Below are 54,986 nucleotides of genomic sequence, written 5' to 3' on the forward strand. Positions count from 1 at the left end.
TGTTCTTCGGCGGCATCACCGGCTCGGCCGTGGCCGATGTCGCCGGGATCGGCAACCTGGTCATCGCCCAGATGAAGAAGCGGGGCTATCCCGCCTCCTTCGCCTCGGCGCTGACGGTGGCAAGCTCGGTGATCGGGCCGACCATGTGGCCCTCGGTGCCGCTGCTGATCTACGCCTTCTCAGCCTCGGTCTCGGTCGAGCGGATGTTCCTGGCGGGGATCGGTCCGGGCGTGCTGATCATCCTGTCGCTGATGGTCTACAACCGCTTCGTCGCCGTGCGCTACAACGTGCCGCAGACCCCGCGCCCCCCTGCGCGCGAGATCGGCGGCATGGTGATGCGCTCCGGCTGGGCGCTGCTGGCGCCGCTGATCATCATCGGCTCGATCATCACCGGCCTTGCCACGCCGATGGAGGCCGGGGTCATCGCCTGCCTCTACACGCTGGTCCTGGGCGTGGCCTACCGCAGCCTGTCCTTCGCCCGCATCCGCCATGCGGTCGGCGATACCGTCATCCTGTTCGGCTCGGTCCTGATGATCATCGGCGTCTCGACGGCGATGAGCTGGGTGCTGACCTACGACCGGGTGCCGCAGACCCTTGCCGCGGCGGTGCTGGACCTGACCGACAACAAATACCTGTTCATGCTGATCGCGGTGGTGTTCTTCCTGGTGATCGGCACGGTGCTGGAGAACATCCCGGCGCAGGTGGTGCTGACGCCGATCATGCTGCCGCTGGTCGACCATTTCGGCATCGACCGGGTGCATTTCGGCATGGTGCTGGTCTACGGCCTGCTGATCGGCATCGTCTCCCCACCTGTCGGGGTGGCGCTGTTCATCGTGACCAAGATCGCGCGCATCTCCTTCGAGGAGGTCTGCAAGTCGGTCATTCCCTTCATGATCCCCCTGATCGGGGTGCTGTTCGCCATCGCCTTCTTCCCGCAGGTGGTGCTGTGGCTCCCTGATCTCATCCTTGGCGCGGAGGCCGGACCATGACCGCAAGCACCCTGCGGATCGCTGCCGATGTCGGCGGAACCTTCACCGATGTCGCGATGATCCGCGGCGACAAGAGCATTGCAACGCGCAAGGTCTCGTCCACCCCCGACGACTACAGCCGGGGCGTGGTCCGGGGCATCGTCGAACTGCTGGAGGTGGAGGGGCTGTCGGCCGAAGAGGTGGGCGAGGTGCTGCACGCCTCGACCGTGGCGACCAACACCATCCTGGAGGGGAAGGGCGCCAGGACCGCGCTGCTGACCACCGCCGGCTTCCGCGACATCCTGGAGATGCGGCGCGTGCGGGTGCCACGGCTCTACGACCCGCTCTACCGCAAGCCGCCGGCGCTGGTGCCCCGGCGCTGGCGCTTCGAGGTCGAGGAGCGGATGGACCACCGCGGCAACGTCCTGACCGCGCTGGACGAGACCACCGTCCACCGCGCGCTGGACGCCGTGGCCGCCGAGGGGATCGAGGCCATCGCCGTCTGCCTGCTGCATTCCTACGCCAACCCGGCGCATGAGCGGCGGATCGGCGAGATCATCCGGGAGCGGTTTCCGGCCATGTTCGTCTCGCTTTCGGTCGACATTCTGCCGGAGATCCGCGAATACGAACGCAGCTCCACCACCGCGATCAACTCCTACATCGGCCCGCCGGTGCGCGGCTATCTGAACGCACTGGCGGAACGGCTGCACGCCGCCGGGCTGCCGCGGCAGTTCTTCATGATGCATTCGGCGGGCGGCATCCTCGATGCCCGCACGGTGATGGAACGGCCGGCGCAGATCGTCGAATGCGGCCCGGCGGCGGGCGCCCTCGGCGCCAGCAAGGTGATGGGGCGGGCGGGCGAGGGCGACGCGATCTCCTTCGACATGGGCGGCACCACCGCCAAGGCGGCGCTGATCGAGAACGGCCGGCTGGTCACCACCGACGATTACGAGGTCGGCGGCGGCATCTCCTTGTCGTCGCGGCTGGCCAAGGGCGGCGGCTATGCGCTGAAGCTGCCGGTGATCGACATTTCCGAGGTCGGCGCCGGCGGCGGCTCCATCGTCTGGATCGACCGGGCGGGCGGGCTGAAGGTCGGCCCGCAAAGCGCCGGCTCGGTGCCCGGCCCGGCCTGCTATGGCCAGGGCGGCGACCGGCCCACGGTCACCGATGCCAACGTGGTCCTGGGCTATCTGAACCCGCAGGCGCTGGCCGGGGGGTCGGTTCCCATCGACGCCGGGCTCAGCCGGGCGGTGCTGGCGCGGGACGTGGCGGAGCCTCTGGGCCTCGACCTCGACGCCGCGGCCTTCGGGGTGCACGAGCTGATCACCAACGTGATGACCCGCGGGGTGAAGTCCGTCACCACCTACCGCGGCCGCGACCCGCGCGAGTTCACCATGATCGCCTTCGGCGGCAACGGCGGGGTGCATTCCGTCTCGCTGGCCCGCGCGCTTGGCGTGCGACGCGTGGTGGTGCCGCCGGGGTCGGGCGTGTTCTCCGCCCTCGGCCTGCTTTACGCCGATGTGGAGACCAGCGCCTCGGCCGCCTTCCTTTGCCCGCTGGAGAAGCTGACCACCGACCTGCTGGCCCCCCGCTTCGCCGAACTGGTCGCGCGGGCCAGCCACGAGATCGGCCGCAGCACCGAAGAGTTGCAGATCGAGCGCCGCGCCGATTTCCGCTATGCCGGGCAGGCCTTCGAACTGACCCTGCCCTTCGAGGAAAGCGCTGCCCTGTCGGCCGGCGACCTGACCGCCGTCCGCGACCGCTTCGAGGACGAACACGAACGGCTTTACGGCTACCGGCTGGCGCGCAACGCGGTGGAGCTGGTCACCCTGCGCGTCACTGCCCGGCTGGCCGGGGCGGGGCAGGTGGTGTCGGACTACCGCCCGGCACAGGGCGGCGAGGCCCGGCCCGACCGCATGGTCCATTTCGGCCCGGCCTTCGGCGGCCGCGTCGCCACCCGCGTGGTGGACCGCGCCGCGCTGGCGGGCGGGCCGAAGCAGGGGCCGCTGATCGTCGAGGAATACGACGGCACCACCGTGGTGCCGCCGGATTGCCGCGCCGCGCTGGACCCCCTGGGCAACATCGTCATCGACCTTCCCGACCCCGCGCAGGAGACCAGGCCATGAAAAGGATCGACCCGGTTCGACTGGAAGTCCTGAAGAACGCCTTCGACGCCATCGCCGACGAGATGGCGCTGATGCTGATGCGGGCGGCCTATTCGCCCATCGTGCGGGATTCGATGGATTATTCCACCGCGCTTTGCGACGCCAGGGGCCAGACGCTGGCGCAGGGCGTCACCACGCCGATGCACCTGGGCAGCTTCTACGACGCGATGCTGCACCTGATGGAGAAGTTCGCGGACGACATCCACGAAGGCGACATCTTCATCGGCAACGACCCCTATGCCGCCGCCGGCCAGCACCTGCCCGACATCTACATCATCGAGCCGCTGTTCCACTCCGGCCGGCTGGTGGCCTGGGCGACGACCATCGCCCACCATGCCGATGTCGGCGGCATCGTCCCGGGCAGCAACGCCCTCGGCGCGACCGAGATCTATCAGGAGGGGTTGCGGCTGCCGTTCCTGAAGCTGCAGTCGAAAGGGGTGCCGAACCAGACCATCTGGGACATCATCGCCCTGAACGTGCGGGTTCCCGATCTGGTCACCGGCGACCTGCGCGCGCAGATGGCGGCCTGCCAGTCCTGCCGCCGGTCGTTCAACGACCTGGTGGCCCGCTACGGCATCGACGAGGTGCTGGCCTATGCCGAGGAACTGCACGAATACGCCGAGCGGCTGACCCGGGCCGAGATCGCCGAACTGCCGGACGGCGACTACAGCTTCACCGACCACATCGACGGGCTGGGAGAAAACCCCGAGCCGATCGTCTTCCAGGTCAAGGTCTCGGTCCGCGGCGACCGCATCCTGATCGACTTCGCCGGATCGTCGAAACAGGTGCAGGGCGGGGTCAACACGCCGCTCCCGTTCACCAAGGCCAGCGTCTACACCGCGCTGCGCTCGGTCATGCAGTCGGATATCCCGAACTGCCACGGCTTCCAGCGCGCCATCGATGTGACGGCGCCGCCGGGCACCGTGGTCAACTCGGTCCACCCCGCCCCCTGCGGCGCGCGGGGGATCACCGGCTATCGCGTCATCGACGCGGTCTTCGGCGCGCTGGCCGGCCCGCTGCCCGAGCGCGTCACCGCCGACGGCATGGGCGGATCGACCGTGCCCACCTTCGGCGGCTGGCACGAGGGCAAGCCCTTCGTCTTCACCGAAACCGTCATGGGCACCTGGGGCGCCGGGGCGCATCACGACGGCCAGGTCGGCGTGCCGCACATGGGCGCCAACCAGGCCAACGTGCCCATCGAGATGATCGAGACCAACTACCCGCTGCGCATCCGCCGTTACGGCACCATTCCCGACAGCGGCGGGCCGGGGCGGCACCGCGGCGGGGCCTCCTTCGTGCGGGAATACGAATTCCTCGCCGACGAAGGCGTGCTGTCGCTGAGGTCCGACAAGGCGGCCTTCCCGCCGCACGGGCTGGCGGGCGGCCATTGCGGCCGCGGCCCGCTCAGCCGCCTGACCACCGCGGAAGGCAGCCGCACCCTGCCGGTGCTGCTGACCACCCCGGTCACCGTCCGCCGCGGCGACGTGTTCTGCCACCTCTCGCCCTCGGGCGGCGGCTACGGCGACCCGCTCGACCGGCCGGTGGCCGAGATCGTCGAGGATCTGGCGGACGGCATCATCACCCCAGCCCATGCCGAAGAGGTCTATGGCGTGGTGATGGCAGGCGGCGCCCCGGACCCCGCGGCCACCGAACGGCGGCGGGCGGAGATCCGGGCGCGGGGGGCGGGGGCATGACCGGCAGTCCCAAGGGCCGCGGCATCGCCGGGCGGCCCACCAACTACGGCGACCCGGAGTTCGCCGCCTACCTCCGCCGCTCCTTCGCCAAGTCGCAGGGCTATTCCGACGATGCGCTCGGCCGGCCCATCGTCGGCATCGCCTACACGCCCTCGGGCTTCAACAACTGCCACCGGCATTTCCCCGAACTGCTGGAGGCGGTGAAGCGCGGCGTCCTGCTGGCCGGGGCGCTGCCGGTGGAGTTTCCCACCATCTCGCTGGGCGAGGTCTTCACCAGCCCGACCAGCCTGAAGTTCCGCAACCTGATGGCGCTGGACACCGAAGAGATGATCCGCGCCCAGCCGATGGATGCCGTCGTGCTGATGGGCGGCTGCGACAAGACCGTGCCGGCGCAGCTGATGGGCGCGGTCTCGGCCGACATCCCGGCGATCCAGCTGGTCGCCGGGCCGATGTCGACCGGGCGCCACCGCGGCGAAAGGCTGGGCGCCTGCACCGATTGCCGCCGCTTCTGGGCGAAGTATCGCGCCGGCGAGATCGACGCCGAGGAGATCGGCGCGGTCGAGGGGCGGCTGGCCACCACCGCGGGCACCTGCGCGGTGATGGGCACCGCCTCCACCATGGCCTGCCTGGCGGAAACGCTGGGGATGAGCCTGCCGGGCTGCGCCGCCATTCCCGCCGTCCACGCCGACCGCCTGCGCATGGCCGAAGCCACCGGCAAGCGGGCGGTGGAGCTGATCGGCACCGGCCTGACGCCCTCGAAGATCGTCACCCCGGCGGCGGTGCGCAACGCGCTGCGGATGCTGCTGGCGCTGAGCGGGTCGACCAATGCGCTCTTGCACCTGACCGCCATCGCCCGACGCGCGGGCATCCGCATCGACCTGCAGGAGTTCAACCGCCTGTCCGAGGAAACCCCGGTGCTGGTGGACCTGAAGCCGGTCGGCCCGCACTACATGGAGGACCTGTTCCACGCCGGCGGCATCCCTGCCGTGCTGAAGGAACTTGCGCCCCTGCTGGAGCGCGAGGCCCTGACCGTCTCGGGCCGGACCATGGGCGAGTTGCTGGACCGGCCGCTGGCCGATCCGGTTGGCCGCGACGTGATCCGCTCGCGGACGGAGCCGGTGTCGCCGGTCGGCGGGCTGGTGACGGTGTTCGGCAGCCTCGCCCCCGGCGGGGCGGTGGTGAAGCGGGCGGCCGCCGACCCGCGGCTGATGGAGCACGAGGGGCGGGCGGTGGTCTTCTCCTCGCTGGCCGATCTGGCGGCGAGGATCGACGATCCGGCGCTGGAGGTGACGGCGGACGACGTGCTGGTGCTGCAGAACGCCGGGCCGCGCAGCGATTCCGGGATGCCCGAGGCGGGCTATCTGCCGATCCCGAAGAAGCTGGCGCAGGCCGGGGTGAAGGACATGCTGCGCATCTCCGACGCCCGCATGTCCGGCACCGCCTATGGCGCCATCGTCCTGCATGTCACGCCCGAGGCCGCGGTCGGCGGCCCGCTATCGCTGGTGCGGAACGGCGACCGCATCCGCATCAGCGTCGCCGCCCGCAGCCTGGACCTGCTGGTGCCGCCGGAGGAACTGGCCCGCCGCGCCGCGCAGGCGGAGGCGGCGGCGGACCGCAGACGGCGGGGCTACGACTGGCTCTACAACAGCCATGTGCTGCAGGCCGACGAGGGTGCCGACTTCGATTTCTGCGGAAAGGAGTAAGGCATGGCCAAGGTCCTCTGCCTCGGCGAGGTGCCCGGCTGGCTGCTGGCCGACCTGACGGCCGCGGGGCATCTGGCCGTGACCGAACCGCAGCCGGATGTCTCCGCCGTGATCCGCCGCGCCGGCAAGGTGGACAGGGCGCTGATGGACCGGCTGCCGCGGCTGGAGATGATCTCCAACTTCGGCGTCGGCTACGATCTGGTGGATGCGGAGGAGGCGCTGCGGCGGGGCATCGCCGTGGGCTACACGCCGGACGTCCTGAACGACGAGGTGGCCGACCTGACTTTGGGCCTGCTGCTGGCGACGCTGCGGCAGATCCCGCAGGGCAACCGGCACCTGCTGCATGGGCTCTGGCCCGCGGGGCATTACCCGCTGACGCCAACCCTGCGCGGCCGGACCATCGGCCTGATCGGCATGGGCCGGATCGGCAGCCGGATCGCCCGGCGGCTGGCGGGCTTCGACGTGCCGGTGGTCTACCACAGCCGCAGCCCCCGGCCCGAGACCGGGCTGCGCCATTACCCCGACCTGCTGGAGATGGCCCGCGACGTGGACACGCTGATCGCCATCCTGCCCGGCGGCCCCGGGACCCGGCACATCATCGACCGCCGGGTGCTGGCCGCGCTCGGCCCCGCGGGGGTGGTGATCAACGTCGCCCGCGGCTCGGTGCTGGACGAGGAGGCGCTGATCGAGGCGCTGGAGGGCGGCACGATCCTCGCCGCCGGCCTCGACGTGTTCGAGAACGAGCCGAACCCGGACCCGCGGCTGCTGAACCTGCCGAACTCGCTGGCCACGCCGCACCTGGGATCGGGCACCCATCATACCCGGCGGCTGATGTGGGAGCTGGTGCGGGACAACCTTCTGGCCTGGTTCTCCGGCACGGAAATGCCGGCGGCCATTCCCGGCTCGCCCCGGCAGGCCCGCCCCCCGCCCGGAAAGGCAAGCGCATGACCCGGACCTCCCTGCGCGGCGTGATCGCCGCCATCGTCACCCCGGCAACCCCCGGGCTGGACCCCGACGCGCCGCGCTTCCTGCGCCATGCCCGGCAGCTGCTGGCCGAGGGCGCCGACGGGCTGAACGTCCTCGGCACCACCGGCGAGGCGACCTCGTTCTCGCTGGACCAGCGGCGCGGGCTGATGGAGGCCGCCGCCGCCGGGCTGCCGCGCGACAGGCTGATGGTGGGGACCGGCGCCGCCGCCACCCGCGATGCGGTGGAGCTGACGCGCCATGCCGGCGACTGCGGCTTTGCCGGGGCGCTGGTGCTGCCGCCGTTCTACTACAAGGGCGTCGGCACCGAGGGCATCCTGCGTTACTTCGACGCCATCGCCGAGGGCAGCGCGGCAAGCGGCATCCCGCTTTACCTCTACAACTTCCCGGCCCTGTCCGGCGTGCCCTATACCGAGGACCTGGTCTCGGCGCTGGTGGCCCGGTTCGGCGGGCGGATCGCCGGGCTGAAGGATTCCTCGGGCGACATCGGCTATGCCCGCCGGATCGCAGCGCTGCCCGGGGGGCTGGACGTCTTCCCCTCTTCCGAGGCGGTGCTGGACCAGGCCCGCGCCGGCGGCCCCTTCGCGGGCTGCATCTCGGCCACCGTCAATGTCAGCGCCCGCCACGCCGCGGCCGCTCTGCATGGAGGGGACGACGCGGCCCTGCAGCGCGCCACCGCCATCCGGGCGCTGTTCGACGGCAAGCCGCTGGTGCCCTGGCTGAAGCAGGCGGTCGCGGCGCGGATGGGCGATCCCGGCTACGGGCCGGTGCTGCCGCCCTTCGTGCCGCCCGATCCCGCGGCGGTGGCGACGCTGGTCACAGAGCTGGAGAAGATCGACAAGGCGCCCGCCCGGCCATGACCCGCATCGTGGATCACGCCCCTGCGGCACCGGGAGCGGGTCATGCAGGCCGCCGCTGACATCCTGATGCAGCCGCAGGCGGTGGCGCGGGGCGTTTCCATCGCGCTGCTGGTGGTGCTTGCCACCCAGGCGATCCGCTGGTTCGGCCCCTCGATCGGCGGGCTGATCGCCTCGATGCCGATGATCACCGGCCCGGCCTATTTCATCCTGCTGGCGCAGGGCGACATCGGCTTCACCGCCGAGGCGGCGGCCTATTCGCTGATCTACATCGGCGCGGCGCAGGTCTTCCTGCTGGTCTTCATCGCCACGCTGCGCCGCATCCACCCGGCGGCGGCCTTCCTGCTGGCGGGGCTGGCCTGGTTCGCCGCGATCCTCGCGCTCGGCCTGCTGCCGCCCTGGCCTTGGCTGGGGTTGGCGGGCTTCGTGCTGATCACCGTCCTGACCCGCCGGCTGGCCCGCCGCTTCGTGCGGATCACCGGCGTCACCGTCACCGCCGACCGGGCCTGGATCACCGCGATCAAGGGTGCCAGCGCGGGGGTATTGGTCGCCTTCTCCACCTCGGTCGCCGCCAGCATCGGCACCAGTTGGAGCGGGGTGCTGCTGGTCTTTCCCATCGCCTTCGTGGTTCTTTGCGCCACCGCGCTGAAAATCTACGGAAAGGATGTGCTGATCGCCACGCTCTATTCCGCTATGCGCGGCAGCAGCAGCCTTGCCGCATTCTGTTTCGTCTTGGCGGCCGGACTTCATGCAATGACTCCCTGGCCCGCATTCGCCGCCGCCGTCTGCGCCGCAATCGCGACGACGCTGGCGCTCGGCTGGCTGGTGTCGCGGCCTTCGGCCGGGTCCGGCAGCTGAAAACGGTTTATTCTCCCATTCCGCCTGCGCAGAGACGAAAAGCGGGATGTTTCGTGTTGAAGCGAGAAGGATCTTCGCGCTATGCCCGATGTGCAATGGTAGCCATGAATTCCAGTCCCGCCCCGGCCCCGGCCGCCGAAAACCTGAACGGGCTGCGCACCAGGCGGACGCGCGACAAGATTCTGGCCGCCGCCCGGCTGGAATTCGTCGCGCGCGGGCTGGAAGGCACGACGATGGAATCGATCGCCCGCATCGCCAAGGTCAACAAGGCGCTGGTCTACCGGCATTTCACCAGCAAGGACCTGCTGTTCCAGGAGGTGCTGGCCCACAGCTACCGCGAAATGCGCGCGCGCGAGGCCGAGCTTGGCTTTTCCGAAGATCCGGTGATCGCGCTGGATCAATTATGCGCCTTCACGCTGGAATATTACGTTTCCAATCCGGATTTCCTGATCCTCGTCGGGATCGAAAACCTGCACAAGGGCGAACATATCCGGCGCATTCCGCTGGAGGACCTTGGCGTCGGCAGCCTGTTGCGGATCATGAATACCGTCTACGACCGCGGCGTCGTGGAGGGCAAGTTCCGCCCCGGCGTCGATCCGGTGGAATTGTGGCTGCTGTTGTCGTCGCTGTGCTGGTTCACGGTGGCGACCTCTTATACCGTCGACGTGACTTTCGGCCGGAACATGCTGTCGCCTGAAGAACTGGCGACCCGCCGCGGCAATATCCAGGAAATGGTCCGGCGCTTCCTGCAGAAATAGCGGCTATCCGTCGAAGCCCGGATCGCGCCAAACCTCGGCCCCCTCGACCATGGTCAGCATCACCTTCGTTTCCCCGAAAGCCACCGGATCGCAGGTCAGCAGGTCGCGGTCCAGCACGATCAGGTCGGCCCGGGCGCCGGGGGAAAGCTGCCCGGTCTCCTGCCCGCGCCAGGCCGCACGGGCGGCGTTCAGCGTATAGCCCAGCAGGCATTCGCGCCGGGTCAGCGCCTGTTCCGGCAGGAAGGGCTCGGCGCCGCCGCCGGTCGGCTGGCGGGTCATCGCGGTCTCCATGATCGGAAACGGATTCAGCGTGGTGACGCCCCAGTCGCTGGACAGCGCGAAATCCGCCCCCGCGTCCAGCAGGCTGCGGAAGGCATAGACCAGCCGTCCCCGCTCCGGCCCCAGCTTGGGCAGCGTCACCTCGGTCACCGAGGGGGCGCGGCGGGCCCAGAACGGCTGGATGTTCGCCATGACGCCAAGCGCGGCGAAGCGCGGAAGGTCGGCCGGATCGACGCATTGCACATGGGCCAGCTGGTGCAGCGCCGGCCAGGCGCCGTTGGCCTGCCGCGCAGCCTCCACCCCGTCCAGCGCCGCCCGCACCGCGCCGTCGCCGATGACATGGGCATGGATCTGGAAGCGCGCGGCGTCGAAGGCGGTGAAGAGGGCCGGCACCTGCTCCGGCGCGAACAGCAGGGGGGCGTTGCCGCCGATGGCGTCGGAATAGGGTTCCAGCATGGTGGCGGTGCGGTTCTCGAACACGCCATCCAGGAAGAACTTCGCCGAATGGATGCGGAACCGCTCCGGCCCCTCGGCCGCCTCGCGGCGCAGGGTGGAGACCCGCTCCACCGCCTGCACCACCGTCTCGGAGGGATCGACCCGGGCGGTGGCGGCGACGCGCAGGGTCAGCGCGCCGGCCTCCGCCATCCGGCGGTAGACCCGGGCGTGGCGGTCCTCGACCAAGGCGTCGATGACGCCGGTGATGCCGTGCCGGTTCGCCAGCGCCTGGCCGAAGCGCACGCCCGCCTCGTAATCGGCATCGGTCGGCGCCGGCATCCGCGCACGCGCCCAGCCGAGGGCGGATTCGTGCAGCATCCCCGTCGGCTCACCGGCCGCATCGCGGACGAAATGGCCGCCGGGCGGGTCCGGCGTATCGCCGTCCAGCCCCAGCGCGGCGCAGGCGGCGCTGTTCACGCAGGCATTGTGGCCATCCGAGCCGAGGATGAAGCAGGGCCGGTCCGGCACCGCGCGGTCCAGCACCTGCCGCGTCAGGTTGCCGTCGTGGAAGACGCCGGTATACCAGCCGACCCCGGTCACCCAGGCCGCATTGCTGCCCTTGGCGAAATCGCCAAGGCGGCGGACCAGATCCTCCGCCGTCCGCGCCGCGTCCAGCGCGGCCGAGCCGCCGTAGTCGAAGCCGCTGTCCTGCAGGTGGATGTGGGTGTCCTGCAAGCCGGGCAGCACCATCCGCCCGCCGCAGTCGACCACCCGCGCCCCCGGCCCCGCCAGCGCCCGCATCTCCTGGCTGTCGCCAAGCGCAAGCACCCTGCCGCCCGCCGCCGCCAGGGCGGCGACGCGGGGCCGCAGCGGGTCCATGGTCAGGATGTCGGCATTGATCAGGACCAGGTCTGCGGCAGGCATCGGCATCTCCCGGCGGAAGGAAAACGGGCCGGGGATGCGCCCCGGCCCGCCCGGTTCACTCCATCATCAGCTGCTGCCAGCTGCCAAGCGTGGCCTCGGTATAGCCCCAGCCTTCCTTCTCGTTCAGCAGCAGCATGTGCTCCAGGTTCTGCGGCGCCATCACCAGGATTTCCGAGTCCTCCGGCGACAGCCCCTCGGTCGCGGCGCTGACCACCGGGCCGTAGGTCTTCAGCGGCAGCAGCTTCTTCTGGTTCTCGACATCCAGCGCGAAGTTGATCGCCTCATGCGCCAGGTCGACATAGGGCGACCCCTTGGGAATCACCCACCAGTTGCCCCAGGCCACGCCGTCGCGGAAGGTGAAGCCGACCGGCGCGCCCTCGGCCTTGGCGGCCAGCATCCGCCCGCTCCAGGCGGAAGAGGCGGCCAGTTCCCCGGTGGACAAGAGCTGCGGCGGCTGCGCGCCCGATCCCCACCAGACGGTGACATGCGGCTTGATCTCGCGGATCTTGCCGAAGGCCATCTCGATCTTCTCGGGCGTCACCGGATAGATCTCCTCGGCCTTCAGCCCCGCCGCCAGCAGCGCCGCCTCGTAGTTGTAGGTGAACTCGGTATAAAGCCCGCGCGGGCCGGGGAAGCGGGCGACGTCCCAGAACTCGGCCCAGCTTTGCGGCCCGCCGTCGGGGAAGGCGCTCTCCGACCAGGCGATGATCGTCGCCCCGGTCGAGGTGACCAGCCCGCAGGGCGCCTTCATCGCGTCGGGCAGGGCGGCGGCGTTGGGAATCTTCGACAGGTCCAGCACCTCCAGGAAGCCCATCTGCTCGCCCTGGAAGGCCACGGTGCCGCCTTCGCAGACCAGGTCCCATTCCACCTTCTTCGCCTCGACCATGGCGATGGTCTTGGCGGTCTCGGTGGGCGAGGTGTTGATCGCCTCGATCCCCTTCATCGCGGCGAAGGGGTCGATGAAGGCGTTGCGCTCGGCATCCGACAGCGCGCCGCCCCAGGAGGTGAAGGTGAAGGGCCGCCCCTGCGCATGGGCCGGGCGGATCAGCCCCGAGGCGGCGGCAAGCGCCGTGGCACCGATCATGAACGAACGTCTCTGCATGGTCGTCTTCCTCCGTGTTGGTTGTTGCCTTCCGTCTTCGCTTCCGGCCTTCGTCCGGGCCGTGTTTCCTTCGGCTCAGGGCCCGGTGTCGGGCACCAGCAGCACCTCCTCGGGCGACCAGCCCAGCCGGACGATGTCGCCCTGCCGGAGCCCCCGCCCCTCCATCCCGCGCGCCACCAGGAAGGCGCCGCCGGCGGTTTCCAGCCCGAACTGTGTCAGCTCTCCCAGGTAGATCACCTCGGCGATACGGGCCTCGATCCCCTCGCCAGCATCGGGAAGGATGCGCAGATGCTCGGGCCGCAGCATCAGCCGCGCCGGCGCGCCGGGGGCGACGCCGGGCATCACCGGCGCCCGGACGGTCAGGCCGAGCGCGGGGACCTCGGCCGAAGCCATGCCGCCGGTCACCTCGGTCACCTTCGCCTCGGGCAGGTTCGACTCGCCGATGAAACCGGCGATGAAGCTGTTGGCGGGGCGGGCATAAAGCTCCGCCGCGGTCCCCAGCTGCTGGATGCGGCCCTTGCCCATCACCGCGATGCGGTCGGACAGCACCAGCGCCTCTTCCTGGTCGTGCGTCACGTAGATCGTGGTGCGGCCGTGCTTCAGGTGCAGCCGCCGCAATTCGACCTGCACCTGCCGGCGCAGCTGCCGGTCCAGCGCGCCGAGGGGTTCGTCCATCAGCAGCACGTCCGGCTCGATCACCAGCGCGCGGGCCACCGCGACCCGCTGCTGCTGGCCGCCGGACATCTGCTGCACGCCGCGGGTGCCGTAGCCCTCCAGCTGCACCAGCGCCAGCGCCGCCTCCACCCGCCGGGCGATCTCGGGCTTCGGCACCCGGCGCGCCTCCAGCCCGTAGGCCAGGTTCTGCGCCACGGTCATGTGCGGGAACAACGCATAGGACTGGAACACCATGCCGATGTTGCGGTGCCGCGCCGGGGTGCGGGTGACATCGCGGTCGCCGATGCGGATGGTGCCGCCGGAAGGGTCGGTATAGCCCGCGATCAGGTTCAGGAGCGTGGTCTTCCCCGACCCCGAGGGACCGAGCAGCGTCAGGAACTCGCCCGCGCCGATGTCCAGGTCGGTCGGCTCCAGCGCCGTCACCGCTCCGTAGCGCTTGGTCAATCCGCGCAGGCCAAGGGCAAGGCCGGTGGTCTCGATCATGCTTTCTCTCCGTTCCGTCGGGCCAGCGCCTGCGCCAGCACGAACAGCGCGACCGACAGCCCGATCATCACCACCGCCGCCACCGCCAGCACCGGCGTGAATTCAAGCCGCACCGTCTCCCACAGCTTCACCGGCAGGGTCTTGGTCGAATGGTCGGCCAGGAAGATCGTCAGCACCGCCTCGTCGAACGAGGTCATGAAGGAGAACACCGCACCCCCCGCGATGCCGGGCAGGATCACCGGCAGGGTGATGGTGCGGAAGATCCGCCACGGCCCGGCCCCCAGACCGGCGGCGGCCAGCGGCCAGGCCGGGTTCACCGCGCGCAGCGAGATGCCGACGTTGATCACCACGAAGGGCAGCGCCAGCACGGCATGGGACAGGGTCAGCGCCAGCAGCGTGCCGTTCATGCTGACATCCAGCGCCGAGCGGTAGATGGCGACCGAGACCACCACGATGGGCACCACCATCGGCGCCAGGAACAGCGCGCTGGAGGCCAGCGCCAGCCCCCGCCCCGCCCGCGACAGGCCGATGGCGGCCAGCGTGCCCAGGGGCACCGCGACCAGCGTCGCCAGGGTGGCCAGCTTCAGGCTGTTCATCAGCGCCCGCAGCCATTCGGCATCGTCGAAGAACCGGCCATACCAGAGCGCGGACCATTCCTTCGGCGGCAGGTAGATGAAGCTGGCCTTGTTGAACGAGGCCGGGATCACCGCAAGGATCGGCGCGACCAGAAAGGCCAGCACCGCCGCGGTGGCCATGTTGGCGGCGATGCGCCAGGGAAGCGGCAGCCGGTTCATCGCGCGAACATCCCCCGGTCCAGCTTCAGGAAGCGGGTGGCCGCCAGCATCAGCACCGCCACCGCCGCCAGAAGCGCGATCGAGGCCGCGGCCGCCATCGGCCAGTTGAAATGCTCGGTGATAAAGGCGACGATCAGCGTCGGCAGCATGATCGAGGTCCTGCCGCCCAGCAGCGCGGGGGTGATGTAGAAGCCCAGCGACAGCAGGAAGACGAAGGTCGCGCCCCCGGCCAGTCCCGGCAGGGTCAGCGGCAGCCAGATGCGGCGGAAGCTTTGCCAGAGGCCCGCCCCCAGCCCGTCGCTGGCCTGCATCAGCCGCGGGTCGATGGCCCGCATCGCACCGTAGAGCGGCAGAACCATGTAGGGCAGCAGCACATGGACCATGCCGACCAGCACCCCGGTGTGGTTGAACAGCAAGGGCAGCGGCGTGTCCGAAATCCCCATGGCCTGGATCGCCCGGTTCACCGGCCCGTGCCGCTCCAGCAGCAGCATCCAGGAATAGGTGCGGACCAGGATCGAGATCCACAGCGGGAACAGCACGCCGTAGATCATCAGCGTGAACCACAGCCCCCGCACCCGCGCCAGCAGATAGGCCAGCGGCCAGGCCAGAGCCGCGGTGATCGCCGTCACCACCGCAGCGACGACGAAGGAGTTCAGCATCACCCGCCGGTAGACCGGGCTTTCGGCCAGCGCGACGAAGGTGGCGAAGGTGCCCTCGGGCGCGGTGAAGGCCAGCGACAGGAACCGGACCAGCGGCAGCACGAAGACCACCAGCGTCAGGATCAGCGCCGGGGCCAGCAGCGCCAGAACCTCGATCCGCCGCCCGTTCACGGCGCGCCGCCGATGTCGGCGAAGGTGCCGAAGCCGCGCTTCCTGATCTGCCCGGCGATGACGACGCGCTGGATCTCCGAGGTGCCCTCCCAGATCCGGTCGACGCGGATGTCGCGGTAAAGCCGCTCCACCGGGTTCTCGCGCATGTAGCCGCGGCCACCCAGGATCTGCAGCGCCTTGTCGATCACCCGCCCGGCCATTTCCGAGCAATGCAGCTTCAGCGCCGAGGCATGGGCATGGACCAGCTTGCGGTCCAAGCCCTGGTCGATCTCCCAGGCCACGCGGTAGAGCATGGATTTCGCCGCGAATATCTCCACCGCCATGTCGGCCAGCATGAACTCGATGGCCTGGAAATCGCGGATCGGCCGGCCGAACTGCTGGCGTCCGGCAGCGTAGTCGTTGGCCACCTCGGCCGCCCGGCAGGCCGCGCCGACGGCGTGCGAGGCGATCTGCAGCCGGGCCTCGACGAACCAGTCCTTGGTCAGCTCGAAGCCGCGGCCGATGCTGCCCAGCAGGGCGTCTTCCGGGACCGGAGTGTCGCGGAACTCCAGCTCGGCATGGTCGAAGGCGAAGTTGTGCATGAACTTCGGCGACCGCAGGTGGGTCACCGTGGGCGGCGCCTCGGTGAAGGAGGGCTTGTCGACGATGAACAGCGTCGGCTTGTCGGGGTCGCCGTCGACATGGGCATGGACGATCACGAAGTCCGAGGCGTTGTAGGAGGTGACGAACCACTTCACCCCGGTCAGCAGCCACTGGTCGCCCTTCTTCACCGCCCGGGTCTGCACCTGCCGCGGGTCCGATCCCGCACCCTCTTCGGTGATGGCGAAAGCCCCCCGGCGATGCCCGGCGCAGGAGGGGCGCAGCCAGCGCTCGCGCTGCGCCTCGGTGCCGAACTTCAGGCTGACCGGCGGGCGCCAGACGCAGGACCAGAGCCCGTTGGTCACCCGGCCCAGCTGTTCCTCGATGGCGGTCTGCTCCAGCATCGAAAGGCCGAGGCCGCCGTTCTCCTTCGAGTGGTTGATGCCGGCGAAGCCCCAGTCGCGCACCTTCTGGCGGATGCCCTCGCGCAGCTCCACCGGCACTTCGCCGTGCTCGTCGGTGATCTGCTCCAGCGGCAGCAGCACCTCGTCCGCGAAGGCGCGGGCGCGGGCGGCAAGCTCCTGCTGGCGGGGGGTGAAGGCGAAATCCATCAGTCGGCTCCGTTGCTGTGCAGGGCTTCCGCCCGGGTGACGATCAGGGCATCCACCGCCATGACGCCGGTCTCCGAGACCAGAAGCGGGTTGATGTCGCATTCGGCGATCAGGTCGCCGAGGTCGCGGACCAGCGCCGAGAAGCCGGCGAAGGCCCGGGTGGCGGCGGCGGTGTCCACCGCGGGCAGGCCGCGCAGCGCGCCGGTCAGCGCGTGGAGACGCAAGGTCCGCAGCAGCCGCGCCGCCTCTTCCTGCGACACCGGCGGCAAGGCGACGGCGCGGTCGGCCAGCGCCTCGATGAAGACGCCGCCCGCCGCCAGCAGCAGCATCGGGCCGAACTGTGGGTCCTGAACCATGCCGAAGGCCAGCTCGATCCGGCCGCGCACCATCGGCGAGACGGTGACCTGCGGCCCCAGCCGCGCCAGCCGGGCGTAACCCTCGCTCAGGGCGGCCTCGTCGCGCAGGTCCAGCAGCACCCCGCCGGCATCGGACTTGTGCGCCAGCCCCGGCACAGCACTTTTCAGCACCACCGGCCAGCCGAGCGTCTGCGCCGCTTGCACCGCCGCCTCGGCGCTGTCCGCCGCAAGGGTCCGCGCAGCCGGGATGCCGTAGTCGATCAGCAGCTCCGCCGCCTCCGCCGCCGCCAGCGGCGCGGGATCGGCCAGCCTGTCGCGCCAGCGCCGCCGCACCGCCTCTGCCACCGGGGCGGGGAACGTGCGCAGCTCGGCCCGGCGGTCGCGGGCCTGCATCAGCTGGCGCACGGCCACCAGCCCCTCGGTGGTGCCGTCGATCACCGGCACCCCGGCCTCGGTCACCGCCAGCGCCAGCGCGCGGTGGCTGACGCTAGCGTAGTTGCTGACCACCGCCACCGGCTTCACCCCGGCCTTGCGCGCCCGGGTCACCGCGCGGGTGAAGCCCTCGGCGATGTAGGAGCCGTCGCGGATGTCCTGGAACAGCACGCCGATGGCGACCGTTGGATCGTCCAGCAGCGCAGCCATGCAACCTTCGACCTGCGTCTCGAAATCGCGGCCGGTGCCCCAGACATCCAGCGGATTGGCCGGCGGCAGGCCGGGGTCGAGGTGCTTCTCCAGCCGCTCCAGCGTCGCCTTGCCGACCTCGGCGAAGGGCACCCCCAGCTTTTCGGCCAGGTCGGCGACCATCTCGCGCTCGCCACCGGAATCGTGGATCGAGGCCAGCGCCCCCGGCGGCAGCGGCGCGCATTCCGACGCCAGCAGCAGGCTGGCCGACAGCTGGTCCAGCGTCTCCGCCACCATCACGCCATGGCGGGCGAACAGCGCCTCCCATGCGGCGCTGTCGCCGGCGATGGCGCCGGAATGGCTGACGGCGAATTCCGCGGCGATCCGGCTTTTGCCGACCTTCAGCGCCACCACCGGCACCCCCAGCCGGTCGGCCTTTTCCAGCGCCGCCACCAGCCGCTCGGGGCTGCGGGCGGTTTCCAGGAACAGGCCCACGGCGCGGGTCTGCGGCTGGTCCAGCGCCCAGTCCATGTAATCGGCGGCCTCGGTCGTCAGCTCGCGGCCCGAGGACACCGCCAGGGAATATTTCAGCCGCGCGTCGTTGTAGGCCAGCGCCGAGAAGGCCGAGCCGGACTGGGTGATGAAGGCCACGCTGCCCGGCCGCATCGGCAGGGCCGAGGCGAAGCCCGACACCCGCAGCCCGATGGAGGGGTTGCAGAACCCCATGCCGTTGCCGCCGCAGATGGCGATCCCGGCCTCGCGCGCGATGGCGGCCAGCCGCCCGGCCAGCGGATCGCCCGGCTGGCCGGTCAGGTCGCAGCTGGCGAAGATGGTGACGGCCTTGGCGCCATGCTCCGCCGCGCGGATCAGCCCGGATTCCAGCTGGGCATTGCCGAGGCCGAGCACGACATGCTCCACCGGCTCGGGCAGGGCGGACAGGTCGGGAAAGCAGGGGTGGTCGCCGATCCTTTCATAGCGCGGGTTCACCGCATGGATGCGGCCGCGGTAGCCGTCCATCGCCGCGGAACAGAGCATGGTCCGGCCCGGGGTGTCGGGCGTGGGCGAGGCGCCGACGAAGGCGATGGAAGCCGGCCGCAGCAGCGGGTCCAGCCGGTGCGCCCTCTTGCTCTGCCCTGTGCGAAGCCCTGCCGTCATCCGTATCTCCCCCCAAGGCCGCCGTCAGAGCGCAGGCGCCGGAAAATCGCCGGGAAACAGCCCGTCGAGATAGGCCAGACAGGCCCTGATCCCCGCCGCCCGGCCCTCCGGCCCGGTCTGGCCGTTCACCAGATTGGCGATCCAGTAGCCGTCGATGATGGCGTTCAGCGTGGCCGAGACCTGGTCGGCGTCGATGGTTGCCCCCCGCGCCGCGGCCAGCGCCGCCAGGTCCTCGGCGGTCGATCGGCGATAGCGCGCCTTCACCTCGGCGCAGCGCTGGCGATAGGCCGGGTTGCGCGCGGCTTCCGCCCAGAAGGCCAGCCAGGCCGCCATTTGCCGGGCGCTGGAGACCCTGCCGTCGAAATCGCTTTCGATCATCGCGCGCAGCCGCCTTGCCGCCGTCTCTCCGGCCGTCTCGCCGCCCTCGCACAGCGGCTGGCGCAGCGCCTCGTATTCCTCCAGCATGTGGTCCAGCGCCGCCAGCAAAAGGCCGTCCTTCGACTGGAAATGAAAGGCGGTGACGCCGTAGCTGCAACCGGCCGCATCGGCCACCGTCTTCATGGTCAGCCCGGTCAGCCCCAGCTTGCCGATCACCGAGACCGTCGCCTCCAGGAGCGCGCGGCGGCGCTCGGCGGTCTGGTCCTCGCGGCGCGGGCGCGCGGGTTTCTCCGCCTCAGCCGATATGGCCATCGGCCACCTCCTTCCCGGTGCGCAGGATCGCCTCGCGCAGGATGGCGCAGATGCGGTCGATCTCGGCCGCGGTGGCGATCAGCGGCGGCGAGATCACGCAGAGATTGGCGATGGGGCGGACGATCAGCCCCAGGTCCCAGGCGATCTCGTCCACCCTGAGCGCGATCTTCTTGTCCAGATCGGTCGCCTCGGCATGGGGCGGGCCGGTCATGATCTCGACCGCGCCGATCAGCCCGACGGCGCGCACGTCGGCGACCAGCGGCAGGTCGCGCAGCGCCGCCAGCCCGGCGTCGAACCGCGGGATCATCGCGCGGGTGTGGGGCAGGATGCCGTCGCGTTCGATCACCGCGATATTGGCCAGCGCGGCGGCGCAGGCGACCGGATGGCCGGTGTAGGTATAGCCATTGTTGAACCAGCCGCCGCGCGCGTTGCCGCCGCTGACGCGGGCCAGCACGGATTCGGAAATCGCCACGCCGCCCAGGGGGACATAGCCCGAGGTCACGCCCTTGGCGAAGGTGATCATGTCCGGCACCACGCCGAACACGCTTTCCGAGGCGAACCATTCGCCGCAGCGGCCGAAGGCGGTGACCACCTCGTCCGAGATGTAGAGGATGTCGTGCTGCTCGCAGATCGCCTTGATGCGGGCATGATAGCCCTTCGGCGGGATGATCACCCCGCCCGAGGCCAGCACCGGCTCGGCCAGGAAGGCGGCGACGGTCCCCGAGCCGAGTTGCGCGATCCGCTCCTCGAACTCGCCGACCAGGAAGTCCAGGAACGCCGCCGCGCTGCGGCCCTGCGCCAGCCGCGGATTGGGGCTGGAGAGGAAGGAGACGCGGTCCCCGGCGATGTCGAAATTCGGCCAGTTGCCGGTGCGGCCGGTGCAGGCGGCGGTCAGCGCGGTGGAGCCGTGATAGCCGTCATAGCGGGCGATGATCTTCTTCTTCGCCGGCCGCCCCAGCACGTTGTTGTAATATTCGGTGAAGCGCAGCGCGGTGTCGACGGCGGTCGAGCCGCCGGTGGTGAAGAACACCCGGTTCAGGTCGCCCGGCGTCATTTCGGCGATGCGCCCGGCCAGTTCGGCCGCGGGACTGTTGGTGGTATACCAGGGGGAGTTGTAGGAAAGCCGCAGCGCCTGATCCGAAATCGCCTTGGCGATGTCGGGCGAGCCATAGCCGATCTGGGTGCACCACATCCCGGCCGGCCCGTCGATCAGCCTATGGCCGGTGTCGGTGTAGACATGGATGCCCTCGCCATGGGTCAGCACCGGGCGGGCGGCCTGGCCCAGCTTCTCCATCTCTTCCGAAGGGCTGAACAGGTGGTCGCGCGCGGCAAGGGCGGCGCGGTCCTCGTTTCTCATGTCGTCCATGCCGGCCTCCCCCTGCCCGAGTCGGAGGCTGGCACAACTTGACTGACCGATCAAATAGTTTCTGCCGCCCTGCCGTTCAGGCCCCCGGACGGAACGGGCGGGCCAGCGAGGCCGGCACCTCCATGCCGCGGCGGCGCTTCTGCGAGATCAGCACCAGCGCGACGATGGTCGCCAGATAGGGCAGCGCCGACAGCGCCTCGGACGGCAGCGGCAGGCCGAGGATCTGGCCGTGCAGCTGCAGGATGGTGAAGCCGCCGAACAGCACCGCCCCGGCCAGCGCCCGCCAGGGCCGCCAGGCGGCGAAGACCACCAGCGACAGCGCGATCCAGCCGCGCCCGGCGGTCATGTTCTCGACCCAGATGCCGACATAGGCGACGGAGAGATAGGCCCCACCCAGCCCGGCCATGGCGCCGCCGAACAGGATGGCGGCCAGGCGGATGCGCCGCACCGGATAGCCGATGGCATGGGCGTTTTCCGGCGATTCGCCGATGGTGCGCAGGATCAGGCCGGACTTGCTGCGGGTCAGCCACCACCAGACCGCGGGCACCATGGCAAGGGTCAGGTAGACCACGATATCGAAGCGGAACAGCAGCGGGCCGAGCAGGGGAATGTCGCCGAGCAGCGGGATCGCCAGCGGCTTCAGCGTGGCGACCGGCTGGCTGCCGAAGCCCATGCCGATCATGGCGGAAAGGCCGGTGCCGAAGATCGCCAGCGCCAGCCCGGTGGCATATTGGTTGGCCAGGAAGACCAGCGCCAGCAGGGCGAACAGGCCCGAGGCCAGCATCCCCGCCAGCGCCCCGCCGACGAAGGCCAGCGGCAGCCCCCAGCCCGAGATCGCCAGCCAGAAGGCCACCGCCGCGCCGATCAGCATCATGCCTTCGAGGCCGAGGTTCAGGACGCCGGATTTCTCGACCACCAGCTCTCCCAGTGCCGCCAGCAGCATCGGGGTGGCGGCGGCGATGGTGCCGACGAAGATCGCGGTTGCCAGATCCATCACGCGCCGCTCCGGGTGATCCGCCAGGAGGTGAAGAACTCGCTGGCCAGAAGGAAGAACAGCAGCAGGCCCTGGAACACCCGGGTGATATGCGCCGGGATGCCGAAGGAGACCTGCACCGCCTCGCCGCCGACATAGGTCAGGGCGAGGAACAATCCGCCCAGAAGGATGCCCGCCGGATGCAGCCTGCCGACGAAGGCGACGATGATGGCGGTGAAGCCGTAGCCGGGCGAGATGACGGCGGACAGCTGGCCCAGGGGGCCGGCGACCTCGTAGAAGCCGGCCACCCCGGCGGCGGCCCCGCCGACCAGCAGGCCGGTCCAGATCGCCCCTTTCTCGGAAAAGCCGACATAGCGCGCGGCCCGCGGCGCGGCGCCGCCGACCGCCAGCCGGTAGCCGGCGAAGGAGCGCGAGACGAACAGCCAGAGCAGGCCGAGCACCAAGAGCGCGAACCAGACCGAGGCGGTGACGCGGAAGCGCGGGTCGAGGGGCGACAGCGTCCCCGCGGGCGGCATCAGCGCCGTCTGCGGGAAGTTGAAGCCCATCGGGTCGCGCCATGGCCCGCGCACCAGCCACGAGAGCAGCAGCCCGGCGATATAGGTCAGCATCAGCGTGACCAGAATCTCGTTGGTGCCGAAGCGCGCGCGCAGGAAGGCGGCGATCCCGGCCCAGGCCATGCCGGCCAGCAGCGCCGCCAGGAACATCAGCGGCAGCAGCAGGCCATGCAGCCCCTGCGGCGCGAACAGTCCCACCCCGGCGGCGGCGATGGCGCCCATGGTCAGCTGCCCCTCCGCCCCGATGTTCCAGATGTTGGCGCGGAAGCCGACCGACAGGCCGGCGGCGATGATGATCAGCGGCACCGCCTTCACCAGCAGCTCGGTCAGGCCGTAAAGCCCGGTCACCGGCCCGATGAAGAAGGCGTAAAGCGTGGCGAGGGGATCGAAGCCGAGCGTCCAGAACAGCGCGCCGCCGAAGACCAGCGTCAGCAGCACCGCGGCAATCGGGGCCAGCAGGCGGGCGGCCCAGGTTACCTCGCGGCGGGGTTCGATGCGCAGCGCCATTCAGTGCATCCTCCCGACGCCGGTCATGTAGCTGCCCAGCCGGCTTTTCGTTGCCTCGCCCCGCGGGATCGAGGGCGACAGCCGTCCCTCGGACAGGACATGGATGCGGTCGCAGATCTCGATCAGTTCCTCCAGCTCCTCGGAGAAGACCAGCACCGCGGCGCCGCGGCGGCTCTGGTCGATGATGCGCTGGCGGATGAAGGCGGCGGCACCGACGTCGACGCCCCAGGTCGGCTGCGCCACGATCAGCACCTTGGGGTCCAGCGCCAGCTCGCGCCCCAGGATGAACTTCTGCAGGTTGCCGCCCGACAGGCTGGAAGCCAGCGCCTGCGGTCCCTCGGCCTTGACCGAGAAGCGCGAGATGATCGCGGCGGCGCGGGCGCGGGCCTGAGCGTAGCGGGCAAGGCCATGGCGGACCAGGCCGGCGGTATAGCCGGTCAGCAGGGTGTTCTGGGTCAGGGTATGGCCGGGCACCGCGCCACGGCCCAGCCGTTCCTCGGGCACATAGGCCAGGCCCCGGCGGCGGCGCTGGTCGGCGCGCAGGCCGGTCATGTCCTGCCCCAGCAGCGCCATCCGGCCCGCGGGCGCGGCGGCCTCGCCCGACAGGCAGGCCGCCAGTTCGGACTGGCCGTTGCCCGAGACGCCGGCGATGCCGACGATCTCGCCGCCGAAAAGGTCCAGCGCGATGCCGTCCAGCGCCCGGCCCTGCGCGCCGAAGGGCCGGCCGGACAGGCCCTGCACCGACAAGAGCGGCGCCGGCGTCAGGCTGGCCGGGGGATGGTCGGTCACCGGCAGGTCGCTGCCGATCATCATCACCGCAAGATCGTGGGCCGAAGCGGTGCGCGGGTCGGTGCTGCCGGTCACCCGGCCGCCCCGCAGCACGGTGGCGCGCTGGCACAGCGCCCGCACCTCGTCCAGCTTGTGGCTGATGTAGATGATGCTGCATCCCCCCGCCGCGATGCGGCGCAGCACGGTGAACAGCTGCTCCACCGCCTGCGGCGCCAGCACCGAGGTCGGCTCGTCCAGGATCAGCAGCCGCGGGTCGCGCATCAGGCAGCGCAGGATCTCGACCTGCTGGCGTTCGCCCATCGACAGGTCGGCGACAAGGCGGCCCGGCTCCACCGACAGGCCGTAGCGCGCGGCGGTCTCGGCGATGCGGGCCGACAGCGCCGGCAGGTCCATCCGCCCGGGCAGGCACAGCGCGATGTTCTCGGCCACGGTGGCGGTCTCGAACAGCGAGAAATGCTGGTAGACCATCTCGATCCCCAGCGCCCGCGCCTGCGCCGGGCTGTGGTGGCCCAGCACCCGGCCGTCATAGCGGATTTCGCCGCGGTCGGGGCTGGTCGCGCCGTAGATGATCTTCATCAGCGTGGACTTGCCCGCGCCGTTCTCGCCCAGGATGGCGTGGATCTCGCCCGGCGCCACGGAAAGCGTGATCGCATCGTTGGCGACCACGCCCGGATAGGCCTTGGAGATGTCCCGCAGCTCCAGCCGCGGGGTCATCCCCTCGTCAATGGCCGTCGCCATCAGCCCAGCGTGCCGATCATGCCTTCGGCCAGCCAGTTGATGCCGCGCACCGCATCGCCGGGCAGGACCTCGCCCGCGGCGACGACGACATTGCCCTGGTTGTCCTTGATCTCGCCGGCATAGGGCTGGATTTCGCCGGATTTCACGCCCTCCACCGCAGCATCCAGCTTGGCGCGCACGTCCTCGGGGATCGCGGCGTTGAACGGGGCCAGCGTGACCACGCCCTCGGCCAGCCCGTCCCAGCGGGATTCGCTGGTCCAGCTGCCGTCCAGCACCTTCTGCGCCGCGCCGACATATTCCGAGCTCCAGTCCAGCACGACCGAGGTCAGCTGACTGTCCGGTCCGAAGGAGGTCAGGTCGCTGGCATAGCCGACCGCATAGACCCCGGCCTCCTGCGCCGCCTGCACGCAGACGCCGGTGTCGGTCATGCCCAGGATCACGTCGGCCCCCTGCGCCATCAGCGCCTGCGCCGCCTCCTTCTCCTTGCCGGGGTCGAACCAGGAGTTCAGGAAGACGACCGAGCAGGTGATGTCGGGGTTCACCGTCCGCGCGCCCAGCAGGAAGGCGTTGCCGGGGCCGACGATGTCGGGGATCGGGAAGCCGCCGACGAAGCCCAGCTTGCCGGTCTTGGTCATGTGGCCCGCGGCGATGCCGGCGATATACATGCCCTCGTAATACTTGGCCTCGAAGGTGCCGAGGTTGTCCAGATGCACGATGCCCGAGCAGTGTTCCCAGGCCACGTCCGGGAATTGCGGGGCAACCTTCTGCATCGGCTGGCCCAAGGAGAAGCTGGTGCCGAAGATCAGCCGGTGGCCCTGCGAGGCCAGGTCGCGGAACACCCGCTCGGCGTCCTGCGGCAGGAAGGTGTTGTCGACCACCGTCACCTGCACCTTGTCGCCCAGCGCGGCCTTGATCGCCTCGATCCCCAGGGCGTGCTGCTTCGACCAGCCGATCTCGGCCGCCGGAGAGGCGTTGACCTGGCCGATCTTCAGCACGTCCTGCGCCGCGGCGAGGCGCGGCAGCGCCAGAGCCCCGGCGAATGCGGCCGATCCCTGAAGCAGTCTTCTGCGCGAGAAATTCATGTCGTCCCTCCTGTCGTGCCCGTGCTGGCCAGGCGTTTTCCCGGTTCAGGCCGGTTCCGTCTGCGGTTTCAGCCAGCGGCCCAGAACCTCGTCGAGGTCGGGCCGGATCGCGGCGCGCATGTCCATGTCGTAGCCGCGGGCGATGGCGTCGTAATGGCTGGCGATCAGCCGCAGCGCCGGCTCGATCCGCCCGCCCTTCAGATGCGCCAGCAGCAGCCCATGGTCGTCGTTCAGCTTCTGCCGGTGGTAATCGCGGTTGACGTAGAGCAGCCGGATCAGCTGCGACCGGCGCAACAGGCGGGCATGGCTTTCCTCCAGCACCCGGTTGCGCGCAAGCTTGACCAGTTCGACGTGGAATTCCGGCCCGATCCGGTCGGAGCCGGCATCGTCGCCATGGTCGAGGCAGCATTGCGTCTCGCAGACGTTGCATTCCAGCCGGTCGAGGTCCGAGGGCGACAGCCTTGTCGCCAGCTGGAAGGCCGCGCCCTGTTCGATGGCGGCGATGGCCTCGAAGATCTCGAAGGCGTCGCGGGCGTCCAGCTCGGCCACGAAGGCCCCCCGGTTGGGGTGCATCTGCACCAGCCCCTCGCGCGCCAGCACGATCAGCGCCTGTTTCACCACCGCCCGGCTGGTGCCGCAGATCTCGCCCAGATGGCGTTCGCCCAGCTTGAAGCCGGGCGGCAGTTCCTGCGCGGCGATGGCGCCGGACAGGGCCTCTGCGATCTGCCGGGAACGATACGCCATCCGTGCCGCCTGTGCATTTCCTGAATCCGAGCCTAAAGTATCGGCGCCGTATCTTGTCAAGCAATCTTCGTCGTTGATATGACAGGATCGACAGATTGCTATGCAATTCATCACCCGCGACGGAGGAGCAGCCATGGCCGACCCCCTGCCCGATCCCTTCATGCTGAACCAGTGGTTCCCGATCTCGGCCCTGCAGGACGTGCATGACCGGCCCCGCCGCACCACGCTGCTGGGCGAGCCGCTGGTCTATTTCCGCGACGGCTCCGGCTGCCGCGTCACCGGCGCCGATGGCCGCGCCCTGCCGGTGCTGGAGCAATATGCCTGCCTCTGGACCACCCTCGGCCGGCCCGAGGGCGGGCTGTTCCCGATCCCGGAATACGACGAACCCGACCGCCGCAACATCGCCGCCGGCTCCATCGGGGTGAACGTCTCGGCCATGCGGGGGATCGAGAACTTCCTGGACATGGGCCACTTCCCCTATGTCCACACCGGCATCCTGGGCGAGCTGCCGCACACCGAAGTCAAGGAATACAACGTCGAGCTGCGCGAGGGCGGGCGCGAGATCGTCGCCACCGAATGCCTGTTCTACCAGCCCCGCGCCTCCACCGTCTCCACCTCTGGCGCCGATGTGGAATATGTCTACCGGGTGCCGCATCCGACCTGCTCGGTGCTCTACAAGTCCAGCCCGATGGATACCCGGCGGCTGGACGTGATCGCGCTGTTCGGCCAGCCGACCGGGCCGGAAAGCTTCCGCGGCCATATGGTGCTGAGCATCCTCGACGACGTGAACGCCGACGATTTCATCAGCTATTTCCAGCTGCACATCTTCGGGCAGGACAAGCCGATCCTGGAGAACCAGATGCCGAAGCGGCTGCCGCTGGACCCCAGGGCGGAAACCCCGATCCGGGCCGACAAGACCTCGATCATGTATCGCCGCTGGCTGGCCTCGAACGGCGTGACCTATGGCGTGATCCCCGCAGCGGCATGAAAGGATGAGGATGGACAGCGCAAGCATCGCCCCCGGCTGGGTTCCGGTGGCCGCCAGCGAGGATGTGATCCCGCGCCATGTGTTCCAGGGCAAGCTCTGGGGGCAGGAACTGGCGATCTGGCGGGCCGACGACGGCTACGTCAACGTCTGGGAGAACCGCTGCCTGCACCGCGGCGTGCGGCTGTCCATCGGGGTGAACACCGGGACGGAACTGGTCTGCCAGTATCACGGCTGGCGCTACGCCAACCGCAATGCGGGCTGCACCTATATCCCCGCCCATCCGGCCGACGCGCCGCCGCGCACGATCTGCAACCGCACCTGGCCGGCGCGCGAGGCGCATGGGCTGATCTGGACCCATCTGGGCGAGGGCGAACCGGCGCTGCCCGAGGCCGCCGAGGCGCCGCTGGTGCTGCGGGCGGTGCCGGTGCGGGCGGCGCCCGGCGACGTGTCGGCGGCGCTGGAGGGCTTCGATCCGGGCGAGGGGCTGGCGCATCGCGGCGGGCTGGTCTTCGGCGACGGCGCCAGCACGTTGCGGCTGTTCGTGCAGCCGATGGATTCCGGCCTGTCGGCGATCCGCGGGCTGGTCTCCGGCCCGCTGGCGGGCGAGGGGCTGGCGCTGTTGCGCCGGCTGAACACCGCACTGACCGCCTTCGGCCGCGCGGCCGAGGCGGCGGCCCGGCAGCACCCTGCCCCTGCGCCGATCCCGCCGGTCTATGGCCGGGTCAGCGAGGAGCTGGCCGAGATGCCGGAGATGGCCGCCGGCACCGGCAAGATCCGCGTCACCATCGCGGCGAAAACCGTCGTGGCCGAGGGCATCGTTTCGCTGGACCTGCGCCCCCTGCGCGGGGTGCTGCCGGCCTTCCAGCCCGGCGCGCATATCGACGTGGCGCTGCCGAACGGCCTTGTCCGGCAGTATTCGCTGGTGAACGGCCCGGGCGAGACCGACCGCTACATCATCGGCGTCAAGCGCGAGCCGCAGTCGGCGGGCGGGTCGCTGGCGATCCACGACAGCCTGAAACCCGGCGACCTGCTGGCGATTTCGGAGCCGCGCAACAACTTCACCCTGCGCCGCGATGCCGAGGAGACGATCTTCCTCGCCGGCGGCATCGGGGTGACGCCGCTCCTGGCGATGGCCGCGGCGATGGCGGTGGACGACCAGGACTTCCGCCTGCACTACTTCGCCGCCGGGCAGGGCCACCTGGCCTTCCCCGAGCGGCTGGCGGCCCTGGGCGAAAGGGTGCAACCGCATCTCGGCCTCGATCCCGCCGGAACGATGGCGGCGCTGCGCGAGATCCTCTCGCGCCCCGGTCCGGCGCGGCAGGTCTATGTCTGCGGCCCCGGCCCGATGCTGGACGCGGCGCGGACCATCGCGGCGGACCAGGGCTGGCCGGAAAGCGCGGTGCATTTCGAGTATTTCCGCAACACCCACGAGATCGACGATTCCAGCAGCTTCGACATCGCGCTGGCGCGGTCGGCCGTGACGCTGCGGGTGCCGGCCGGCAAGTCGATCCTGCAGGTGCTGCGCGAGAACGGCATCGCCGTGCCCTCCTCCTGCGGGCAGGGCGCCTGCGGCACCTGCAAGGTGAAGGTGCTGGAGGGCATCCCGGACCATCAGGACGTCTATCTGAACAACGCCGAGAAGGCCGCGAACGACAGGATCATGACCTGCGTCTCGCGGGCGAAATCCGACCGTCTCATACTGGATCTCTAGCCGATGATCAGGCTTTACGACTTCGACCTGTCGGGCAACTGCTACAAGGCGCGGCTGCTGCTGGCCATCCTGGGGGTGGAATACGAACGCAGGAACGTCGATTTCTTCCCCGGCCTGAAGCACCGCGAACCGGAGTTTCTGGCGGTGAACCCGCTGGGCCAGCTGCCGGTGCTGGAGGACGGCGACCTGCGGCTGGCGCAAAGCCAGGCGATCCTGGTCTATGTGGCCCGGAAATACGATCCCTCCGGCCGCTGGTATCCGCTGGACAGCCCGGAAATCGCCGGGCAGGTCCAGCAATGGCTGGGCTTCGCCGAGGGGCTGACCGCCACCGCCTCGGCCGCGCGGCTGGCCGACGGCATGGGCTTCGACTTCGACGCCGAGGCCGCGCGGGACGGGGCGCACAAGCTGTTCGCCGTGATGGACGAGCACCTGTGGTTCCAGGAACGGCAGGGGCAGGACTGGCTGGCCCCCGGCGCCGCGCCCACCGTCGCCGACATCGCCTGCTTCCCCTATGTCATGCTGTCGGAAGAGGGCGGCATCTCGCGCGAGACATATCCCGCGATCCGCCGCTGGACCGACCGGGTGAAGCGCATTCCCGGCTTCGTGGTCATGCCCGGCATCTTCCCCGCCGTGCTGGGCAGCCAGTGATGCAGCCCGCGCTGGTCGTCCTCGGCAGCGGCTTCCACACCCCCGCGCGCGACCGGCTGGAGGTGCTGGCCGACTGCGCCTTCATCGTCGACGGCACGGGCCGGATCGCCGATGTGATCCGCCCGGAGGACCCCCGGCAGCAGGCCCTGGCCGCCTGGGCCGAGGCGCAGGGGGTGCTGCACCGGCTGCCCGCCGATGCCTGGCTGATCCCGGGCCTCGTGGACCTGCATGTCCACGCGCCGCAATGGCCGCAGCTGGGCAAGGCGCTGGATGCGCCGCTTGAGGTCTGGCTGCAGAAATACACCTTCCCGCTGGAGGCGCGCTTCGCCGACCCGGACTTCGCGGCCGAGGTCTATGACGATCTGGTCCGCAGCCTTCTGGCGCAGGGCACCACCACGGCGATGTATTTCGGCTCGGTCCACAAGCGGCCCAACCTGATCCTGGCCGAGGCCTGCCTGCGCCACGGCCAGCGGGCGCTGGTCGGCAAGGTGGCGATGGACGATCCCGCCACCTGCCCCGCGTTCTACCGCGACGCCGATGCCGCCACCGCCATCGCCGAGACTCGCGCCTTCATCGCCGAACTGCGGGCGATGCAGGGCGAGGACCCGCTGGTGCTGCCGGTGATCACCCCGCGCTTCATCCCCAGTTGCACCGACGACCTGCTGGAAGGGTTGGGGCAACTGGCGCGCGAGACCGGATGCCATGTCCAGACCCATGCCTCGGAAAGCGACTGGGCGGCGGGTTATGTGCGCGACCGGCTGGGCTGCTCCGACTGCACCGCGCTGGACCGTTTCGGCCTCCTGACCGACCGCACGGTGCTGGCGCACGCCAATTTCATCGACGGCAACGACATGGCGCTGATGGCGCAGCGCGGGGCGGCGGTGGCGCATTGCCCGATGTCGAACGCCTATTTTGCCAATGCGATCTTCCCGGTCCGCCGGGCGCTGGAGGCGGGGGTGGAGGTCGGCCTCGGCACCGACATCTCGGGCGGGTTCAGCCCCTCGATCCTGGACGGGCTGCGCCATGCGCTGATGACCTCGCGCCATCTGGGCCGGGGCGCCGACCCGACGCTGCCGCCCGAGGCCCGCGGCACCGGCGAGGCGCCGCTGACGGCGGTGGAGGCGTTCTGGCTGGCCACCGCCGGCGGGGCCGACGCGCTGTCGCTGCCGGTGGGGCGGCTGGCCGAGGGCCAGTGCTTCGACGCGCTGGTCATCCGCGCCAATCTGCCGGGCAGCGGGCTGCGGCATTTCCCCGGGGCGGACCGGCCGGAGGAGCTGTTCGAGAAGATCGTGCTCACCGCCGACCGCGCCGCCATCGGCGACATCTGGGTGCAGGGGCGCAAGGTCCGCTGATCAGACCTTCAGGAACAGCAGCGCCCGCAGGATCTCGGCGAAATCGGCATGGGCAAAGGCCACCGCGCGGGGGCCATGCCTTACGGCTCCGGGATACCACGCCGCACGATAGGCGCCGGTCGGGTTGTTGAACTCGATCACCACCTCGTAGCGGCCCGCCCGCTCCGGCAGGGCGCGGGAGAGATCGCCCGACAGCGCCGCCTCCACCCCCTCGCGGATCAGCCGGCAGGCGCGGGCGGGGGAGATCGAGCTGGTGGCATTGCCGTCGCCCGCCAGCGTCTCCACCGCCGCAAGGCCCGGCACCATCGCCCGGGCCTCGGCGCAGATGCCGGCATCGCCGGACAGGAAGACCGAGGGCACGCCGTAGCCCGCGGCGCAAAGGGCGTTGACGGTGAATTCCGACGCCACCTCGCCGTTCAGCAACAGCCGCGAGATGCGGAGGTTCGAGGTATGCGCCAGCGGATTGGCCTCGCTGCCGGCCCTGGAGTGATAGCCGGTGTAGACCGCCGCGGCGAAGCCGGCGTCCAGCCCGAACATCATCGCATCCGGGTGGCCCGACCAGCCGCGGACGATGCGGGCATAATCCGGCAGCCGGTCGAGGATCAGGTTGCGGCCGCTGTCGTGGGCGTCCTTGATCACCACCTCGGTCGCCCCCGCGGCGCGTGCGCCCTCGCAGGCGGCGACCACCTCGGCGGTCATCAGGGCACGGAACTCGGCCCAGTCGGGATGGGTCCGCTCGGCCTCGTCCCAATGGGCGATGCCGGCGGTGCCTTCGATGTCGGCGGAGATGAAGACTTTCATGGCAGCGGATTCTCCTTCAGCCAGTCGGCAAGGGCGGGATAGGTTCGGCCGTCGCGGCCGGTCATCGCCGGGGCGGCGCAGAGGGCGTTCAGCACGGCTTCCTGCGTGGCCTCGGCGGCGGCGCGGAAGGCGGTGTCGATATGGGTGTCGGAAAGCCGGGCCTGCGGGGTGAAAACCTCCGGCTCATGCGCCACCGGGTCGGCGGTGGTGAAGCACAGGCAGATGTCGCCGCTGCCGTGGCCCCAGAAGGCGCCGAGCCGCGCCAGCCCCGCGCCGCCGCGCCGGGCGACGCGCTGCAGCTGGCGGTCGGCCAGCGGCAGGTCGGTCGCCAGCACGACGATCACCGAGCCGCTTTCCGCCTCGGCCGGGCGGCGCGGGTCGGGGCGGCGGCCGTCGGGCAGCAGCAGGTCGCCCGCCGCGCCGAAATTCGCCAGCACCAGCGCGCCCATGGTGAAGCCTTGCCCGGGGATCTCCATCCGGCGCGAGGCGGTGCCGATCCCGGCCTTGAAGCCGAAGGCGGTCATCCCCGACCCGGCGCCGACCGCGCCCTGCTCCACCGGCCCCGGACGGGCGGCTTCCAGCGCGGCGATGGCATCGGCAGGCGTCACCGCCATCGCCTGGATGTCGTTGATGCCGCCGTCGTTGCATTCGCAGACCAGCGGGTTGACGGTCGAGGTCCGGCGGCCGATCTGCGGGTTGGCGGCGACGGCGCGGCGGATCAGCGCCTCGGTGCAGGCAGCGACGCCGAAGGTGTTGGTCAGCAGGATCGGCGTCTCGATGGTGCCGAGTTCGGCCACCTGCATCAGCCCGGCCGACTTGCCGAAGCCGTTGATCACCTCCACCGCCGCCCGCGGCTTCAGCCGGAACAGGTCGCCCGGATGCGGCAGGATTGCGGTGACGCCGGTGCAGATGCCGTCCCCCCGCAGCGAGCGGTGGCCGATGGTTACCCCCGGCACGTCGGTGATGGCGTTCAGCGGACCGGCGGCCAGCCTGCCGCCGGGGATCAGCCCGAAGTCCCGCGCCGTCGTCATCGCCTGCCTCCCTGCGGTCCGGTCCAGATAAGGCACAAGCGGCGGGATTGTCATCCGGGCTCAGGCAGAAATCTCCTCCAGCGGAGAGATGCCGCGGGCGGACAGCAGCCGCGCCAGCGCCTCCGCCCAGGGCAGCGGGGCCAGAAGGCGGACGGCATAGCCGTGGCGCAGGAAATCCTCGATCTGGTCGGCGACCAGCACCAGCGCCGCCAAGGCCGGCCCGGCCTCCATCCCCGCCGGCGGGGTCTGGATCAGACCATGACCGCCCGGCCCCGACAGCGCCGCCAGCCGGGGGTCGTCCAGGTCCCCCACCACCAGGATGCGGCGGCTGCGGCAATCCCCGGGCTCCATCACCGCCCCCCTGCCAGAAAGCGCCGGAAGGCGGCGCGGGCGGCGGTCTCGTCGTAACCGGGCAATTCGGTGCCGATGCCGATGCTGCGCGGGGCGGGCAGGCCCTCCTCGGCCAGCACCTGCTCCAGCACGCCGATCCAGACGCCCCTGCCACGGACCAGCGCCATCTCGCGCGCCTCGGGCCGGCCGCCCCAGGCCGGGCCGGAATCGGTGATGCCGATGCCGCTGGAGGGGCTGCCGTCGACGCCGAGCAGCACCAGATCCTCGCAGCCCTGCCGCAGGTTGTGCTTCAGCACCGAAGCGACGGTGGCTGCAACATGGCGGCAATGGCGGCGATAGCCGGGGGTATCGTATTGCTCGCGCACCTGCCACCAGCGCCCGGCGCCGAGGAAGGTCATCTCTGGACAGGGCATCTGCTGGGGCAGGTAGTGCGCGGCCTTCAGCTCCTCCAGCACCCAAGGCACCGCGCCGGGGCAGATCGCATATTCGGCCACCTTGGCGTTCTGGTTCAGCAGGCAATGCGAGACCAGAGCGACGCGGGTCATGCCCCCTCCTCCGCCAGCAGCGGCGCCACCACATCGGCCAGCACCTGCGCCCCGGCAGCGACATGGGCGGGCTCGGCCCATTCCGCCGGATCGTGGCTGATACCGCCGCGACAGGGGATGAAGATCATCGCGGTGGGGCAAAGCGGCGCCAGATGCCGCGCGTCATGGCCGGCGGCCGAGGCCATCTCCAGCGCCGGCAGCCCGCGCCGCGCCGCCGAGGCCGCGATGGCCTGCCGCAGCGCCGGGTCGAAGCCGTTGGGCGGCGCATCGACCAGCACCCGCACCGCCGCGGTGCAGGGCAGCGCGGTCTCGGCGGCCAGCGGGGCGATCCGCGCCGCCAGCCGTTGCAGCGCCGCACCATCGGGATGGCGCAGGTCGATGCGGAAGCGGACCTCCCCCGCGATCACCGAGGGCGCGTTGGGGCTGACCTCGACCCGGCCGATGGTGAAGCGGGTCTCCGGGTCGGCCAGTCCGACCTCCTGCTGCAACCGCGATGCCACCCGGGCGAAGGCCATCACCGCGTCGCGGCGGTCGGCCATCGGCTGGGTGCCGGCATGGTCGCGCTGGCCGGTCAGGGTAACCTCGCAGGTCACCTTGCCGTCGATGCCGGAAACCACGCCGATCACCGCACCCTCGCGTTCCAGCCGCGGCCCCTGCTCGATATGCGGCTCTATGCAGGCCCGGGGACGGAACGGCGGGCGCAGGGGAAGCCCGGGGAAAGCGCGGCGCAGGCGGTCGATCTCTTCCCCGGCGGTCAGCCCCTCGCCGTCCCGCGCGGCCCGGACCTCGGCAATGTCGCGCTGCCCGGCGAAGACGGCGGAGCCCATCATCCCCGGGGCGAAGCGGCTGCCCTCCTCGTTCATCCAGGCGACGACGGTCAAGTCGCGCGCCCGCGGCATCGGGCTGGCGGCCAGGCTGGCCGCCACCTCCAGCGCCGCCATCACCCCGAAGGCGCCGTCGAAACGGCCGCCGGTGGGCTGGCTGTCCAGATGGCTGCCCGCCAGCACCGGGGCAAGGCTGCGGTTGCGCCCCGACAGGGTCAGGAACAGGTTGGCGGCGGCATCGGTCGCGGCCTCCATCCCGGCGGCCTCGGCCCAGCCGATCACCCTGGCCCAGGCCAGATGCTCGCCGTCGCTCAGCGCCTGACGGTCCACCCCGCCCCCCGGGATCGCGCCGATCTCTCCCAGCTCCATCAGCCGGGACCACAGCCGCCCGGCGTCTATCTCCACCGCGCCGCTCATTCCGTGCGCATGATCTGGCCCGGATTGGCGCGCGGGTCGCGCGGGCGCCAGGCCCCGGCCTCGACCTGGGCCAGGAACTCGGCCAGCAGCTGGTTGAACAGCTCCGGCTCCTCCAGGTTCAGCGTGTGGCCGGTCTTCGGCAGCACCGCCAGGCCACAGGCCGGGATGGTCTTCTTCAGGAAGATGCCGGGTTGCAGGCAATGGTCGTCCTCGTCGCCCACCATCACCAGCGTCGGCACCTGCATCGCCGCGAAGTCCTCGCGCAGGTCGTAAAGCGAGGGACGCATCGCCTGCACCCCGCGCATGGTCAGCGCCGCGCCGCGGTCGGAATGGGTGGCCAGCCGGGCGGCGAACTCCGCCCAGCCGCGCGGGTCCTTGTTCTGGAACTGCACCCGGCTGGCGCCGAGGGCGTAGATCTTCGAGAACTCCTTCGCCCCTTTCGTCTCGAAATTCTCGGCCACCGACAGCGAGACGCCGCGGAAATAGTCTTCGTATTCCTTTTCCGCGCCATAGCCCGCCCCGGCGATGCACAGCGACAGCGCCCGCTCCGGCGCGATCAGGCCGAAATGCGCGGCGGCGAAACCGCCCATCGACAGGCCGACGACATGGGCCTTGCCGATCCCCAGCCCGTCCAGCACCGCCAGCGCATCCTCCACCGCGATGCGCTGCGAATAGGAGGAAACGTCGTCCGGGATGTCCGAGGGCGCATAGCCCCGCGCCGCATAGCTGATGCAGCGGTAGCGGCGGGCGAAGCGGCGCATCTGCGGCTCCCACGCCGCATGGTTGCCGCCGAATTCGTGGATAAACAGGATCGGAAGCCCCTCGCCCGCCTCCTCATACCAGAGCCGCGTTCCGTCCTGCGCGGTGACATATCCCTCGACCATCCCTGCCCCCCTTTTCAGAACTGCGCCGCCACGTCGTTCAACCCGCGCGCGGCCTCCATCGCCTCGGGCAGCAGCGCGACGAAGCGGCGGCCCCAGTCCTCGGGCACGGTGGTGGAGACCTTGATGAAACGGTCGCCGAAGCGTCTGGTGTGATAGGTGCCCTGGCGGATCATCACCCCGCGCAGGCGGTAGGCCTCGACCAGCGCCTCGGGACGGATGCCCGATGCGGTGGTGTCGATGCAGAGGAAATTGGCCTGGCTCGGCCAGACCACCATCGACAGGCCCGGCGCGGCCTCCACCGCCTGTCGGATCATCTCCTGGTTGGCGCGGTTGATGCGGCGCACCTCGGCCATCCATTCCGGCTTGACCCGCAGCCCCGCCTCGGCCCCCCGCTGCGCCACCACGCTGGCGCCGAGGATCGAGGCCGAGAAGGGCGCAAATTCCTCGACCAGCCTTGGCGGCACCACCAAGGCGCCGATCCGCATCCCGGCAAGGCCCAGCCATTTCGAGAAGCTGGTGGAGCAGACCGCGTTCTCCGGGTCGATCCGCAGCGCGGGGGTATGGTCCTCGGCGAAGTCGCGGTAGGTGCAGTCGTGGATCAGCAGCGCGCCCGCGCCGCGGGCGATCTCGCAGAAGGCGGCGATCTCGTCGCGGCTATAGGAGATGCCCAGCGGGTTGTTCGGGTCGACGATGTAGATCAGCGCGGTGCGGTGGTCGACCGAGGCCGCCAGCTGGCCGGGCGTCAGCCGGTAATGGGTGGCGGGGTCCCAGATCGGCAGCTCGATCACCTCGGCCCCCATCTGCGCCGCCATCAGCCCGGGCCATTTCCAGGTGGGATCGGTGGTGACGAAGGTGGTGCCAGGGCGGCAGCGCGCCCGCACCGCCATGGCCAGCGCATTGACGCCGCCCTCGGTCACCATCGCCTCGCCCGGCACGGCCAGATCGGCGACGATGGCCGCGCGCAGGCTCTCGAAGCCCAGGGGCGGGGCATAGGCGTTGAACTCGCCCGCGCGGATCGAGGCGACCATCGCCTCCTCCACCGCCGGGTGGGCGGGGATGTGGTTGGTGTTCTGGCCCATCCAGATCAGCCCCTTCTCGGCGCAGAGGCTGTCGAAATAGCGGTTGCGGAGGTTGGGGCCGGAAAGGGTGTGCTGCGACATCGGGTTCTCCTCGCAAGGTCAGGCCGGGCCGGTGCCGGGCGTGTCGGGACGGGCGGTGCGGGCCAGCGCCGCATGGACGGCGTTCATCGGCACCGGCCGCAGCGGCAGATGGGCGCGGTTGTATCCCGCCTGCCCCGGCGGGACGCCCGCCTCGGCCAGCGCCGCAGCCAGTGCCGCGCCGCAGACCCGGCCCTGGCAGGGGCCCATGCCGGCGCGGGTCCACATCTTCACCGCGAAGGTCTCGGCCGCGCCGGCCTGCACCGCGGCGCGGATGTCGGACAGCCGCACATCCTCGCAGCGGCAGATCACTTCCGCCTCGGGCAGCGGCACCGGCGGGGCCTCGGGCGCGGGCCAATGCGCGGCCAGCGAAACGGCGAAGCGCCGCGCCTTCGCCAGTTCGGCGGCAAGGCTTCGCATCAGGCCGGGGTCGGGGGTGCGTCCCAGGACGCGCGCCGCCGCCGACAGCCCGGCGATGCGGCCGGAGACCAGCGCCGGGCGCATCCCGCCGATGCCGCAGGTTTCGCCCGCCGCATACAGCCCGGGGCGCGAGGTCTCGCCGCTGTCCGGCCGGGCGAGGCAATGCCAGCCGCCGAGCGCCGGGTTGTGGGCATGGTCTGCGCCAAGCGCGGTGGTGGCGTCGATCACCGGCTGGAATCCGTAGCCGATGCACAGCGCGCCCACGCCGCCGATCCGCTCGGCGCGCGACAGGTCGGGCCGGCCGAGGGCATCGACCGGGGCGATCTCCACCGCCTCCAGCCTGTCGCGGCCGAGGGCGCGGGTGACTGCATGGCCGTGGTGTTGCTGCGCGCCGGTCCGGCGCAGGTCGGCCAGGAGCCCGGCGGCAGCACTCCAGCGCGAGGGCCAGGGGGCCAGCATCGTCAGCGAGGACAGCGGGCGCAGGGGCTGCCGTTCGACGAAATGGTCGATCCGCCGGCCCGCCTTGGCGAAGGTCGAGGCTACCGCCATCAGGAAGGCCCCGGTCCCCGCCAGCACCACCTTGCCGCCGAAGGGCAGCGCGCCGCCGCTTTTCACCAGCCGCTGCGCCGCGCCCGCGCCGATCACCCCGGGCAGCGTCCAGCCCGGGAAGGGCAGCGGCCGTTCCATCGCGCCCGCGGCCACCACCACCGCCCGCGCCCGGACCGCCAGCGCCCCGGCGCCGCCGTCCAACGCGGCGTAAAGGAGGAAGCCCTCGCCCTCCGGCGCGGCCCAGAACAGCTCGGCCCGGGAGAGAAGGCGCACGCCCGCGGCCCGGGCCGCTTCGGCGAGGTCGCGTCCCAGCCGCGCCGCCTCGCTGGCCGCCAGCGGGCCGGAGGGATCGCCGGGCTGCATCGCATATTGCCCGCCGGGCCGGTCGTAGAGGTCGAGGCACAGCACATCGGCCCCCGCCGCCGCAGCCTCCTTCGCCGCCGCCAGGCCCGCAGGCCCCGCGCCGATCACCGCAACATCGCAGGACAGCAGGTCCGCCGCCATGGTCATGCCGCGCCCTCCCCCGTCCGCACCACCATCCCGGCGCTGACCGGCGTCAGGCAGGAGCGGCGGCGGAGGCCGTCCACCTCGACCATGCACTCGAAGCAGAGGCCCATGCCGCAGAACATCCCCCGCGGCGCCTTGTCCTTCGGGCTGAACCGAAGGGCGGGATCCACCGCGGTCAGCACCTGCGCCAGCGGCTGGCCTACGGGGGCGCTGACCTCGCGGCCATTCAGCCGGATCAGGACGGTCTCCGCGCTCATGCCGCATCCCTCTGTGCAAAGCGCATCGGCGCGTAGAAGCGCGCGGCCAGCGCGGCCAGATCCTCGGGCAATCCGCCGGCGCCGGTGACGGCGGCGACCAGGTGGTCGGCCAGCATCAGCGCCCGGCAATAGCCCGAGCCGTTGTCGCCGGCGGCGACATGCAGGCCGGGCAGCGGCAGGCTGCCGGCAAGGAAGCGGGAATCCGGCGTCACCCCCTCGAACCGCACCCAGGACCGCAAGAGCGGCTGTGCCGCCAGCGAGGGGAACAGCATCAGCAGCGTCTCGATGCTTTCCAGCACGAAACCGGGCGGGACCTCGTGGATATGGTCCTGCGCGCCTTCGGGCGGATCGAAGGGGGCGGTGACGGTGTTGAACAGCACCTGCCCGGAGGCCGCCTGCTGGATCTGGGTATAGCCGCTGTCGACACCGCCCGCCCGCTCGCAGGCCGAGATCACCCGGCGGATGGTGCCGGGGGGCTGGCGCATCGAGGCCAGGCATTGCGCCTGCCGCGGGCGGATCGGCAGGACGATCCCGGCCATCGCCGCCAGCCGCGCCGTCCAGGGACCGCCGGTGAGAACGACATGGGGGGCGGAGACCGCGCCGCACGAGGTCTCCACCCCGGCGATCCGGCCGCCGTCGATCCGAAGGGCGGTCACCGGGGTATTCGCCACAGCGGTGGCCCCGGCCTCTCGCGCAAGGCGCAGCACGGTGCGCAGGCCGAGGAAGGGATTCACCGTGGCGGTATCGGGCGCCCAGGTGGCGCCGATCAGCGGGCCGGTCATCAGCGGCTCGCGCTCGCGCGCTTCTTCCGGCGTGAGCAGCGCCACCTCGGCGCCGAGCGCCTGTTCCCGCGCCACCCAGTCGGCGCCGACCGCGCGGTCCTCGGGGTGCAGGATGTAGCAGAGTTTGCCCTGGCGGTTGTATTCAAAGGGGTTGCCGGTCGCCTCGGCCAGATCGGACCAGAGCTGCCCGGCATGGCGCAGCAGCGGATATTCCTCGATCCCGTGCATATGGGTGCCGATGGCCGCAAGGCTGGCCCCGGTGACCGCGCCGCCGAAGGCCCGGGCCTCCAGCAGCAGCGGCTTCATCCCCGTCCGCGCCAAGGCCCGCGCCGTGGCCGCGCCGAGGATGCCCCCGCCGACCACCACAGCATCGGCGCTGTGCGGCAGGTCCGTCATCAGACGGCCCAGTCCCTGCGGCGGAAGGCGGCCGGGGCGGCCTTCCAGAAGCGGTCGTCCAGCACGCCCGCGGTGGCGGCTTCATGCCCTTCCACCTCGCGGATGGCGCGGGTGGCGGCGGCCAGATGCGCCGGATCGGGGCAGCCGAGGCCATGGGTCAGCGTCGCCCCGGTCAGCGACAGCGCGCGGATGTCGGCCAGTTGCCGGGCATGTTCCGCACGCGGGACATCGGGGCGGGCGCGCAGGCAGGCGGCGATGGCGCGGTCGGGGTCGTCGAAGGCGATGGTCCAGCCTTCCAGCACGGCATCGACCACGGCCTGCACGACTTCGGGCTTCTCGGCCACCAGCGCCGCATCGGCGACCAGCCCGTCTTTCAGCACCGACCGCCCGGTGTCGCGGCCGGAGAACACCACCAGGTCGCCGGGCGGCACTTCCGCCTCGACTTGGTGCAATTCGTGGTAGGAGGTCATCTGGCCCGAAGCGATCTCGCCCCGCAGGAAGGGGCCGACGGTATCGGGCATCTGCACCCGCTCCACCGCGCCCGCCGCGACACCCGCGCCGGCCAGCAGCCAGCGGAACTCCAGATCCTCGCCGCCCGGCCAGACGCCGACGCTTTTCCCCGCCAGATCGGCCAGCGCGTTCACGCCGGAGGACCGCCGCGCCGGATAGACCAGCGGGCTGACCTGCTGCACCGTCATCAGCCAGCGCAGCCTTTCCGGCGCGGCGCTTTCCAGAATATGCGCCGGGCTCGCCACCGCCATCTCGGACACGCCGGTCAGGATCGAGGCGACGTGCTTGCAGGAGAAATCCAGCCCCTCGCAGCGGATTTCCACCCCCTTGCCGCGGGCCAGCCCCAGTTCCTCGGCCAGAAGATAGCCGGCGAACTGCGCCTGCTTGTGCCACAGGAGTCGGATGCGGATGGTAGTCATGTCTGCCTCCCGGATCGAGGGGCCGCGCGCCGGGGCGGCGCGCGGCGGTCGTTGGTTCACTCGCAGAGGATGGTGCGATAGTCGGCCGGGGCCGCGTCGACGAAGCTGTTGGTGTAGCCCGTGGACAGGTCGATGGGCTGGTCGATCAGCCCGGCGCCCAGCAGGATCTCCTGCGCCAGTTCCCAGCTTTCCAGCCGGGTCTCGCCGAATTTCCCCTCAAGGGTCGGACCGGCGCAGGCGATGTCGCGCATCTGCTTGATCTGTTCGACCTGGAAGTCCTTGTCGAGTTCCGAGTTGTATTTCACCACGATCTCGGCGGCGGCCTCGGGGTCGGCGAAGGCTTCCTTCCAGCCGCGCAGGCTGGCGTTGACCACCGCCTGCACGGTTTCGGGATGCTCGGCGATCTGCGCCTCGGTGGTGAAGAGCCCGCCCGAGATGAACTCGGCCCCCGCCTCGCCCGCGTCGAGATAGACCAGGTCCTCGGGCTTGAAGCCGTTCTGGTAGACCAGCAGCAGTTCGTTGTAGCGGGTGACCTGCATCACCTCGTATTCGCCGTTCAGCCAGGCGATGATGTCGTAGCCTTGGCTGATCGTCGTCACCTCGGCCGGATCGACGCCGGCCTTCTTCAGCATGGCCATGAACTCGTGCTCGTCGCCGCCGAACCACAGGCCGACCGAATGGCCGGCCATGTCGGCGACCGAGGCGATGCCGCTGTCCTTGCGGGCGACATAGGTGGTGGCCGACTTCTGGCCCCACTGGCTGACCATCACCAGCGGCACGCCGTTGGCGCGGGCGGCGATCACCTGGTTGGGATGGCCGATGCCGAAGGTGTCGACCCCGGTCGCCACCATGACGGTGGGCTTCAGGTCCGGGCCGGCAGGTTGCAGCAGGAAGTCCCCGACCCCCGCTTCCTTGTAGTAGCCCTTCTCCAGCGCGACGATGGGGCCGGCGAACTGGCCCTGCAGCACCCATTCGAGCCGCATGGATTCGGCCATGGCGGTCGCCGATCCGGTCATCAAGAGCAAGGCTGCCAAACCGGATTTCAGAAAAGTCCTGGTCATCTTTCACTCCTTGTTGGGGGTTGATGCCCGGGTTTTCGCCCCGGATCGTTTTACGGGTCTTGTTCAGCGCGTCTCGTCGACCGAGGCGTGCCAGCGCACGAACAGCCGTTCCAGCGCGGCGATCACCAGGAAGAACAGGATGCCCATCAGCGCCGAAATCAGCATCGCCGCCCAGAGCCGCGGCATCGCCATCGAGCGGTAGGCGGTCATCACCACGAAGCCGAGGCCGCGGTCGGCCTGCACGAACTCGGCGACGATGGCGCCGATCACCGAGAAGGTGACGTTCAGCTTCAGCCCGACGAAGACATAAGGCAGCGCGCCCGGCAGCCGCATCTTCCAGAACCGCTGCCAAGGGGTGGCGGCGGCGATGTGGAACACGTCCATCACCACCCGGTCGTAGCTTTGCAGCCCCTTCATCATGTTCAGCGCCAGCGGGAAGAACGACAGGAAGGCCGTCACCGCCACTTTCGAGGCCATGCCGTGGCCGAACCAGATGATGATGATCGGGGCGATGGCCACCACCGGAATTGTGTTGGCGGCAATGATGAAGGGCAGGAAGCCGCGTTCCAGAAAGCGCGAATAGGCGAAGCCGGTGCCGAGGACCGCGCCGAGCGCCGAGCCGATGACGAAGCCGGTCACCGCCTCGAACATGGTGATGCCGGTGTGGAAGGCCAGCGCGGCGGAATTGGTGGTCACCGCCAGCCAGATCGCCGAGGGCGCCGGCAGGATATAGGGCGCAATCTCCAGCGCCCGGCAGGCCAGTTCCCAGACCACCAGCAGCCCGATCAGCAGCGCGGCCGGGGGCCAGGCCTGGTCGAAGGCGCGTCTCGACAGGGTGTTCGCCGCCAGGTCAGCCATTGGCATAGCCTTTCTCAAGCTCGCTGTTGCCCAGCCGCACCAGCGCCTCGAACGCCGGATGGGTGCGGCTGTCCAGACTGCGCGGGCGGGGCAGGTCGTTGTCGACGACCCGCGAGATGCGCCCGGGGCGCGGGGTCATCACCACGATCCGGTCCGACAGCAGCACCGCCTCGCGGATCGAATGGGTGACCAGCACCACGGTCAGCCCGGTCACTTCGTGGATGCGGGCCAGTTCCATGTTCAGCCGGTCGCGGGTGATCTGGTCCAGCGCGCCGAAGGGCTCGTCCAGCAGAAGGATGTCGGGGCTGGTCGACAGCGCCCGGGCGATGGCGGCGCGCTGCCGCATCCCGCCCGACAGCTGGCGGGGATGCGCCGCCTCGAACCCCTCCAGCCCGACCAGGCGGATCAGGTCCTGCGCCTTGGCCTCGCGTTCCGCCCGGTCCACTCCGCGCAGTTCCAGCGGCAGGGCGATGTTGTGCAGGATGTTGCGCCATTCCAGCAGCGCCGGCTCCTGGAAGACGAAGCCGGTCTTGCGCTCCAGCCGCACGGCGCGGGGGGTGCGGCCGTTGATTTCCACCTTGCCGGAGGTCGGCTCCAGCAGGTCGCCCAGCACCCGCAGCAGCGTGCTCTTGCCGCAGCCCGAGGGGCCGATCAGCGAGACGAGGCTGCCGCCGGGGATGGTCAGGTCGATGGCGTCCAGCGCCTGCACCCGGCGCTCGCCCCTGCCGTAGACCAGCGAGAGGTTCGAGACCTCGACCATGGCCGCCGTCCTGTCACCCATACCGCTTGCCCCCTGCGAACCAGTCGCCGAAGTCCTGCGCGGTGCGCAGGGTGACCGATCCCTTGATCAGATAGCTTTTCAGCGCGTCCCAGCCGTTCTCGTGGCCATAGCCGCTGTCGCCCGAGCCGCCCCAGATCGAGCGCGGGTCGTTCTTGTGATGGTCGTTGATCCAGACCACCCCGGCCTTCAGCCGCGCCACCGTGCGGTGCGCCAGCAGGATGTCGCGGGTCCAGACCGAGGCGCCCAGGGCGAAGGGGCCAGCGTTGGCCAGCGCGACCGCCTCGTCCTCGGTGTCGAAGGCGGTCAGGCTGATGACCGGGCCGAAGACTTCTTCGCGGAACAGCGTCATTTCCGGCGTCACGTCGGCGAAGACGGTCGGCGGCACGAAGAAGCCGGCCGCCAACTCCGGCGGCAGGGTGCGCGGGGTGCCGCCGGCGATCAGCCTTGCGCCCTCGGCCTTCGCCTTGTCGATATGGCCCAGGCAGCGGTCGCGCGACGCGGCAGAGATCACCGGGCCGATGTTGGTCACCGGGTCGGCGGGGTCGCCTTGGGTCAGGCGTTCGACCCGCTCTGCCAACTTGCGGCAGAAAGCGTCGTAGATGCCGCGCTGGACCAGGATGCGGCTGCCGGAAACGCAGGTCTGCCCGGCGGCAACGAAGCCGGCGAACAGGGTGCCGGCGACGGCCTCGTCCAGATCGGCGCTGTCGTAGACGATCAGCGGAGTCTTGCCGCCCAGTTCCAACGTGCAGGGCACCAGTCGCTCGGCCGCCGCCGCGGCAACCCGCCGCCCGGTGGCGGTGCCGCCGGTCAGGTCGATATGGGCGACCTCCGGGTGGGCCACCAGCGCCGCGCCGGCCTCGGCCCCGCCGGTGACCACGTTGATCACCCCGGGCGGGATGCCGGCTTCGGCGGCCCATGCGCTCAGCAGCAGCGGCGTCACCGGCGCCAGTTCGGAAGGCTTTATCACCACGGCATTCCCCGCCGCCAGTGCCGCCGACAGCTTCTTTACCAGGATCAGGATCGGATGGTTCCAGGGCGTCAGCAGGGCGCAGACGCCATGCGGGCGATAGCGGGTCCAGGTCAGGAAGCCGCCCTTCACCTGGTTCGAGCCGCCCTCCAGCCCCAGGACGATGCCGGCGAAGTATTCCAGCCATTCGGGAATGCGCGCCATCTGCGCCCGCATCTCGCGGATCGGCCGGCCGGTGATCGCGGATTCCAGCGCCGCCAGGTCCGCCATCCGCTCCCGCAGCAGCGCCGCCAGCGCCCGCAGCAGCCGCGCCCTTTCGTCGGGGTCGGTCGCCGCCCATCCCGGCGCGGCCGCAGAGGCCGCGCGCACCGCCCGGTCCACATCCGCGGCGGAGCCCTCCGGCACGCTCCAGCGCACCGCACCCGTGGCCGGGTCGAAGACCCTGCGCCGCGCCGTCCCTTCCGGCGCGGACCATACGCCCGCGATGTGGTGCGGGAAGTCCTGGCGGACCGCAGGGTCGGTGACGGGGAAGAACGCCATCGCCCCGCCCTCAGATGATCGAGGAGCGCGAGGCGATGCCGCCGTCGACGGTGAAGATCGCCCCGGTGGTGTAGCCCGAGCGGTCCGAGGCCAGGAAGGCCATCAGGTCGGCGATCTCGCGCACCTTGGCCGGGCGCTTCAGCGGATAGGTCGCCAGCAGTTCCTCCCAGCGGGATTCGTCGCCATACCAGTCCACCGCCCGGCGCTTCAGCAGCTTGTAGATCCGGCTGGTGTCCACCGGGCCCGGATTGACGCCGACCACGCGGATGTTGTCGTCCAGGCTGCGGCCGCCCAGGGCGCGGGTGAAGGCCATCAGGCTGGCGTTGCCGGTGGTGCCGGCGATGTAATCGGCGTCGTAGCGCTCGCCGGCATTGCCGATGTCGTTGATGATGACACCGCCGCCGGCCGCCTTCATCCGGCTGTAGTAGGTCCGGCACATGTTGATGTAGCCGTAGACCTTCAGCTCCCAGTTGGCGCGCCAGGTCTCGTCGGTGGTGGAGAAGAGGTTGCCGCCCGGGATCACCCCGGCGTTGTTGATCAGCACGTCGACGTCGCCGACCGTCGCGGCCAGCCGCTCGGGCGCGCCCTTCTCGTTCAGGTCCATCGGCCAGACCGAGACCGTCGCGCCATGGGCCTTGCGCAGCCGGCCGGCGATGGCCTCCAGCTTGTCGGCCGACCGCGCCGTCAGGTGCAGGATGGCGCCTTCCTCGGCGAAGACCTCGGCGATGCCCTCGCCGATGCCCTGCGATGCGCCGGTGATCAATACCCGCCGGCCCCGAAGACCAAGGTCCATGTCTCGCTCCCTTTTCCGCCGCCGGATTGGCGTTCCGGCCGTTTTCCGATTCTGCTATCAAATGTGAGCATGGCGCATAACGTGTGTATACAGTAAATCTCGTCCCGGTATCAGTTTGCACATAATTTGTGCATACTCTGCCGCGATCCAGCCGGAGCTGCCTGTTATGTAGGCGCATCCGGGGAAAGGAACCGATGTCGCAGATCAGTTCACCCGAGCCTGCCGCCAAGGAGACGGGCCGCAGCCGGACCCAAGCCGAGCGAATCACCGCCGAGATGGAGGCCGAGATCGTCCGCGGCGACCTCGTCCCCGGCCAGAAGCTGGACGAGGTGGCCATCGCGCAGCGCTACAACGCCTCGCGCACCCCGGTGCGCGAGGCGCTGCGGGCGCTGGCGGTCAGCGGTCTCGTCACCCACGAGCCGCGGGTCGGCGCCATCGTTGCCCGCCCGACGGTCAGCAATGTGGTGGAGCTGTTCGAGCTGGTGGGAGAGCTGGAGGGCGTGGCGATCCGGCTGGCCTGCGAACGGATGACCGAATTCCACCGCGCCCGGATCGAAACCGCCTATCAGGCCTGCCGCCGCCAGGCGACCAGCGACGCTGCCGAGACTTATCTGTCCGCCAACGACGCCTTCCACGGCGCGATCCACGACGCCGCCGACAACCGGGCGCTGAAGTCCGAGATCGGCCAGATCAACCGCCGCCTCGGCCCCTACCGCCGCTTCATCACCTTCCTGCCCGGCCGCCGCGAAAGCGCCGAGCGCGAGCACGAAATCCTCGCCGAGGCCCTCTTCGCCGGCGACGGCGCCCGGGCCAGCGCGGCGATGCGCGAGCATGTGAAGGTGCTGGCCGAGGATTCCCTGCTGCTGGCCCGCAGCCTGCAGCTTTGATCGGCGTTCGGGATCCGGCAGACTTGATAACTGTTATCAACGCTGCCATGGTTTCTCCGAGGAACCAGAGGGGAAGCCATGATCAGCGCAGACCTTGGGCCACAGCTTGAAAGCTTCGTGGCGAAGCTGGTCGAGACCGGCAGATACAATTCCAAGAGCGAGGTCCTGCGCGAGGGCATCCGCCTGATCCAGGAACGCGAGGCCCGGCTTGCGGTGCTGGACCAGGCCCTGGCGCGCGGACTGGCCGATGCCGAATCGGGCCGGGTGCAGCCGGCGGCCGATGTCTTCGCCCGGCTGGAAGCGAAGTATCGGGCGGCCGGTCCCGCCGGGGAATGATCGTCGAACTCACCGCTGCGGCCGAGGCGGACTTGGAGGCAATCGGCGACTACATCGCCCGCGACAACCCCATGCGTGCGCTCTCTTTCGTGCAGGAGCTTTACCGCTGCTGTATGGAACTGGCCGAGATGCCGAAAGCCTGGCCGGTCATGCCGCGGTATGAACACCACGGCATTCGCCGCCGGGTGCAGGGGCGGTATCTGATCTTCTACCGCATCGGAGAGGACAGGATCACCATCCTGCATGTCCTGAACGGCGCCATGGACGTCGAGGCGGTGCTGTTTCCCGAAGGCTGATTGACGGAAAACGGAGGGCCCCGCACCCCTACGGGACCCTCCATCCACCCCACATGCCACCCCGCATGTGTCTGAAAAGGTCCCGGGCGGTTCTGCCCTGCCCGGTCTTAATACAGGGAATCGCCCCGGCAGGGCAAAGGCCGAGTGCCGGGGATTTTAGCCGAATGCCCCGGATCAGTGCCTTGCGTCGGGCAGGAAGAAGGCGGCGAGGCCGAGCGCGGGCAGGAAGGCGCAGATCTTGTAGACGGCGACGATGCCCCATTGGTCGGCCAGAACCCCCAACAGGGCGGCGCCGAAGGCCGCGATGCCGAAGGCCAGCCCGAACAGCAGCCCCGCCACCATGCCGGTGTGGCGCGGCATCAGGTCCTGGGCATAGACCACCATCGCCGGGAAGGCCGAGGCCAGCATCATCCCCGCCAGCCCGGCAACGACGACATTGGCCGCCAGCGGCAGCCAGGGCAGCGCCAGCGTCAGCGGCAGGATGCCGAGGATCGACCACAGGATCACCCGGCGGCGGCCGATGCGGTCTCCGATAGGGCCGCCGATGACGGTGCCGGCGGCGACGGCGGCCAGGAAGATGAACAGGCAGAGGTTGGCCTCGGCCTTGGTCAGCCTGAACTGCTCGATCAGGTAGAAGGTGTAGTAGCTGGAGAAGCTGACCGAGTAGACGAATTTCGACACCATCAGCAGGATCAGGATCGCCATGCCGCGGCGGACGACATGCGGCGCCGTCGCGGTGGAGGCGGCGCGGGCCTTGCGGTTGGCGGCCCGGGTGGCGCCGGTGTTCTGATACCAGCGGCCGATGGCGTAGAGCAGCAGCATCGCCGCCAGCGCCACCGCGGCGAACCATTCGATGGAGACCTGTCCGCGCTCCAGCACGATGAAGGCGGCGGCCAGCGGGCCGAGGGCCGATCCGGCATTGCCGCCGACCTGGAACACCGATTGCGCGAAGCCCGGCCGCATCCCGGCGGCCAGGCGGGCGATGCGCGAGGCCTCGGGGTGGAAGATCGCCGAGCCGAGGCCGATGAAGGCCACCGACAGCAGCACCATGGCGAAGCTGGCGGCATGGGCCAGCAGGATCAGCCCGGTGCCGGTGGAGGCCATGCCGGCGGCCATGGCGAAGGGCAGCGGCCGGCGGTCGGTATAAAGCCCGACCAGCGGCTGCAGGATCGAGGCGGTGCCCTGGAAGACGAAGGTGATCAGCCCGATCTGGGTGAAGCTCAGCGCCAGGTTCTCCTTCAGCAGCGGATAGGCCGCCGGGATCAGCGACTGCATCACGTCGTTCAGGAAATGCCCCATCGCCACGCCCAGGATGACGGGGACGACGGTGGATTCGGCGGAAGGGGTATGGGGCTGGGCGGTCATGACGGCCTGCGGAATGCGGACGGGCGGCACTCTGGCCGCCCGTCCGGGAAAGTTCAATGGCAGGAATGCGCCTTTTACTTGTAGGCGGCCTCGCGACCGAAATGCTTGGCCAGCAGATAGTAGAAGACGGCGCGATACTTGTTGCGCTCGGACTTGCCGTAGGTGTCGACGGCGGCGTTGATGCCTTCCATCAGCGCCGGGCCGTCCTTCAGGCCCAGCTTCTTGATCAGGAAGTTGTTCTTGATCCGCTCCAGTTCCTCGGAATCCGAGGCGGCGACGGTCTGGGCGTCGTTGTCGTAGATCGAGGGACCGCAGCCGATGGTGACCTTGGTCAGCAGGTCCATGTCGGGATTGACCTTGCACTTGTTCTTCAGATCGTCGGCGTATTTGGCGATCAGTTCGTCACGTTTGCCCATGTCGCTGTTCTCCCTTGGTCACACTGGATGGCTGAATGTTCCGCACTCCGGGCCGGGATAGCAAGCATTCTGCGGCGGGAAAGGGGAAAAAACCGGGGGCCGGATCAGGTTCGGCCCCCGGGGTATCGGCCATGCCGGAGATCAGAACCGCAGTTCGGCACCGATATAGGCGGAACGGCCTGCACCGCTGTTGTCGGTCGCGGCCCAAGGGGTATAAAGCTCATCCGTGATGTTGGCGATCTTGGCGTCGATGCGGAAATTGTCGGTGACATCGTAGCTGGCGAACAGGTCGATGGTCTTGTAGGAGCCGCGGTTCGCATCGGTCTCGAAGGCAATCGAGGCCGGACCGTTGCTGTTGTAGACCAGCGTGGTGCCGACCGTCAGGTCGCCGCCGAGGAAATGGCCGGCAAGGGTGGCGCTGACCGAATTCTTCGGTTGCAGGCGGCCCAGGCCATATTTGGCATCGGTATGCGCCCAAGCAAGGATAGCCGAAAAGACCTCGGATTCGTAGCCGAGTTCCAGTTCCAGGCCTTTGGTGTTGACCTTCTCGGGGACGTTCACGAATTGCATCCCGACACCGCCGACACCCGACTGGGCAATGATGAAGTTGTCGACATCCAGATCGTAGACGTTGATACGGCCCTTGACCGAATCTCCCGGCCGGAACACCCCGTCACGGGTGATGTTCACGCCGATTTCGTAGCCTTCCGACACTTCGGGCAGCAGGGCCGGGTTACCGACAAATCCCCCGTGACCGGCCGAAGGATCGCCGCCACCGAGGAAGGCCTCCTGCAGGGTCGGGGAGCGGGTGGTCCGATATACCGAGACATAGGGCTGGAAGGTATCGTTGATCCGGTAGGCCAGCGTGACCTTGGGATCGAAGGAATTGTGGTCGATGTCATAGGTCGTTCCGGCCAGGTCGCCGGAAAGTTCATAATCCGAATACCGGAAACCGAGCATCACCTCGAACGGACCGTTCTCGAAGACGTTTTCCGAGAAAATGGCCTTGCGGTCGGAATGCCCACGCACGGGATTGGTGCCAGGGATGGTTCCGGCGGAGTTCTGCTGGCCACCGAGCTTGTCGCGCGAAATCTCGAAGCCATTGGTCGAGGTCAGGGCCCAGTCGCCCAATGCCAAGGTCGACACGTTCTGCAGATTGAAGCCGATGGTTTCGGTTTCCATCAGGCGTCCGCGGGCCGAGCCGCTGGGCGAGTCCGGCCGGTGCAGGTGGCTGGTGGTGCCGGAATAGAGATTGGCGGACAGGTTGATCAGGTCGCCGTCGGAATAGGTGACGCCGAGACTATAGATCTCGTTGCTGACCTCGTGGTTGTAATAGGCGAGGGTTGTTGGCGGCAAACCGGGACCAAAGCTCATGCGGTAAGCCGAGTCGTAGGCGAAGTCCGATTTCAAAGCCAGGAAGGAGAACGACAGCGCATCGCTGACCCGGTAGGCACCGCGCAGCATTGCCGAGCCACCATCCTGCATGGTCTCGTTCACTTCTTCCCCGGCGCCATTCACATAGGCATCGAAGTTGCGGCGGCTAAGCGCAAAGGCCAGGTCCAGAGGCCCCTTGCTGAGACCGGCGGCGATCACACCGCCGAAGCCTTCGCCATTGTCGCCGTAGCGAAGGCGGACCAGTCCGCCGGTGCCTTCGCCGTCGACCAGATCCGTGGCAGAAAGCAGGCTGAAGTTCACGCTGCCCGCCATCCCGGCCGAGGTGACCCCGGCGCCGCGGGTCACGCTGATCGAGGACAGCAGGAACGGATCGACATAGGCGAAACCATCGGCGGTATTGTGTGCAGTGAAGCGGAAGTTCTGCGGAACGCCCTCGATGGTGGTCTCGACCCGCGAGCCGCCCATGCCGCGGATCGCCACCGCAACGCCCGGCTGGCCCGCATTCAACAGCGTGGTGACGCCGGGCGTCTGGCGCACCACGTCGTCGATAGTGGTCATGCCGCCTTGGCCGGTCAGCGCATCGCCCTCGATCACCGAGGTGTTGTCACCGGCATAGACCGGCGTCCCGTCATCGGTGTAACCGATGATGATCCGCCCCAGATAAAGCGCGTCCGCTCCGGCGGCAGCGTCTTGTGCCGCGACGGGCAGGGCCAGTGCGGCAAGGCAGAGCGCCATCGCCGTGGTGGATGCAATTCGTTTCGTCGTCATGTTCCCAATCCCCTGTGGGACCCGCGCCTGGGGCAGGTCCGGCCCGAAAGGATCGACAAGGCGTGACGGTCATGCGGAGGGGCGCAGTCGCCGGGCGTGCAGGTCGTCAGACTGGTCTGATCCGGCTTGCTCGCCTGGGCACCCCCGACAGGGGCCGCGGCAACTGGCTTGTCCCGGGGGATTGGCGGAGTCGCCGATAAAGGTCAAGTAAAATACTCACCTTTTAGCGCGCGGGGCGTCGCCCTGTGTTGCAGCACAACGACAGCCCCTGCCCCGCCTCCACCCACCCCACAAATGAAAAAGGCGCCCCGAGGGGCGCCTTTTGTGTGCCGCGGCGGCGGGGTCAATAGCGGTAGTGGTCGGCCTTGTAGGGGCCTTCGACCTGAACGCCGATATAGGCGGCCTGATCCGGCTTCAGTTCGGTCAGTTTCACGCCGATCTTCTTCAGGTGCAGGCGCGCGACCTTCTCGTCCAGCGCCTTGGGCAGGATGTAGACGCCGGGGGCGTAGTCCTGGCCCTTGGTCCAGAGCTCGATCTGCGCCAAGGTCTGGTTGGTGAAGCTGGCCGACATCACGAAGCTGGGGTGGCCGGTGGCATTGCCGAGGTTCAGCAGCCGGCCTTCGGACAGCAGGATGATCCGGTTGCCCGAGGGCATCTCGATCATGTCCACCTGGTCCTTGATGTTGGTCCATTTGTGGTTGCGCAGAGCGGCGACCTGGATCTCGTTGTCGAAGTGGCCGATGTTGCCGACGATGGCCATGTCCTTCATCGCGCGCATATGCTCGATGCGGATCACGTCCTTGTTGCCGGTGGTGGTGATGAAGATGTCGGCGGTGGCGACCTCATCCTCCAGCACCGTCACCTCGTAGCCGTCCATCGCGGCCTGCAGGGCGCAGATCGGGTCGACTTCGGTGACCTTCACCCGTGCCCCCGCGCCGCGGAGCGAAGCGGCCGAGCCCTTGCCGACGTCGCCATAGCCGCAGACCACGGCGACCTTGCCGGCCATCATGGTATCGGTGGCGCGGCGGATGCCGTCGACCAGCGATTCCTTGCAGCCATACTTGTTGTCGAACTTCGACTTGGTGACCGAGTCGTTGACGTTGATCGCCGGGAAGGGCAGCAGGCCCTTCTTGTGCAGGTCGTAGAGCCGGTGCACGCCGGTGGTGGTTTCCTCGGAAACCCCCTTGATCGCGGCGCGCTGCTTGGTGAACCAGCCGGGGGAAGCCTTCAGCCGCTTCCTGATCTGGTTGAACAGGCAGACCTCTTCATCCGAGGTCGGCACGGCGATCAGGTCGGTCTCGCCGGCCTCGACGCGGGCGCCGAGCAGGATGTAGAGCGTCGCGTCCCCGCCGTCGTCGAGGATCATGTTGCAGGTGCCGCCCTCGCCGCCGAACTGGAAGATGCGGTCGGTGTAGTCCCAGTATTCCTCGAGGCTCTCGCCCTTGATGGCGAAGACCGGGGTGCCAGAGGCCGCGATGGCCGCCGCTGCGTGGTCCTGGGTCGAGAAGATGTTGCACGAGGCCCAGCGCACGTCGGCGCCCAGCGCCTTCAGCGTCTCGATCAGCACGCCGGTCTGGATCGTCATGTGCAGCGATCCGGCGATCTTCGCGCCCTTCAGCGGTTGCGACGCTCCGAATTCCTCGCGGCAGGCCATCAGGCCGGGCATTTCGGTTTCGGCGATGGTCAGCTCTTTCCGGCCGAAATCGGCCAAGGCGATGTCCTTGACGATGTAATCCGCAATCATGCGGGCGCACTCCTTGATCCTTGGATGTGCGGGCAGATAGCATTGATCCGACGAACAGACAACAAATGCAGGCAAGCGATGAAACAGCCGCGGGCGTGGCAAAGGATGCTGTCGGGCCGGCGGCTGGACCTGCTGGACCCGACGCCGGTGGACATCGAGGTCGAGGACATCGCCCATGGCCTGGCCTTCGTGGCGCGCTGGAACGGCCAGACGCGGGGCGACTGGCCCTATTCGGTGGCCGAGCATTCGCTGCTGGTGGAAGAGATCTTCGCCCGGCAGAACGGCGGCATCGCGGCGAAGTGGCGGCTGGCGGCGCTGCTGCACGACGCGCCGGAATATGTGATCGGCGACATGATCAGCCCGGTGAAGGCGGCGGTGGGGCCAGGCTATGGCGAGCTGGACCTGCGGCTGACGGCGGCGGTGCATCTGCGCTTCGGGCTGCCTGCGGTGCTGCCGGCGGCGGTGAAGAAGCAGATCAAGGCGGCGGACAAGGTGTCGGCCTGGCTGGAGGCGGTGCAGATCGCCGGTTTCTCCGAGACCGAGGCGGACCGTTTCTTCGGCCGTCCGGCGGATGCGGTGCTGCGGGGGCTGGAGATCAGGCTGCGCCCGCCCGCCGTGGTGCGGGCCGATTACGTGGCGCGGCACGCGGCGCTGCTGGCGGACTGCGCCTGAAAGGCTTGCGGCGGCCCGGACCGGCCGCCGCAAGACAGGGATCAGACCGCCAGGTCTTCGGGCTTCCTGCCGGCCTTCAGTGCATCGGCGAACCAGCGCGGCTTGCGGCCCCGGCCGGTCCAGGTGTCGGCGGCATTGGCCGGGTTGCGGTATTTGGCAGCGGCAGGCGTGCGCTTGCGGCCGGAGGAAACGCCGGTCAGCTCGGCCAGCGAAAAGCCCATCGCACGGGCCTTTTCTTCCAGCTCGGCCAGCGCTTCCTTCTTCTTGCGGTCCTCGTAGCCGGCAATGGCCCGTGCCACCTGCGATTGCAGGTCTTTCAACTCTTTAAGCGAAAGCGAGTTCAGATCGATATTCATTCGGGTTTTCCTTTCGCGTCTCGTGGCGACCGGATAACCCAATTGCGGCCAATGCGCAATTCGCCAGTTTATTTCGGGCTTCTTTTCGCCAGAATGCGCTGAAGCGTGCGGCGATGCATGTTCAATCGGCGTGCGGTTTCCGAAACATTGCGGTCGCACAGCTCGAACACCCGCTGGATATGCTCCCAGCGCACGCGATCCGCCGACATCGGATTTTCCGGCGGCTCGGGCATCACGTCGCCGCGGGCCAGAAGCGCATTGGTCACGTCGTCGGCATCGGCGGGTTTCGACAGATAGTCGATGGCGCCGATCTTCACCGCGGCCACCGCGGTGGCAATGGCGCCATATCCGGTCAGCACCACGATCCGGCAATCCGGGCGCTTGTCGCGCAGGGTTTCCACCACGTCGAGGCCGTTGCCGTCCTCCAGCCGCAGGTCCACCACGGCATAGGCGGGCGGGCGGCTCTGGGCGATGGCCTTGCCGGCCGCCACGCTTTCGGCGGTTTCGGGAAGAAAGCCGCGCTTTTCCATCGCGCGGGCCAGCCGCTTCACGAAGGCTTCGTCATCGTCGACCAGCAGAAGTGAACGATCCGGCCCAAGCTGGGCAGACAGGTCGTCGGCCATGCGCATTCCTTTCCCCGTTTCGACCCGTTCTAGACGCTCGGGGCGGCGGGGTCAATTTTGCGCGGACGCGGCCTGGAGATAGCAGGAAACGCTTTGCGCCACCTCGTCGGCGGGGGCGGCGTGCTTGTAGAAATCGGCAAATCCGGCGCCGGGCAGCATCAGATAGGTGAAGGCGGAATGGTCGACCAAATAATAGTCGTCGCCCGGCTCGGCCTCGTGCAGCTTGTAATAGGCGCGGTAGGCATTGACCGCGGTCTTGACCTGTTCCTCCGAGCCGGTCAGGC

The 54,986-nt window shown here is 69.6% G+C and carries 53 protein-coding genes (2 of these 53 running past the window's edge); 16 read left to right on the plus strand and 37 right to left on the minus strand.

Annotated features, from left to right (window positions below; genetic code table 11):
• The 8 genes from G5B31_RS02945 to G5B31_RS02980 all read left to right on the plus strand — a co-directional run.
• On the plus strand, positions 1-989 hold the 3' portion of the coding sequence (locus G5B31_RS02945; RefSeq protein ID WP_165013592.1) for a TRAP transporter large permease. It extends 316 nt beyond the left edge of the window; 989 of the gene's 1,305 nt are visible here — the last part of the coding sequence; its start codon lies beyond the left edge, outside the window; the stop codon is at positions 987-989.
• Positions 986-3,094, plus strand: coding sequence for a hydantoinase/oxoprolinase family protein (locus G5B31_RS02950; protein ID WP_165013594.1), 2,109 nt, complete (start codon positions 986-988; stop codon positions 3,092-3,094). The genes G5B31_RS02945 and G5B31_RS02950 overlap by 4 nt, the downstream gene beginning before the upstream one ends.
• Entirely contained in the window at positions 3,091-4,827 is a 1,737-nt protein-coding gene (locus tag G5B31_RS02955; RefSeq protein WP_165013596.1) for a hydantoinase B/oxoprolinase family protein, read from the plus strand. The genes G5B31_RS02950 and G5B31_RS02955 overlap by 4 nt, the downstream gene beginning before the upstream one ends.
• Positions 4,824-6,530: an IlvD/Edd family dehydratase gene (locus tag G5B31_RS02960; protein WP_165013598.1), complete on the plus strand. Its 1,707-nt coding sequence runs from the start codon at positions 4,824-4,826 to the stop codon at positions 6,528-6,530. The genes G5B31_RS02955 and G5B31_RS02960 overlap by 4 nt, the downstream gene beginning before the upstream one ends.
• 3 nt (positions 6,531-6,533) lie before the next feature.
• The gene (locus G5B31_RS02965) at positions 6,534-7,478 is read left to right on the plus strand and encodes a 2-hydroxyacid dehydrogenase (protein ID WP_165013600.1); all 945 of its coding nucleotides are present in this window, start codon (positions 6,534-6,536) and stop codon (positions 7,476-7,478) included.
• On the plus strand, positions 7,475-8,374 hold the full coding sequence (locus G5B31_RS02970) for a dihydrodipicolinate synthase family protein (RefSeq protein WP_165013602.1): 900 nt from the start codon (positions 7,475-7,477) through the stop codon (positions 8,372-8,374). The genes G5B31_RS02965 and G5B31_RS02970 overlap by 4 nt, the downstream gene beginning before the upstream one ends.
• A 42-nt stretch (positions 8,375-8,416) precedes the next feature.
• Complete coding sequence (locus G5B31_RS02975; RefSeq protein ID WP_165013604.1) at positions 8,417-9,229, plus strand: hypothetical protein; 813 nt, start codon at positions 8,417-8,419, stop codon at positions 9,227-9,229.
• Between the two features lie 104 nt (positions 9,230-9,333).
• On the plus strand, positions 9,334-9,987 hold the full coding sequence (locus G5B31_RS02980) for a TetR/AcrR family transcriptional regulator (RefSeq protein ID WP_205911771.1): 654 nt from the start codon (positions 9,334-9,336) through the stop codon (positions 9,985-9,987).
• Positions 9,988-9,990: 3 nt separating this feature from the next.
• On the opposite strand, the gene G5B31_RS02985 is transcribed toward G5B31_RS02980, so the two are convergent.
• From G5B31_RS02985 to G5B31_RS03050, 14 genes are all read right to left on the minus strand, one after another.
• The gene (locus G5B31_RS02985) at positions 9,991-11,625 is read right to left on the minus strand and encodes an amidohydrolase (protein WP_165013608.1); all 1,635 of its coding nucleotides are present in this window, start codon (positions 11,623-11,625) and stop codon (positions 9,991-9,993) included.
• Between the two features lie 55 nt (positions 11,626-11,680).
• A complete protein-coding gene (locus G5B31_RS02990; RefSeq protein WP_165013610.1) occupies positions 11,681-12,727 on the minus strand; it encodes an ABC transporter substrate-binding protein in 1,047 nt (348 codons plus the stop codon).
• 75 nt (positions 12,728-12,802) lie between these two features.
• Positions 12,803-13,885: an ABC transporter ATP-binding protein gene (locus tag G5B31_RS02995; protein ID WP_165013612.1), complete on the minus strand. Its 1,083-nt coding sequence runs from the start codon at positions 13,883-13,885 to the stop codon at positions 12,803-12,805.
• Positions 13,882-14,679: an ABC transporter permease gene (locus G5B31_RS03000; RefSeq protein ID WP_205911772.1), complete on the minus strand. Its 798-nt coding sequence runs from the start codon at positions 14,677-14,679 to the stop codon at positions 13,882-13,884. The genes G5B31_RS02995 and G5B31_RS03000 overlap by 4 nt, the downstream gene beginning before the upstream one ends.
• Positions 14,676-15,509 carry an ABC transporter permease gene (locus G5B31_RS03005; RefSeq protein WP_205911773.1) on the minus strand — a complete coding sequence of 278 codons (834 nt, stop codon included), beginning with the start codon at positions 15,507-15,509 and terminating at the stop codon, positions 14,676-14,678. The genes G5B31_RS03000 and G5B31_RS03005 overlap by 4 nt, the downstream gene beginning before the upstream one ends.
• Positions 15,506-16,699, minus strand: a complete 1,194-nt coding sequence (locus tag G5B31_RS03010; protein ID WP_165013613.1) for an acyl-CoA dehydrogenase family protein — start codon at positions 16,697-16,699, stop codon at positions 15,506-15,508. The genes G5B31_RS03005 and G5B31_RS03010 overlap by 4 nt, the downstream gene beginning before the upstream one ends.
• Positions 16,699-18,831 (minus strand): acetate--CoA ligase family protein, encoded by a 2,133-nt coding sequence (locus G5B31_RS03015; RefSeq protein ID WP_165013615.1) that lies wholly within the window; start codon positions 18,829-18,831, stop codon positions 16,699-16,701. Before G5B31_RS03015 ends, G5B31_RS03010 begins: the two co-directional genes overlap by 1 nt.
• A gap of 24 nt (positions 18,832-18,855) precedes the next feature.
• Positions 18,856-19,521, minus strand: a complete 666-nt coding sequence (locus G5B31_RS03020; RefSeq protein ID WP_165013617.1) for a TetR family transcriptional regulator C-terminal domain-containing protein — start codon at positions 19,519-19,521, stop codon at positions 18,856-18,858.
• A complete protein-coding gene (locus G5B31_RS03025) occupies positions 19,505-20,887 on the minus strand; it encodes an aminotransferase (RefSeq protein ID WP_165013620.1) in 1,383 nt (460 codons plus the stop codon). Before G5B31_RS03025 ends, G5B31_RS03020 begins: the two co-directional genes overlap by 17 nt.
• 76 nt (positions 20,888-20,963) lie before the next feature.
• Positions 20,964-21,881, minus strand: a complete 918-nt coding sequence (locus tag G5B31_RS03030) for an ABC transporter permease (protein ID WP_205911774.1) — start codon at positions 21,879-21,881, stop codon at positions 20,964-20,966.
• Entirely contained in the window at positions 21,881-22,942 is a 1,062-nt protein-coding gene (locus tag G5B31_RS03035) for an ABC transporter permease (RefSeq protein ID WP_165013624.1), read from the minus strand. Before G5B31_RS03035 ends, G5B31_RS03030 begins: the two co-directional genes overlap by 1 nt.
• Positions 22,943-24,469, minus strand: coding sequence for an ABC transporter ATP-binding protein (locus G5B31_RS03040; protein ID WP_240904241.1), 1,527 nt, complete (start codon positions 24,467-24,469; stop codon positions 22,943-22,945).
• Complete coding sequence (locus tag G5B31_RS03045) at positions 24,469-25,551, minus strand: BMP family ABC transporter substrate-binding protein (RefSeq protein ID WP_165013625.1); 1,083 nt, start codon at positions 25,549-25,551, stop codon at positions 24,469-24,471. The genes G5B31_RS03040 and G5B31_RS03045 overlap by 1 nt, the downstream gene beginning before the upstream one ends.
• Before the next feature lie 45 nt (positions 25,552-25,596).
• Complete coding sequence (locus G5B31_RS03050; protein WP_165013627.1) at positions 25,597-26,295, minus strand: GntR family transcriptional regulator; 699 nt, start codon at positions 26,293-26,295, stop codon at positions 25,597-25,599.
• 133 nt (positions 26,296-26,428) lie between these two features.
• Between G5B31_RS03050 and G5B31_RS03055 the strand changes: the two genes are divergently transcribed.
• The 4 genes from G5B31_RS03055 to guaD are packed head-to-tail and all read left to right on the plus strand — an operon-like array spanning position 26,429 to position 30,994.
• Entirely contained in the window at positions 26,429-27,283 is an 855-nt protein-coding gene (locus G5B31_RS03055) for an aromatic ring-hydroxylating dioxygenase subunit alpha (RefSeq protein ID WP_240904242.1), read from the plus strand.
• 10 nt (positions 27,284-27,293) lie between these two features.
• The gene (locus tag G5B31_RS03060) at positions 27,294-28,994 is read left to right on the plus strand and encodes a Rieske 2Fe-2S domain-containing protein (RefSeq protein ID WP_165013629.1); all 1,701 of its coding nucleotides are present in this window, start codon (positions 27,294-27,296) and stop codon (positions 28,992-28,994) included.
• A gap of 3 nt (positions 28,995-28,997) precedes the next feature.
• Complete coding sequence (locus G5B31_RS03065; protein WP_165013631.1) at positions 28,998-29,642, plus strand: glutathione S-transferase family protein; 645 nt, start codon at positions 28,998-29,000, stop codon at positions 29,640-29,642.
• Positions 29,642-30,994, plus strand: a complete 1,353-nt coding sequence (gene guaD, locus G5B31_RS03070; RefSeq protein ID WP_165013633.1) for a guanine deaminase — start codon at positions 29,642-29,644, stop codon at positions 30,992-30,994. Before G5B31_RS03065 ends, guaD begins: the two co-directional genes overlap by 1 nt.
• Here guaD and G5B31_RS03075 read toward each other — a convergent pair whose 3' ends face one another.
• From G5B31_RS03075 to G5B31_RS03150, 16 genes are all read right to left on the minus strand, one after another.
• Positions 30,995-31,795 carry a M55 family metallopeptidase gene (locus G5B31_RS03075; protein WP_165013635.1) on the minus strand — a complete coding sequence of 267 codons (801 nt, stop codon included), beginning with the start codon at positions 31,793-31,795 and terminating at the stop codon, positions 30,995-30,997. It lies immediately after the preceding gene.
• The gene (locus G5B31_RS03080) at positions 31,792-32,826 is read right to left on the minus strand and encodes a P1 family peptidase (RefSeq protein WP_165013637.1); all 1,035 of its coding nucleotides are present in this window, start codon (positions 32,824-32,826) and stop codon (positions 31,792-31,794) included. The genes G5B31_RS03075 and G5B31_RS03080 overlap by 4 nt, the downstream gene beginning before the upstream one ends.
• A 60-nt stretch (positions 32,827-32,886) precedes the next feature.
• Positions 32,887-33,177, minus strand: coding sequence for a hypothetical protein (locus G5B31_RS03085; RefSeq protein WP_165013639.1), 291 nt, complete (start codon positions 33,175-33,177; stop codon positions 32,887-32,889).
• Positions 33,177-33,722, minus strand: a complete 546-nt coding sequence (locus G5B31_RS03090) for a hypothetical protein (RefSeq protein WP_165013641.1) — start codon at positions 33,720-33,722, stop codon at positions 33,177-33,179. Before G5B31_RS03090 ends, G5B31_RS03085 begins: the two co-directional genes overlap by 1 nt.
• Entirely contained in the window at positions 33,719-34,951 is a 1,233-nt protein-coding gene (locus tag G5B31_RS03095; protein WP_346763869.1) for a hydantoinase/carbamoylase family amidase, read from the minus strand. The genes G5B31_RS03090 and G5B31_RS03095 overlap by 4 nt, the downstream gene beginning before the upstream one ends.
• A gap of 8 nt (positions 34,952-34,959) precedes the next feature.
• Positions 34,960-35,847, minus strand: coding sequence for an alpha/beta fold hydrolase (locus G5B31_RS03100; protein WP_165013645.1), 888 nt, complete (start codon positions 35,845-35,847; stop codon positions 34,960-34,962).
• Between the two features lie 14 nt (positions 35,848-35,861).
• Positions 35,862-37,007, minus strand: a complete 1,146-nt coding sequence (locus tag G5B31_RS03105) for a pyridoxal phosphate-dependent aminotransferase (RefSeq protein WP_165013647.1) — start codon at positions 37,005-37,007, stop codon at positions 35,862-35,864.
• An 18-nt stretch (positions 37,008-37,025) separates the two neighbouring features.
• The gene (locus G5B31_RS03110; protein WP_165013648.1) at positions 37,026-38,483 is read right to left on the minus strand and encodes an NAD(P)/FAD-dependent oxidoreductase; all 1,458 of its coding nucleotides are present in this window, start codon (positions 38,481-38,483) and stop codon (positions 37,026-37,028) included.
• A complete protein-coding gene (locus tag G5B31_RS03115) occupies positions 38,480-38,737 on the minus strand; it encodes a (2Fe-2S)-binding protein (RefSeq protein WP_165013649.1) in 258 nt (85 codons plus the stop codon). The genes G5B31_RS03110 and G5B31_RS03115 overlap by 4 nt, the downstream gene beginning before the upstream one ends.
• A complete protein-coding gene (locus G5B31_RS03120) occupies positions 38,734-39,915 on the minus strand; it encodes an FAD-binding oxidoreductase (protein WP_165013651.1) in 1,182 nt (393 codons plus the stop codon). Before G5B31_RS03120 ends, G5B31_RS03115 begins: the two co-directional genes overlap by 4 nt.
• Positions 39,915-40,844, minus strand: coding sequence for an ABC transporter substrate-binding protein (locus G5B31_RS03125; RefSeq protein WP_165013653.1), 930 nt, complete (start codon positions 40,842-40,844; stop codon positions 39,915-39,917). The genes G5B31_RS03120 and G5B31_RS03125 overlap by 1 nt, the downstream gene beginning before the upstream one ends.
• Before the next feature lie 56 nt (positions 40,845-40,900).
• Positions 40,901-41,905, minus strand: a complete 1,005-nt coding sequence (locus G5B31_RS03130; protein WP_165013655.1) for an ABC transporter substrate-binding protein — start codon at positions 41,903-41,905, stop codon at positions 40,901-40,903.
• Positions 41,906-41,968: 63 nt separating this feature from the next.
• Complete coding sequence (locus G5B31_RS03135; protein ID WP_165013657.1) at positions 41,969-42,763, minus strand: ABC transporter permease; 795 nt, start codon at positions 42,761-42,763, stop codon at positions 41,969-41,971.
• Positions 42,756-43,544, minus strand: a complete 789-nt coding sequence (locus G5B31_RS03140; protein ID WP_165013659.1) for an ABC transporter ATP-binding protein — start codon at positions 43,542-43,544, stop codon at positions 42,756-42,758. The genes G5B31_RS03135 and G5B31_RS03140 overlap by 8 nt, the downstream gene beginning before the upstream one ends.
• Positions 43,537-45,051, minus strand: a complete 1,515-nt coding sequence (locus tag G5B31_RS03145) for an aldehyde dehydrogenase family protein (RefSeq protein WP_165013661.1) — start codon at positions 45,049-45,051, stop codon at positions 43,537-43,539. Before G5B31_RS03145 ends, G5B31_RS03140 begins: the two co-directional genes overlap by 8 nt.
• 10 nt (positions 45,052-45,061) lie before the next feature.
• The gene (locus G5B31_RS03150; protein WP_165013663.1) at positions 45,062-45,844 is read right to left on the minus strand and encodes an SDR family oxidoreductase; all 783 of its coding nucleotides are present in this window, start codon (positions 45,842-45,844) and stop codon (positions 45,062-45,064) included.
• A gap of 194 nt (positions 45,845-46,038) precedes the next feature.
• Here G5B31_RS03150 and G5B31_RS03155 point away from each other — a divergent pair, with 194 nt between their 5' ends.
• The 3 genes from G5B31_RS03155 (at position 46,039) to G5B31_RS03165 (ending at position 47,363) form a co-directional block, all read left to right on the plus strand.
• Positions 46,039-46,731, plus strand: a complete 693-nt coding sequence (locus G5B31_RS03155; protein WP_165013665.1) for a GntR family transcriptional regulator — start codon at positions 46,039-46,041, stop codon at positions 46,729-46,731.
• Between the two features lie 78 nt (positions 46,732-46,809).
• Positions 46,810-47,067, plus strand: coding sequence for a type II toxin-antitoxin system ParD family antitoxin (locus G5B31_RS03160; RefSeq protein ID WP_165013667.1), 258 nt, complete (start codon positions 46,810-46,812; stop codon positions 47,065-47,067).
• Positions 47,064-47,363 (plus strand): type II toxin-antitoxin system RelE/ParE family toxin, encoded by a 300-nt coding sequence (locus G5B31_RS03165; protein WP_165013669.1) that lies wholly within the window; start codon positions 47,064-47,066, stop codon positions 47,361-47,363. Before G5B31_RS03160 ends, G5B31_RS03165 begins: the two co-directional genes overlap by 4 nt.
• 174 nt (positions 47,364-47,537) lie before the next feature.
• On the opposite strand, the gene G5B31_RS03170 is transcribed toward G5B31_RS03165, so the two are convergent.
• From G5B31_RS03170 to ahcY, 4 genes are all read right to left on the minus strand, one after another.
• Entirely contained in the window at positions 47,538-48,728 is a 1,191-nt protein-coding gene (locus G5B31_RS03170) for an MFS transporter (RefSeq protein ID WP_165013671.1), read from the minus strand.
• 74 nt (positions 48,729-48,802) lie between these two features.
• Positions 48,803-49,144, minus strand: coding sequence for a DUF2853 family protein (locus G5B31_RS03175; protein ID WP_165013673.1), 342 nt, complete (start codon positions 49,142-49,144; stop codon positions 48,803-48,805).
• A gap of 141 nt (positions 49,145-49,285) precedes the next feature.
• The gene (locus tag G5B31_RS03180; RefSeq protein ID WP_165013675.1) at positions 49,286-51,307 is read right to left on the minus strand and encodes a TonB-dependent receptor domain-containing protein; all 2,022 of its coding nucleotides are present in this window, start codon (positions 51,305-51,307) and stop codon (positions 49,286-49,288) included.
• Positions 51,308-51,650: 343 nt separating this feature from the next.
• Positions 51,651-53,048, minus strand: a complete 1,398-nt coding sequence (gene ahcY, locus G5B31_RS03185; RefSeq protein ID WP_165013775.1) for an adenosylhomocysteinase — start codon at positions 53,046-53,048, stop codon at positions 51,651-51,653.
• Positions 53,049-53,129: 81 nt separating this feature from the next.
• Here ahcY and G5B31_RS03190 point away from each other — a divergent pair, with 81 nt between their 5' ends.
• Complete coding sequence (locus G5B31_RS03190) at positions 53,130-53,723, plus strand: HD domain-containing protein (protein WP_165013677.1); 594 nt, start codon at positions 53,130-53,132, stop codon at positions 53,721-53,723.
• 41 nt (positions 53,724-53,764) lie between these two features.
• Here the strand turns inward: G5B31_RS03190 and G5B31_RS03195 are convergent, their stop codons facing one another.
• The 3 genes from G5B31_RS03195 to G5B31_RS03205 all read right to left on the minus strand — a co-directional run.
• On the minus strand, positions 53,765-54,079 hold the full coding sequence (locus tag G5B31_RS03195) for an H-NS family nucleoid-associated regulatory protein (protein ID WP_165013679.1): 315 nt from the start codon (positions 54,077-54,079) through the stop codon (positions 53,765-53,767).
• Between the two features lie 68 nt (positions 54,080-54,147).
• Entirely contained in the window at positions 54,148-54,702 is a 555-nt protein-coding gene (locus tag G5B31_RS03200) for an ActR/PrrA/RegA family redox response regulator transcription factor (protein ID WP_165013681.1), read from the minus strand.
• A 51-nt stretch (positions 54,703-54,753) separates the two neighbouring features.
• Positions 54,754-54,986, minus strand: partial view of an SCO family protein gene (locus G5B31_RS03205; protein WP_165013683.1) — the end only. It continues 403 nt past the right edge of the window; the window shows 233 of its 636 coding nt (coding positions 404-636); its start codon lies off the right edge, out of view — the gene reads right to left on this strand; the stop codon is at positions 54,754-54,756.

The organism is Rhodobacter sp. SGA-6-6 (assembly GCF_011043545.1).
In the GTDB taxonomy this organism is placed as follows: domain Bacteria; phylum Pseudomonadota; class Alphaproteobacteria; order Rhodobacterales; family Rhodobacteraceae; genus Pseudogemmobacter.

What these genes read in the sequence shown, in the direction of transcription:
- G5B31_RS02950 (WP_165013594.1), top strand. Translation starts at nt 986, where the DNA reads ATGACCGCAAGCACCCTGCGGATCGCTGCCGATGTCGGCGGAACCTTC.
- G5B31_RS02955 (WP_165013596.1), top strand. Translation starts at nt 3,091, where the DNA reads ATGAAAAGGATCGACCCGGTTCGACTGGAAGTCCTGAAGAACGCCTTC.
- G5B31_RS02960 (WP_165013598.1), top strand. Translation starts at nt 4,824, where the DNA reads ATGACCGGCAGTCCCAAGGGCCGCGGCATCGCCGGGCGGCCCACCAAC.
- G5B31_RS02965 (WP_165013600.1), top strand. Translation starts at nt 6,534, where the DNA reads ATGGCCAAGGTCCTCTGCCTCGGCGAGGTGCCCGGCTGGCTGCTGGCC.
- G5B31_RS02970 (WP_165013602.1), top strand. Translation starts at nt 7,475, where the DNA reads ATGACCCGGACCTCCCTGCGCGGCGTGATCGCCGCCATCGTCACCCCG.
- G5B31_RS02975 (WP_165013604.1), top strand. Translation starts at nt 8,417, where the DNA reads ATGCAGGCCGCCGCTGACATCCTGATGCAGCCGCAGGCGGTGGCGCGG.
- G5B31_RS02980 (WP_205911771.1), top strand. Translation starts at nt 9,334, where the DNA reads ATGAATTCCAGTCCCGCCCCGGCCCCGGCCGCCGAAAACCTGAACGGG.
- G5B31_RS02985 (WP_165013608.1), bottom strand. Translation starts at nt 11,625, where the DNA reads ATGCCTGCCGCAGACCTGGTCCTGATCAATGCCGACATCCTGACCATG.
- G5B31_RS02990 (WP_165013610.1), bottom strand. Translation starts at nt 12,727, where the DNA reads ATGCAGAGACGTTCGTTCATGATCGGTGCCACGGCGCTTGCCGCCGCC.
- G5B31_RS02995 (WP_165013612.1), bottom strand. Translation starts at nt 13,885, where the DNA reads ATGATCGAGACCACCGGCCTTGCCCTTGGCCTGCGCGGATTGACCAAG.
- G5B31_RS03000 (WP_205911772.1), bottom strand. Translation starts at nt 14,679, where the DNA reads ATGAACCGGCTGCCGCTTCCCTGGCGCATCGCCGCCAACATGGCCACC.
- G5B31_RS03010 (WP_165013613.1), bottom strand. Translation starts at nt 16,699, where the DNA reads ATGGATTTCGCCTTCACCCCCCGCCAGCAGGAGCTTGCCGCCCGCGCC.
- G5B31_RS03015 (WP_165013615.1), bottom strand. Translation starts at nt 18,831, where the DNA reads ATGACGGCAGGGCTTCGCACAGGGCAGAGCAAGAGGGCGCACCGGCTG.
- G5B31_RS03020 (WP_165013617.1), bottom strand. Translation starts at nt 19,521, where the DNA reads ATGGCCATATCGGCTGAGGCGGAGAAACCCGCGCGCCCGCGCCGCGAG.
- G5B31_RS03025 (WP_165013620.1), bottom strand. Translation starts at nt 20,887, where the DNA reads ATGGACGACATGAGAAACGAGGACCGCGCCGCCCTTGCCGCGCGCGAC.
- G5B31_RS03030 (WP_205911774.1), bottom strand. Translation starts at nt 21,881, where the DNA reads ATGGATCTGGCAACCGCGATCTTCGTCGGCACCATCGCCGCCGCCACC.
- G5B31_RS03035 (WP_165013624.1), bottom strand. Translation starts at nt 22,942, where the DNA reads ATGGCGCTGCGCATCGAACCCCGCCGCGAGGTAACCTGGGCCGCCCGC.
- G5B31_RS03040 (WP_240904241.1), bottom strand. Translation starts at nt 24,469, where the DNA reads ATGGCGACGGCCATTGACGAGGGGATGACCCCGCGGCTGGAGCTGCGG.
- G5B31_RS03045 (WP_165013625.1), bottom strand. Translation starts at nt 25,551, where the DNA reads ATGAATTTCTCGCGCAGAAGACTGCTTCAGGGATCGGCCGCATTCGCC.
- G5B31_RS03050 (WP_165013627.1), bottom strand. Translation starts at nt 26,295, where the DNA reads ATGGCGTATCGTTCCCGGCAGATCGCAGAGGCCCTGTCCGGCGCCATC.
- G5B31_RS03055 (WP_240904242.1), top strand. Translation starts at nt 26,429, where the DNA reads ATGGCCGACCCCCTGCCCGATCCCTTCATGCTGAACCAGTGGTTCCCG.
- G5B31_RS03060 (WP_165013629.1), top strand. Translation starts at nt 27,294, where the DNA reads ATGGACAGCGCAAGCATCGCCCCCGGCTGGGTTCCGGTGGCCGCCAGC.
- G5B31_RS03065 (WP_165013631.1), top strand. Translation starts at nt 28,998, where the DNA reads ATGATCAGGCTTTACGACTTCGACCTGTCGGGCAACTGCTACAAGGCG.
- guaD (WP_165013633.1), top strand. Translation starts at nt 29,642, where the DNA reads ATGCAGCCCGCGCTGGTCGTCCTCGGCAGCGGCTTCCACACCCCCGCG.
- G5B31_RS03075 (WP_165013635.1), bottom strand. Translation starts at nt 31,795, where the DNA reads ATGAAAGTCTTCATCTCCGCCGACATCGAAGGCACCGCCGGCATCGCC.
- G5B31_RS03080 (WP_165013637.1), bottom strand. Translation starts at nt 32,826, where the DNA reads ATGACGACGGCGCGGGACTTCGGGCTGATCCCCGGCGGCAGGCTGGCC.
- G5B31_RS03085 (WP_165013639.1), bottom strand. Translation starts at nt 33,177, where the DNA reads ATGGAGCCCGGGGATTGCCGCAGCCGCCGCATCCTGGTGGTGGGGGAC.
- G5B31_RS03090 (WP_165013641.1), bottom strand. Translation starts at nt 33,722, where the DNA reads ATGACCCGCGTCGCTCTGGTCTCGCATTGCCTGCTGAACCAGAACGCC.
- G5B31_RS03100 (WP_165013645.1), bottom strand. Translation starts at nt 35,847, where the DNA reads ATGGTCGAGGGATATGTCACCGCGCAGGACGGAACGCGGCTCTGGTAT.
- G5B31_RS03105 (WP_165013647.1), bottom strand. Translation starts at nt 37,007, where the DNA reads ATGTCGCAGCACACCCTTTCCGGCCCCAACCTCCGCAACCGCTATTTC.
- G5B31_RS03110 (WP_165013648.1), bottom strand. Translation starts at nt 38,483, where the DNA reads ATGACCATGGCGGCGGACCTGCTGTCCTGCGATGTTGCGGTGATCGGC.
- G5B31_RS03115 (WP_165013649.1), bottom strand. Translation starts at nt 38,737, where the DNA reads ATGAGCGCGGAGACCGTCCTGATCCGGCTGAATGGCCGCGAGGTCAGC.
- G5B31_RS03120 (WP_165013651.1), bottom strand. Translation starts at nt 39,915, where the DNA reads ATGACGGACCTGCCGCACAGCGCCGATGCTGTGGTGGTCGGCGGGGGC.
- G5B31_RS03125 (WP_165013653.1), bottom strand. Translation starts at nt 40,844, where the DNA reads ATGACTACCATCCGCATCCGACTCCTGTGGCACAAGCAGGCGCAGTTC.
- G5B31_RS03130 (WP_165013655.1), bottom strand. Translation starts at nt 41,905, where the DNA reads ATGACCAGGACTTTTCTGAAATCCGGTTTGGCAGCCTTGCTCTTGATG.
- G5B31_RS03135 (WP_165013657.1), bottom strand. Translation starts at nt 42,763, where the DNA reads ATGGCTGACCTGGCGGCGAACACCCTGTCGAGACGCGCCTTCGACCAG.
- G5B31_RS03140 (WP_165013659.1), bottom strand. Translation starts at nt 43,544, where the DNA reads ATGGGTGACAGGACGGCGGCCATGGTCGAGGTCTCGAACCTCTCGCTG.
- G5B31_RS03145 (WP_165013661.1), bottom strand. Translation starts at nt 45,051, where the DNA reads ATGGCGTTCTTCCCCGTCACCGACCCTGCGGTCCGCCAGGACTTCCCG.
- G5B31_RS03150 (WP_165013663.1), bottom strand. Translation starts at nt 45,844, where the DNA reads ATGGACCTTGGTCTTCGGGGCCGGCGGGTATTGATCACCGGCGCATCG.
- G5B31_RS03155 (WP_165013665.1), top strand. Translation starts at nt 46,039, where the DNA reads ATGTCGCAGATCAGTTCACCCGAGCCTGCCGCCAAGGAGACGGGCCGC.
- G5B31_RS03160 (WP_165013667.1), top strand. Translation starts at nt 46,810, where the DNA reads ATGATCAGCGCAGACCTTGGGCCACAGCTTGAAAGCTTCGTGGCGAAG.
- G5B31_RS03165 (WP_165013669.1), top strand. Translation starts at nt 47,064, where the DNA reads ATGATCGTCGAACTCACCGCTGCGGCCGAGGCGGACTTGGAGGCAATC.
- G5B31_RS03170 (WP_165013671.1), bottom strand. Translation starts at nt 48,728, where the DNA reads ATGACCGCCCAGCCCCATACCCCTTCCGCCGAATCCACCGTCGTCCCC.
- G5B31_RS03175 (WP_165013673.1), bottom strand. Translation starts at nt 49,144, where the DNA reads ATGGGCAAACGTGACGAACTGATCGCCAAATACGCCGACGATCTGAAG.
- G5B31_RS03180 (WP_165013675.1), bottom strand. Translation starts at nt 51,307, where the DNA reads ATGACGACGAAACGAATTGCATCCACCACGGCGATGGCGCTCTGCCTT.
- G5B31_RS03190 (WP_165013677.1), top strand. Translation starts at nt 53,130, where the DNA reads ATGAAACAGCCGCGGGCGTGGCAAAGGATGCTGTCGGGCCGGCGGCTG.
- G5B31_RS03195 (WP_165013679.1), bottom strand. Translation starts at nt 54,079, where the DNA reads ATGAATATCGATCTGAACTCGCTTTCGCTTAAAGAGTTGAAAGACCTG.
- G5B31_RS03200 (WP_165013681.1), bottom strand. Translation starts at nt 54,702, where the DNA reads ATGGCCGACGACCTGTCTGCCCAGCTTGGGCCGGATCGTTCACTTCTG.